60 protein-coding genes, 1 tRNA gene and 1 pseudogene (1 of these 62 running past the window's edge) are annotated in these 57,146 nt (G+C 36.5%); 26 read left to right on the forward strand and 36 right to left on the reverse strand.

Annotated elements, in window-relative coordinates:
• From K319_RS21850 to K319_RS0117805, 3 genes and pseudogenes are all read right to left on the reverse strand, one after another.
• Positions 1–600 (reverse strand): annotated as a pseudogene (locus tag K319_RS21850) (collagen-like protein); the annotation flags it as partial.
• 26 nt (positions 601–626) lie between these two features.
• Positions 627–1,112 (reverse strand): T9SS type A sorting domain-containing protein, encoded by a 486-nt coding sequence (locus K319_RS0117800; protein WP_027384838.1) that lies wholly within the window; start codon positions 1,110–1,112, stop codon positions 627–629.
• Between the two features lie 190 nt (positions 1,113–1,302).
• Positions 1,303–2,376 (reverse strand): glycosyltransferase, encoded by a 1,074-nt coding sequence (locus K319_RS0117805; RefSeq protein ID WP_027384839.1) that lies wholly within the window; start codon positions 2,374–2,376, stop codon positions 1,303–1,305.
• A gap of 85 nt (positions 2,377–2,461) precedes the next feature.
• On the opposite strand from K319_RS0117805, the gene K319_RS0117810 reads away from it, so the two are divergent.
• Genes K319_RS0117810 through K319_RS0117820 form a run of 3 tightly spaced genes read left to right on the forward strand, consistent with a single transcriptional unit; the run spans position 2,462 to position 4,964 of the window.
• Positions 2,462–3,853, forward strand: a complete 1,392-nt coding sequence (locus tag K319_RS0117810) for an APC family permease (protein WP_027384840.1) — start codon at positions 2,462–2,464, stop codon at positions 3,851–3,853.
• 15 nt (positions 3,854–3,868) lie between these two features.
• Positions 3,869–4,312 carry a DUF6896 domain-containing protein gene (locus K319_RS0117815; RefSeq protein WP_027384841.1) on the forward strand — a complete coding sequence of 148 codons (444 nt, stop codon included), beginning with the start codon at positions 3,869–3,871 and terminating at the stop codon, positions 4,310–4,312.
• 34 nt (positions 4,313–4,346) lie between these two features.
• The gene (locus K319_RS0117820; protein ID WP_027384842.1) at positions 4,347–4,964 is read left to right on the forward strand and encodes an HD domain-containing protein; all 618 of its coding nucleotides are present in this window, start codon (positions 4,347–4,349) and stop codon (positions 4,962–4,964) included.
• Here K319_RS0117820 and pheA read toward each other — a convergent pair.
• The 8 genes from pheA to gldB all read right to left on the reverse strand — a co-directional run bounded on the left by pheA (position 4,961) and on the right by gldB (position 11,888).
• A complete protein-coding gene (gene pheA, locus K319_RS0117825; protein ID WP_027384843.1) occupies positions 4,961–5,809 on the reverse strand; it encodes a prephenate dehydratase in 849 nt (282 codons plus the stop codon). The genes K319_RS0117820 and pheA overlap by 4 nt on opposite strands.
• Before the next feature lie 274 nt (positions 5,810–6,083).
• The gene (locus K319_RS0117830) at positions 6,084–6,875 is read right to left on the reverse strand and encodes a DUF2490 domain-containing protein (protein WP_034672133.1); all 792 of its coding nucleotides are present in this window, start codon (positions 6,873–6,875) and stop codon (positions 6,084–6,086) included.
• Positions 6,876–7,024: 149 nt separating this feature from the next.
• Positions 7,025–7,468 (reverse strand): SusC/RagA family TonB-linked outer membrane protein, encoded by a 444-nt coding sequence (locus K319_RS0117835; protein ID WP_027384845.1) that lies wholly within the window; start codon positions 7,466–7,468, stop codon positions 7,025–7,027.
• Between the two features lie 123 nt (positions 7,469–7,591).
• On the reverse strand, positions 7,592–8,665 hold the full coding sequence (locus tag K319_RS0117840) for an endonuclease/exonuclease/phosphatase family protein (protein ID WP_027384846.1): 1,074 nt from the start codon (positions 8,663–8,665) through the stop codon (positions 7,592–7,594).
• A 6-nt stretch (positions 8,666–8,671) separates the two neighbouring features.
• Positions 8,672–9,169, reverse strand: coding sequence for a GNAT family N-acetyltransferase (locus K319_RS0117845; RefSeq protein WP_034672136.1), 498 nt, complete (start codon positions 9,167–9,169; stop codon positions 8,672–8,674).
• A 15-nt stretch (positions 9,170–9,184) separates the two neighbouring features.
• Complete coding sequence (locus K319_RS0117850; RefSeq protein ID WP_027384848.1) at positions 9,185–10,339, reverse strand: cystathionine gamma-synthase; 1,155 nt, start codon at positions 10,337–10,339, stop codon at positions 9,185–9,187.
• Between the two features lie 88 nt (positions 10,340–10,427).
• Positions 10,428–10,754, reverse strand: coding sequence for a gliding motility protein GldC (gene gldC / locus K319_RS0117855; protein WP_027384849.1), 327 nt, complete (start codon positions 10,752–10,754; stop codon positions 10,428–10,430).
• A 150-nt stretch (positions 10,755–10,904) separates the two neighbouring features.
• Complete coding sequence (gene gldB / locus K319_RS0117865; protein WP_027384850.1) at positions 10,905–11,888, reverse strand: gliding motility lipoprotein GldB; 984 nt, start codon at positions 11,886–11,888, stop codon at positions 10,905–10,907.
• 48 nt (positions 11,889–11,936) lie between these two features.
• On the opposite strand from gldB, the gene K319_RS0117870 reads away from it, so the two are divergent.
• From K319_RS0117870 to rny, 11 genes are all read left to right on the forward strand, one after another.
• A complete protein-coding gene (locus K319_RS0117870; RefSeq protein WP_027384851.1) occupies positions 11,937–12,467 on the forward strand; it encodes a GNAT family N-acetyltransferase in 531 nt (176 codons plus the stop codon).
• A 4-nt stretch (positions 12,468–12,471) separates the two neighbouring features.
• Complete coding sequence (nadE, locus tag K319_RS0117875; RefSeq protein WP_027384852.1) at positions 12,472–13,263, forward strand: NAD(+) synthase; 792 nt, start codon at positions 12,472–12,474, stop codon at positions 13,261–13,263.
• Positions 13,264–13,301: 38 nt separating this feature from the next.
• Positions 13,302–13,991, forward strand: coding sequence for a hypothetical protein (locus K319_RS0117880; RefSeq protein WP_027384853.1), 690 nt, complete (start codon positions 13,302–13,304; stop codon positions 13,989–13,991).
• Between the two features lie 41 nt (positions 13,992–14,032).
• Positions 14,033–14,674 (forward strand): hypothetical protein, encoded by a 642-nt coding sequence (locus K319_RS0117885; protein ID WP_027384854.1) that lies wholly within the window; start codon positions 14,033–14,035, stop codon positions 14,672–14,674.
• A 26-nt stretch (positions 14,675–14,700) separates the two neighbouring features.
• Positions 14,701–15,741 carry a bifunctional diaminohydroxyphosphoribosylaminopyrimidine deaminase/5-amino-6-(5-phosphoribosylamino)uracil reductase RibD gene (gene ribD, locus K319_RS0117890; protein WP_027384855.1) on the forward strand — a complete coding sequence of 347 codons (1,041 nt, stop codon included), beginning with the start codon at positions 14,701–14,703 and terminating at the stop codon, positions 15,739–15,741.
• Positions 15,742–15,840: 99 nt separating this feature from the next.
• Complete coding sequence (locus K319_RS0117895; protein ID WP_027384856.1) at positions 15,841–16,413, forward strand: hypothetical protein; 573 nt, start codon at positions 15,841–15,843, stop codon at positions 16,411–16,413.
• A gap of 52 nt (positions 16,414–16,465) precedes the next feature.
• The gene (gene ubiE, locus K319_RS0117900) at positions 16,466–17,191 is read left to right on the forward strand and encodes a bifunctional demethylmenaquinone methyltransferase/2-methoxy-6-polyprenyl-1,4-benzoquinol methylase UbiE (RefSeq protein ID WP_027384857.1); all 726 of its coding nucleotides are present in this window, start codon (positions 16,466–16,468) and stop codon (positions 17,189–17,191) included.
• A gap of 1 nt (position 17,192) precedes the next feature.
• The gene (porT, locus tag K319_RS0117905) at positions 17,193–18,002 is read left to right on the forward strand and encodes a type IX secretion/gliding motility protein PorT/SprT (protein ID WP_027384858.1); all 810 of its coding nucleotides are present in this window, start codon (positions 17,193–17,195) and stop codon (positions 18,000–18,002) included.
• A gap of 228 nt (positions 18,003–18,230) precedes the next feature.
• Positions 18,231–18,533, forward strand: a complete 303-nt coding sequence (locus K319_RS0117910) for a hypothetical protein (protein ID WP_027384859.1) — start codon at positions 18,231–18,233, stop codon at positions 18,531–18,533.
• Between the two features lie 2 nt (positions 18,534–18,535).
• Positions 18,536–18,823 (forward strand): cell division protein ZapA, encoded by a 288-nt coding sequence (locus K319_RS0117915; RefSeq protein WP_027384860.1) that lies wholly within the window; start codon positions 18,536–18,538, stop codon positions 18,821–18,823.
• A 298-nt stretch (positions 18,824–19,121) separates the two neighbouring features.
• Positions 19,122–20,693 carry a ribonuclease Y gene (gene rny, locus K319_RS0117920; protein WP_027384861.1) on the forward strand — a complete coding sequence of 524 codons (1,572 nt, stop codon included), beginning with the start codon at positions 19,122–19,124 and terminating at the stop codon, positions 20,691–20,693.
• 160 nt (positions 20,694–20,853) lie between these two features.
• On the opposite strand, the gene ggt is transcribed toward rny, so the two are convergent.
• From ggt to K319_RS20750, 4 genes are all read right to left on the reverse strand, one after another.
• On the reverse strand, positions 20,854–22,539 hold the full coding sequence (gene ggt, locus K319_RS0117925) for a gamma-glutamyltransferase (RefSeq protein WP_027384862.1): 1,686 nt from the start codon (positions 22,537–22,539) through the stop codon (positions 20,854–20,856).
• 88 nt (positions 22,540–22,627) lie between these two features.
• The gene (locus tag K319_RS0117930) at positions 22,628–23,188 is read right to left on the reverse strand and encodes a pentapeptide repeat-containing protein (RefSeq protein ID WP_027384863.1); all 561 of its coding nucleotides are present in this window, start codon (positions 23,186–23,188) and stop codon (positions 22,628–22,630) included.
• Entirely contained in the window at positions 23,188–24,111 is a 924-nt protein-coding gene (locus K319_RS0117935; protein ID WP_027384864.1) for a bestrophin family protein, read from the reverse strand. The genes K319_RS0117930 and K319_RS0117935 overlap by 1 nt, the downstream gene beginning before the upstream one ends.
• A gap of 161 nt (positions 24,112–24,272) precedes the next feature.
• Positions 24,273–24,809, reverse strand: a complete 537-nt coding sequence (locus K319_RS20750; RefSeq protein WP_051230788.1) for a hypothetical protein — start codon at positions 24,807–24,809, stop codon at positions 24,273–24,275.
• 167 nt (positions 24,810–24,976) lie between these two features.
• On the opposite strand from K319_RS20750, the gene K319_RS0117950 reads away from it, so the two are divergent.
• Positions 24,977–26,320, forward strand: a complete 1,344-nt coding sequence (locus K319_RS0117950; protein ID WP_027384865.1) for a glycosyltransferase — start codon at positions 24,977–24,979, stop codon at positions 26,318–26,320.
• 122 nt (positions 26,321–26,442) lie between these two features.
• The gene (locus tag K319_RS0117955; protein WP_027384866.1) at positions 26,443–26,679 is read left to right on the forward strand and encodes a YtxH domain-containing protein; all 237 of its coding nucleotides are present in this window, start codon (positions 26,443–26,445) and stop codon (positions 26,677–26,679) included.
• Between the two features lie 40 nt (positions 26,680–26,719).
• Here the strand turns inward: K319_RS0117955 and K319_RS0117960 are convergent, their stop codons facing one another.
• From K319_RS0117960 to rpsA, 3 genes are all read right to left on the reverse strand, one after another.
• A complete protein-coding gene (locus tag K319_RS0117960; RefSeq protein WP_027384867.1) occupies positions 26,720–27,703 on the reverse strand; it encodes an EamA family transporter in 984 nt (327 codons plus the stop codon).
• Positions 27,704–27,833: 130 nt separating this feature from the next.
• Positions 27,834–28,592 (reverse strand): T9SS type A sorting domain-containing protein, encoded by a 759-nt coding sequence (locus K319_RS0117970; protein ID WP_027384868.1) that lies wholly within the window; start codon positions 28,590–28,592, stop codon positions 27,834–27,836.
• A 76-nt stretch (positions 28,593–28,668) separates the two neighbouring features.
• A complete protein-coding gene (rpsA, locus tag K319_RS0117975; RefSeq protein WP_027384869.1) occupies positions 28,669–30,465 on the reverse strand; it encodes a 30S ribosomal protein S1 in 1,797 nt (598 codons plus the stop codon).
• A gap of 70 nt (positions 30,466–30,535) precedes the next feature.
• Between rpsA and K319_RS0117980 the strand changes: the two genes are divergently transcribed.
• Together K319_RS0117980 and K319_RS0117985 are read left to right on the forward strand one after the other, a co-directional pair.
• Positions 30,536–30,877, forward strand: coding sequence for a hypothetical protein (locus tag K319_RS0117980; protein ID WP_027384870.1), 342 nt, complete (start codon positions 30,536–30,538; stop codon positions 30,875–30,877).
• Positions 30,855–32,162: a DEAD/DEAH box helicase gene (locus K319_RS0117985; RefSeq protein WP_027384871.1), complete on the forward strand. Its 1,308-nt coding sequence runs from the start codon at positions 30,855–30,857 to the stop codon at positions 32,160–32,162. The genes K319_RS0117980 and K319_RS0117985 overlap by 23 nt, the downstream gene beginning before the upstream one ends.
• Positions 32,163–32,172: 10 nt before the next feature.
• On the opposite strand, the gene K319_RS0117990 is transcribed toward K319_RS0117985, so the two are convergent.
• Positions 32,173–33,063 (reverse strand): SMP-30/gluconolactonase/LRE family protein, encoded by an 891-nt coding sequence (locus K319_RS0117990; RefSeq protein ID WP_027384872.1) that lies wholly within the window; start codon positions 33,061–33,063, stop codon positions 32,173–32,175.
• A gap of 79 nt (positions 33,064–33,142) precedes the next feature.
• Between K319_RS0117990 and K319_RS0117995 the strand changes: the two genes are divergently transcribed.
• Together K319_RS0117995 and K319_RS0118000 are read left to right on the forward strand one after the other, a co-directional pair.
• Positions 33,143–33,475, forward strand: a complete 333-nt coding sequence (locus tag K319_RS0117995; RefSeq protein WP_027384873.1) for a MerR family transcriptional regulator — start codon at positions 33,143–33,145, stop codon at positions 33,473–33,475.
• A 72-nt stretch (positions 33,476–33,547) separates the two neighbouring features.
• A complete protein-coding gene (locus K319_RS0118000; RefSeq protein ID WP_027384874.1) occupies positions 33,548–34,870 on the forward strand; it encodes a helix-hairpin-helix domain-containing protein in 1,323 nt (440 codons plus the stop codon).
• Positions 34,871–34,921: 51 nt separating this feature from the next.
• Here K319_RS0118000 and K319_RS0118005 read toward each other — a convergent pair whose 3' ends face one another.
• The 6 genes from K319_RS0118005 to K319_RS0118035 form a co-directional block, all read right to left on the reverse strand.
• Positions 34,922–35,560, reverse strand: a complete 639-nt coding sequence (locus tag K319_RS0118005) for an outer membrane beta-barrel protein (RefSeq protein ID WP_027384875.1) — start codon at positions 35,558–35,560, stop codon at positions 34,922–34,924.
• A gap of 89 nt (positions 35,561–35,649) precedes the next feature.
• A complete protein-coding gene (gene rluF / locus K319_RS0118010) occupies positions 35,650–36,372 on the reverse strand; it encodes a 23S rRNA pseudouridine(2604) synthase RluF (protein WP_027384876.1) in 723 nt (240 codons plus the stop codon).
• A gap of 2 nt (positions 36,373–36,374) precedes the next feature.
• Entirely contained in the window at positions 36,375–37,082 is a 708-nt protein-coding gene (gene truB, locus K319_RS0118015) for a tRNA pseudouridine(55) synthase TruB (RefSeq protein ID WP_027384877.1), read from the reverse strand.
• Between the two features lie 187 nt (positions 37,083–37,269).
• Positions 37,270–38,088: an undecaprenyl-diphosphate phosphatase gene (locus tag K319_RS0118025; RefSeq protein WP_027384878.1), complete on the reverse strand. Its 819-nt coding sequence runs from the start codon at positions 38,086–38,088 to the stop codon at positions 37,270–37,272.
• Positions 38,089–38,167: 79 nt separating this feature from the next.
• The gene (locus K319_RS0118030) at positions 38,168–38,473 is read right to left on the reverse strand and encodes a DUF3098 domain-containing protein (RefSeq protein ID WP_027384879.1); all 306 of its coding nucleotides are present in this window, start codon (positions 38,471–38,473) and stop codon (positions 38,168–38,170) included.
• Between the two features lie 2 nt (positions 38,474–38,475).
• Positions 38,476–39,375 carry a cell division protein FtsX gene (locus K319_RS0118035; RefSeq protein ID WP_027384880.1) on the reverse strand — a complete coding sequence of 300 codons (900 nt, stop codon included), beginning with the start codon at positions 39,373–39,375 and terminating at the stop codon, positions 38,476–38,478.
• 162 nt (positions 39,376–39,537) lie between these two features.
• Between K319_RS0118035 and K319_RS0118040 the strand changes: the two genes are divergently transcribed.
• Positions 39,538–40,530 (forward strand): DNA topoisomerase IB, encoded by a 993-nt coding sequence (locus K319_RS0118040; protein WP_051230789.1) that lies wholly within the window; start codon positions 39,538–39,540, stop codon positions 40,528–40,530.
• Between the two features lie 47 nt (positions 40,531–40,577).
• Here the strand turns inward: K319_RS0118040 and K319_RS0118045 are convergent, their stop codons facing one another.
• Positions 40,578–42,062 carry an NAD(P)H-hydrate dehydratase gene (locus tag K319_RS0118045; protein WP_027384882.1) on the reverse strand — a complete coding sequence of 495 codons (1,485 nt, stop codon included), beginning with the start codon at positions 42,060–42,062 and terminating at the stop codon, positions 40,578–40,580.
• 118 nt (positions 42,063–42,180) lie between these two features.
• On the opposite strand from K319_RS0118045, the gene mscL reads away from it, so the two are divergent.
• Positions 42,181–42,555, forward strand: a complete 375-nt coding sequence (mscL, locus tag K319_RS0118050; RefSeq protein ID WP_027384883.1) for a large conductance mechanosensitive channel protein MscL — start codon at positions 42,181–42,183, stop codon at positions 42,553–42,555.
• Between the two features lie 29 nt (positions 42,556–42,584).
• On the opposite strand, the gene K319_RS0118055 is transcribed toward mscL, so the two are convergent.
• Genes K319_RS0118055 through K319_RS0118070 form a run of 4 tightly spaced genes read right to left on the reverse strand, consistent with a single transcriptional unit; the run spans position 42,585 to position 46,794 of the window.
• Positions 42,585–43,433: a GLPGLI family protein gene (locus K319_RS0118055; protein WP_027384884.1), complete on the reverse strand. Its 849-nt coding sequence runs from the start codon at positions 43,431–43,433 to the stop codon at positions 42,585–42,587.
• Between the two features lie 33 nt (positions 43,434–43,466).
• On the reverse strand, positions 43,467–44,306 hold the full coding sequence (locus K319_RS0118060) for a GLPGLI family protein (protein ID WP_027384885.1): 840 nt from the start codon (positions 44,304–44,306) through the stop codon (positions 43,467–43,469).
• A gap of 56 nt (positions 44,307–44,362) precedes the next feature.
• The gene (locus K319_RS21205) at positions 44,363–46,435 is read right to left on the reverse strand and encodes a M56 family metallopeptidase (protein WP_051230791.1); all 2,073 of its coding nucleotides are present in this window, start codon (positions 46,433–46,435) and stop codon (positions 44,363–44,365) included.
• Positions 46,435–46,794 (reverse strand): BlaI/MecI/CopY family transcriptional regulator, encoded by a 360-nt coding sequence (locus K319_RS0118070; protein WP_027384886.1) that lies wholly within the window; start codon positions 46,792–46,794, stop codon positions 46,435–46,437. The genes K319_RS21205 and K319_RS0118070 overlap by 1 nt, the downstream gene beginning before the upstream one ends.
• Before the next feature lie 223 nt (positions 46,795–47,017).
• On the opposite strand from K319_RS0118070, the gene K319_RS0118075 reads away from it, so the two are divergent.
• The 4 genes from K319_RS0118075 to K319_RS0118090 all read left to right on the forward strand — a co-directional run bounded on the left by K319_RS0118075 (position 47,018) and on the right by K319_RS0118090 (position 49,608).
• A tRNA-Met gene (locus K319_RS0118075) sits at positions 47,018–47,093 on the forward strand.
• A gap of 117 nt (positions 47,094–47,210) precedes the next feature.
• Positions 47,211–47,822, forward strand: coding sequence for an L-threonylcarbamoyladenylate synthase (locus tag K319_RS0118080; protein ID WP_027384887.1), 612 nt, complete (start codon positions 47,211–47,213; stop codon positions 47,820–47,822).
• Between the two features lie 71 nt (positions 47,823–47,893).
• The gene (gene yaaA, locus K319_RS0118085) at positions 47,894–48,655 is read left to right on the forward strand and encodes a peroxide stress protein YaaA (protein WP_027384888.1); all 762 of its coding nucleotides are present in this window, start codon (positions 47,894–47,896) and stop codon (positions 48,653–48,655) included.
• A 2-nt stretch (positions 48,656–48,657) separates the two neighbouring features.
• The gene (locus K319_RS0118090) at positions 48,658–49,608 is read left to right on the forward strand and encodes a N5-glutamine methyltransferase family protein (RefSeq protein ID WP_027384889.1); all 951 of its coding nucleotides are present in this window, start codon (positions 48,658–48,660) and stop codon (positions 49,606–49,608) included.
• Positions 49,609–49,665: 57 nt separating this feature from the next.
• Here the strand turns inward: K319_RS0118090 and K319_RS0118095 are convergent, their stop codons facing one another.
• From K319_RS0118095 to ychF, 6 genes are all read right to left on the reverse strand, one after another.
• Entirely contained in the window at positions 49,666–50,325 is a 660-nt protein-coding gene (locus K319_RS0118095) for a rhomboid family intramembrane serine protease (RefSeq protein WP_027384890.1), read from the reverse strand.
• 48 nt (positions 50,326–50,373) lie between these two features.
• A complete protein-coding gene (locus tag K319_RS0118100; protein WP_027384891.1) occupies positions 50,374–52,947 on the reverse strand; it encodes a DNA gyrase/topoisomerase IV subunit A in 2,574 nt (857 codons plus the stop codon).
• Positions 52,947–53,447, reverse strand: coding sequence for a hypothetical protein (locus K319_RS0118105; protein ID WP_027384892.1), 501 nt, complete (start codon positions 53,445–53,447; stop codon positions 52,947–52,949). The genes K319_RS0118100 and K319_RS0118105 overlap by 1 nt, the downstream gene beginning before the upstream one ends.
• Before the next feature lie 43 nt (positions 53,448–53,490).
• Positions 53,491–55,377, reverse strand: coding sequence for a DNA topoisomerase IV subunit B (locus tag K319_RS0118110; protein WP_027384893.1), 1,887 nt, complete (start codon positions 55,375–55,377; stop codon positions 53,491–53,493).
• A 260-nt stretch (positions 55,378–55,637) separates the two neighbouring features.
• Positions 55,638–56,432, reverse strand: a complete 795-nt coding sequence (locus tag K319_RS0118115; RefSeq protein ID WP_027384894.1) for a T9SS-dependent choice-of-anchor J family protein — start codon at positions 56,430–56,432, stop codon at positions 55,638–55,640.
• 88 nt (positions 56,433–56,520) lie between these two features.
• Positions 56,521–57,146, reverse strand: partial view of a redox-regulated ATPase YchF gene (gene ychF, locus K319_RS0118120; protein WP_027384895.1) — the 3' portion only. It continues 466 nt past the right edge of the window; the window shows 626 of its 1,092 coding nt (coding positions 467–1,092); its start codon lies beyond the right edge, outside the window; its stop codon occupies positions 56,521–56,523.

Genomic DNA, 57,146 nt, shown 5'->3' on the forward strand with positions numbered 1-57,146 from the left:
TTGTGCGCCTACAGGGCCAGTATTACCCGTAACACCCTGAATGCCTTGGATTCCCTGAGGACCTGTTGCGCCAGTCGCTCCTACCGCACCTGTTATACCTTGTGCACCTGCGGGGCCAGTATTACCCGTAACGCCCTGAATGCCTTGGATTCCCTGAGGACCTGTTGCGCCTGTAGCCCCTGTAGGGCCAGGAAGCGAACTTCCAGAATTTTTTGCATACAATGCATACGGCACGCTCAATAGTTGGGATGTTCCCGTTATAGTATAATTCGTTGAACCATTAGGATCTGTTTCTGTTTTGATGAAATAAGTATCAGCACCCCAGTCTATTGCAGAATAAGAACCAGTTACCAATGTCCCCGCACCTATCTTAGCAGTGACCAACCCATTCATATTGGTTTGTGGACTTTGCGTTTCAGAATACACGACTGTTCCAGTCGGAGAACCTTTTAATATAGAGAATTTCATCCCTACATTCTGATTCTTAATCAGTTCATTGTTTGAGTTTCTTATGATAGCCTGATAACTCATAGCATCCTGTGATTGGGAAAATGCCAAAATAGAAGCCAAAGAGGCCGCTAGAAAAGAAAGCTTTTTCATAGTTAAATTATTATTTATTAGTTATTTTATTTATCAGCTTTTAAAACCTTGAAGACCTTGACAACTTTACCATCTTTTGATATCTTAAGATAATAGACAGCCGCAGGATAAGAGGTCACAGTTATAGAAGTCTGGGATCCATTGATAGCCTTACCTGTTAAAACTTTTCCACTACTGTCAAAAAGCTCATAACGGTATTTCCTATAATCAGGAAATCCAACCTTAAGATACAATACATCTGGAGTTGGATTTGGATAGATTTTAAGACTTAGATTAATTTCTTTGATGTCAGAGCCTAAAGTTTCTATTATTTCATAGGAATACTGAACACCTGTAGAAACATTACCTGACGAAGAGATGGATGTTTCGTAAAAGGACTGACCAATTGAGGAAGTAACACTCCCACCCGAACCGGAAGAATTATCTCCATTGGCATTAACAGACTCTTGGGCTGAAACTTGGATAGAAAAACCCAAAAGCAGAAAACAACCCGTGATTAATGTAGTTTTCATATCGTATATATTATATATTTATTAGTTTTTCAATGATATACAAATATATAAATATAAAAAATACAAATATTAAATTATTACAAATAATATAAAAACCACAAACCGCCTGATCAAATGATAATGTAGGAAAACTTGGCTATGGCGGACATAAGCGCCCGAGATGATATTTATAATTTAAAGGATGTTCAAATCAATGTCCCAACATTGTTTTCAGGTATTCTCTATTCTGTTTCACGGAAGAACAGTCGGGTCTTGATAAAGAAGCCCTTTCATTGTATTCATCTGCTTTTTGGTAATCTCCTAAAAAACATAAGCAAACACAAGCTTCAATATTCGGTATATAGCCTGTATGATCATCGTGAATAAACCCTACGGAAGTTGAGTGGGCAAGCCTTGTGGCTAAATCAAACCAGCGAAACGCCAAATCATAATTGCCTTCATCCTTATAGTAGTATCCCAATTCGCAACAAATCGATGCTCTTGGAATGTCATATTCAAAACTTTTGAGCAAAGTCGGAAGAATTTTATTTCTCTGACCAATATTTTTATAACAAACAGCCAGATCATAAGAAGAACTAATTATATCCTCAAACCAACCTAATTCCGTTGCCAAAAATTTCTCATAATATCCGATTGCCTCCTGCAATCTCCCATGATCCCTCAGTTCTCTAGCATAATAATATAGTTGTCTTGGGGAAAACTCTTTCCCACTATTTTCCAAATTTCTGTAAATATCAATATTTCTGGTAGAAAGCGCTTCCAATTTCGTTTTTTTATGCCAAATTTCAATATCAGTATATTGCAGTTGTCCTATTAACGGAATACATTCGTGAACAGGATCGATCCATTCATAATTCCTGCTTCTTTTAAACAACCTTTCCCTGGTAGAATAGAACGCAGGTTTATTATTTTGATCAAATGACAAGACATATTTCATCGTGACGATCTCAACATCATTATTTAAAGTTTTCTTCAACTCATTGATTTCCTGAACCGATTTTTCAGGAACAATATCGTCCGCATCCAGCCACATCTGATAATCCATAGTTGCTTTGGAAAATGCAAAATTACGAGCGGCAGAAAAATCATTGACCCATTCAAAATCGTAAATTTTGTCCGTGAATCGCTTGGCAATTTCTTTCGTTTTATCGGTAGAACCCGTATCAACGATGATGATTTCATCCGCAAAATCTCTCGCACTTTCCAAGCATCTTGCTAAAACTTCCTCTTCATTTTTAACAATGAGACACAAACTGATTTTCATAGACTCGAAAACAAAATTTTTATAACCATAAATATACAGCTTTTGATGTGTTGATTATTGTTATATTTGATTATTAATAAAAACTATGGAGAAAAAACTCAAACTCTGGGACGCTGTAATGATCGTAATGGGATCGATGATTGGAAGCGGGATTTTTATCGTGAGCGCAGACATTATGCGGAATCTCGGTTCCGGCTATTGGCTGATTGTCGTTTGGGTGATTACAGCAGTAATGACCGTTGCAGCGGCCATTAGCTACGGCGAATTGTCAGCAATGTTTCCAAAAGCAGGCGGACAATACACTTACATCACAGAGATTTTCGGCAAACCGATGGGATTTCTATACGGCTGGGGAATGTTCACTGTAATTCAAACAGGAACCATTGCGGCAGTTGCGGTTGCTTTCGGAAAGTTTACAGCTTATCTTGTCCCGGCACTTAATGACGCTGCTCCGATTTTCCAAAATGGCGACTTTAAAATCACCTGGATTCAGATTCTGGCGATTGGCGTGATTCTATTCCTGACTTTTGTGAATACCCGAGGCGTAGAAAGTGGAAAGCTTCTTCAGAATGTTTTTACCTCATCCAAAATTATTGCACTTCTTGGTTTGATTGTTCTTGGCTTCGTTTTGATCTCTCAATCCAATTGGAATTCCAACATGAGTTTCGGTTGGGATGCCTTCCAAAATCTGAAACAAACCGAATGGAAAAATATTTCCGGCGCAACTGTTCTGGGCGGAATTGCTGCGGCAATGGTTGGTTCGGTTTTCAGTTCTGTGGCCTGGGAGAATGTGACCTTCATTTCCGGCGAAATCGAGAATCCAAAGAAAAACGTGGTGAAAGCAATGATTTTGGGAACTTCTGCTGTGATGATTCTTTATCTTTTGGTCAATTTTGTTTACCTCAATGCGCTTGACAGAGATTCTATCGCTTTTGCAGCGAATGACAGAGTTGCTGTTGCTGCAGCCGAAAAAATGTTCGGAAATGCCGGAACAATAATCATTGCAGTTCTTGTAATGATCTCAACTTTTGGCTGCGTGAATGGAATTGTTCTCGCCGGAGCAAGAGTTTTCCAAACGATGGCAAAAGATGGTTTGTTCTTAAAATCAGCCGTAGAAAATAATAAAAATGGTGTTCCTGCAAAATCACTTTGGATGCAGGGAATTTGGGCAAGTTTGCTTTGTCTTAGCGGACAATATGGCGATCTGCTGGATATGATTTCGTTCGTGATTGTTTTGTTTTATATGATAACCGTTTTTGGTGTGATTTATTTGAGAATCAAAAAACCCGAATTGGAAAGAGGTTACAAAACTTTTCTTTATCCTTTCACGCCCATTCTTTATCTTTTGATTGGAACCGGATTTTGTATTTTATTATTCATCTATAAGCCACAATATACTTGGCCAGGATTGGGATTAATTTTGCTTGGATTGCCGGTTTATTTTTTTATTAATAAGAAAATTGACAATATTCAGTAATCGAATAAATATTTTATGCAGGAATTAGAATTATTAATTATTGTCATAAAAGCTTTTGAGAATAAGGCGAACGAAATGATAAAGATATTGGCTGATGAATTTAATCTTGACTTATCAGCTGAAAATCCATTTGGAAAGCTACTAAACGTAGAAAATAATTTAAGAAAAGGAAAACTAAGAGAGAACTGGACTTATTGGTTTCATGGTGACGCATCTGATTTCATAAATATTGAAACAGAACAGTTTCTTCATGTTAAAATTAATAGGGCTGGAAATTTTGGAGCAATTGACAATCATTATCTCTTTGAATTTTTACAAACGACAAAATCTCTAGATTACATCAGAAAAAACATAGAGACCGAAAAAAAGTTTGGTGAGCTATTAAGTATTTTAACTGACAAAGGAATTTTAGTAAATATTGGTGAGGATCCTTTCAAAACATTAATCTTAAAACATTAATTTTTATTCAAACTCAATAATTTTATTTTGTGATATGAAAATTAGCGATATTTATAAAGAACTATTTTCAAAATATTCCGATAATGAAATATTAAAAAAAGATTATTGGAAAGAAATAGAACAATCTTATTCTCAAAAAAGCAGAAAATATCACAATCTCATTCATCTTGAAAATATGATTCTAGAATTGGAAGAAGTGAAAGATAAAATTTTAGATTATGATTCCATACTTTTCTCAATTTTCTATCATGACATTATTTACAAAGCGACATCCAAAGACAACGAAGAGAAAAGTGCAGAAAAGGCAAAAATCAGACTTGAAAAACTGAATATCCCTCAAGAGAAAATAGCCAGAATTCACAATCAAATCCTAGCAACAAAATCTCACAAGAAAAATGAAGACTCTGACACCAATTTTCTCCTTGATGCAGATTTGGCAATTCTCGGTCAGGATTGGAAAATCTATGAAAATTACACTCAACAAATCCGAAAAGAATATTCAATTTATCCTGACTTTATGTATAAGCCTGGACGCAAAAAGGTACTGATTCACTTTTTAGAATTCGAAGAAATTTTCAAAACCGATTACTTCAAAGGAAAATATGAAGAAAAGGCTAGAGAAAATATTCAAAGAGAGTTAGAAATCATTTAACTCTCCAGCAAAAACTCCTTATAATTCCCCAAAAACTTAACATCAGCGCCAATTGCTCTCAACTCATCAATCGAATTGACATAAAGAACATCATCCCAACTACCAACAACGGTCACAAAGAAGAAATAATTCCCCAATTTTGTTTTCAAAGTTCGGGATTCGATCTTGCTAAGGTTCATATTTCGCCACGCAAAAACCGATAAAACCTGGTGTAAGCCTCCGGCGTGGTCTTGTGGTAAAGTAATCAAAAGTCCGGTTTTCTTTCCGGAACTGTTCAAATCGCTGTCAAAACTTTCCTCACTTTTAGAAATCACAATAAACCGGGTGTGATTTTCTTCCACATCGTGGATATTGTCATTAATGATTTTCAATCCATATAATTCTGCTGCAAACTTATTCGCAACTGCCGCAATTTTTCGGTCTGGATTTTCAGAAACCCGTTTGGCAGCAGCTGCCGTAGAAGCGAATTCCTGTTTTGGAACGTCCGGATAATTTTTGTTAAGTGAATGAAAACTTTGCGCAAGTGCCTGCGGATGAGAATAGATTTTTTCAATCGTGTTGTCATTATCGTTACTTGGATGAATCATCAGATGATGCGCAATCGGCATTACAGCTTCCGCTTCAACTCGGATTTCAGGCGTTTGATAGAGATAATCCAAAGTCATAGAAACCGTTCCCTCTATCGAGTTTTCCAACGGAACCACCGCTTTATCCACCTCATTATTCTGAATCGCCAGAAAACAATCTAAAATATTGGCTTTTGGAATCAATTCTTCGTTTGGGAATAATTGAGTCGCGGTCAACTGCGTAAAAGATGCTTCGGGTCCTAAGAATGCTATTTTCATACTGCGAAATTAAAGATTATAATTAAAAAATTACCACAAATCGAAGATTCGACGAAGTCAAAAGTCACAAAAGAAAAAGTTAATTGCTCTTTAAGCTAAAAATCAACCTAAAATCCTTCGACTTAGTTTATATTGAGCGAAGTCGAAATACTCAGTATGACAATTCTAACACTAGACTTAAATCATCAACGGTGTCAGGCTGAGCGGAGTCGAAGCCCTTATCAACAAAAAGTAGAAAATTTGAATAAAAACTTTTGTGACTTTTGTGGTTAGTCTAATCAACCATTTTCTTGGAGAAATCAAAATTAAAATTTGCACTTATGATAAAACCATTGTTGTACTGGAACACGTTTTTACCTTCCACTTCCCTTCCTAATTGAATAATTTGATTCAGATAACCGCCTTCTACTCTTACCAAATCATTGAATTTATATCCTAACAAAACTCCGATTCTATTCTGGTCAAAAATATTCTCACCAACATTTTTCCCGAATCCAATCATCACCTCATCATAAACTGCAACATAAGGCGTTTTGTCCGCAATTGAATTTCCTTTCAAAGGCATTTGCAAACGAATCATATATCGCGCTCTGTTCATAAAAGGATATTGATCTTCCGAGGTCAAGTTGGCATTAGAATATCGTCCAACCCAGCGCTGTTCCAACATAAAACGGTGTGACAAATCAATTTTTCCAATCTTGTCGATCACCGTTGCCATTTCGTAAATCCTATGTTCCGTGAAGTCTTTTCCCATTCCGTTCAATGGGATTTCGCCGTAAGGAAAAGTCTCTGCCCAGGCGTAACCTAGGCGCAATTGCAGATTCGGATTTGCCTGATAATTGATTCCCAGACGCAAAAGACTCTGTTGCCAGGTCGTGATATAATCATTTCTTCTCCACTGATATTCAGTATGGATGGAGAATTTGGAATCTAATTTGAAAGTTCCGTTGTAAACGTACCAGCCGATATTATTGTGATCGCTGATTCGGTTTTGTGCAGAAAAAGAATTTGAAATTAAAACTAAGAACAATGCGCTAAAGAATAAATTTGCTTTAGTGAAAACCATATTGAAATTTTATCGATTTCAGCAAAAATAGGGATTCAGAAAGGGAAAAACAAATTGGGCAAACTGTATTTTGTTTTAACGCAAAGGCACAAAATAATTTAAAATGAAACTTATATTTTAAGGTATGAAGATTTTAGCTTCGTTAAAATTTAATTGGTTTCTATGCTGATGGCTGGAACTTTATAATTATTGAATTTCTTATCGGGCTGCAGAATTCGGGCTCTTTTCAAAAGATCTTCCGCAATCAGAATCGATTCGTTGTGAACTTCGATATCATTCAGGAAAAATCTTGATGCTGATGTGAGGTTCAATCTTTTCTTGGCCTCGGAAACCGTTACTTTTTCGAGATTAAGAGGTTTTTTCATGATGATATTGATCAAACCATTTTTGACGAGATCATCATATTGTTCGATTTGCGAAGACGGTGATTTATAAACCTGAACGCTTTCTATGTCATTCGGATTGAAGCTATGGAGCAAAACATTAGAAACAATCACATTATCAACAATATAAATCGGATTAGCTTCAGATTTCTGAGCGAAAGAAAATTGAACACAAAATAAAACTGCGAAAGCAAGAATCAGCTTTTTCATAAATTTTAATTAAATTTAAAAGTAATAAAAAATTTTGAGGGTTCGAAAGGCTCAGCCTGACAACATTGATTAGACCTTACTTCTAGCACTGTCATCCTGAACAACTTGTCGAAGGATATGTAACTAATCGTTGGCATCGCCTTTTTCGATACCTTCTTCAATCTTTTCAACTACCTCTTCTTTTTCTCCTTGTGAAATTTCGAATTGGTCTTCTTTATCCTCATTTCGCACAACCAACGAAATCCAGATCGGAAAATGGTCGGAATCCACAGACCTCATTACTTTCATATCGACCAACCGGAAATGCGGGCTTACGAAAAAATGGTCCAGAGGCCAGCGCAGAAACCAATATTTGACGTGAAATGTATTGAACATTCCCCTTCCACGCCGCGGGTCGAGCATTCCGCTGGATTTTAGGAACAACTTGGTCGTTCTGGACCAGGCGACATCATTCAAATCTCCAAAAACTATTGCGGGGCTTCCAAATTCCTGAGCTTTTTCACCTACCAGAAGAATCTCCGCATCGCGCTCGGTACTTTCCGGATTTTCCTGCGGAACCGGTGGTGTCGGATGGATTCCGAACAATCTGACCGTTTGATTATTATAATCCAGATCCGCAACAATCGACGGGATCTCATCATCAATCAAATAATTGACTTCGTAATTTTTAACCGGAAAATGGCTGTAAAACAAAAGCCCGTAAGTGTTGGCCAGCGGCACTTCAATTTTATACTCGTAATTTTTGGTAACCGGTTTCAAAGCATTTTGCCATTCTTCATCGGTCTCCAGAAAAAACAAAACTGACGGATCTTGTTCTTTAACTAAATCTATTAATTTCTGATAATTCCTGTTATGCTGATAAACATTACAAACAAGAATATCCAAAGTTTTTTCTTCTGCATTTGGCTGCGTTTTATCAATCATCGTTTTCCCGAATCTGGTGTAGGGAGTGATGATGTAAAACAAATAAACGCTGCAAACGATCTCTACGGAAAGAATGATTTTTTCGTAAATACCAGGCTTATCAAAAACAAAAAACCACGTAACAATCAGAACAAGAAGAATTACAAATTTCTGAAACCGTGGATAATCAAAAACCCGAAAAGTCCAGTAATTATTTCTGATAGCCGGAATCAGCACCGACGAAATCGCTAAAACGGAAATAACCCAATACAGACAGTGCGTGATACTTTCCATTTTACTTTAATCCTTGATATTTTTTCCGAGAATAATCAGACTTCTTTTTTCACCGTCGAGTTCGGCAATATTTTTGAGATTTGCCCATAATTCAAAACCAAACTTTTCGAACAAATTCAAACTCGGAAGATTATGGGAGAAGATGAAAGCCAGTAGATTTTCGATTCCAAGTTCGTGGGATTTTTCGATGGCATATTCCAGAATCAACCTGCCTAAACCTTTTCCCCGATATTTTTCATCAATATAAATACTGATTTCTGCCGTTTTCTGATAAGCCGGTCTTCCGTAGAAATCCTGAAAACTTACCCAACCAACCATATTTTTATCCGAATCCAAAACTATCCAAAGCGGACGGAATTCGGAGTTATGCTGATGAAACCAGTTGATTTTACTATCAATAGAAACGGGTTCCAGATCAGCAGTAACCAATCGCGATGCAACTGTAGAATTATAAATTTCCACAATTTTAGGAAGGTCTTCTAAAGTCGCATCACGAAAAGTCATTTTAATGATTAATTGTTAATTATTAATTGAGTTAAACGCCTTTTCCAGATCAGCAATCAAATCCTCCGCATCTTCGATTCCGACACTTAGTCTTACCAGATCATCCGTGATTCCAAGAACTGCTCTTTTGTCCTCTGGAATCGAAGCGTGCGTCATCATCGCAGGAAGATTTGCCAATGATTCTACTCCACCCAAAGATTCTGCCAAAGTGAAAACTTTGATATTTTCCAGGAATTTAATCGCATCTTCTTTTTTACCGGATTTGAACGTGAAGGAAACCATTCCGCCAAATTCTGTCATTTGTCTTGTCGCCAGATCATACTGTGGATGAGACGATAATCCCGGATAATAGATCTTTTCTACCAAAGCATGATTCTCAAGATATTTAGCGATTTCGAAACCATTGTCAGAATGTCTTTGCATTCTAAGTGCCAAAGTTTTGATTCCTCTTAACACCAAATAAGAATCGTGAGGCCCTAAAATTCCACCACTTGCAAACTGGATAAAATGTAATTTTTCTCCTAATTCCGTATCTTTTGCAATCAAAGCGCCGGCAATCACATCAGAATGTCCGCCCAAATATTTCGTTGCAGAATGCATCACAATATCAGCACCTAAATCCAATGGTTTTTGAATATAAGGCGTTGCAAAAGTGTTATCAACCGCAATTAAAATATCTTTGCCTTTTACAGTATCAGCAACCATTTTGATATCCACCAATTTCATCAAAGGATTAGTAGGCGTTTCCAGCCAGATCAATTTGGTTTTATCGGTAATCACATTCTCTAATTCTTCAACATTATCAAAACCGATGAAAGTAAATTTCAACTGATATTTTTCGAATAATCTGGTGAACATCCTGTAAGAACCGCCGTAAAGGTCGTCCACAGCAATCACTTCGTCGCCAGGGTTGAGCAATTTCAGAACGCAATCGATAGCAGCCAAACCGGAACCGAAAGCCAGACCTCTCGCTCCGTTTTCTATACTAGCCAAAGCATCTTCCAAAGCCTGTCTTGTAGGATTCGCTCCCCTTGAATATTCGTAGCCGGAAAGCAGTTGTCCCGGACTTTTTTGTGCGAAGGTTGATGTTAAAAATACAGGAACATTCACAGCACCGGTTGCTGGTTCGTGGTGTTGTCCACCGTGTATCACTTTTGTATTGAATTTCATAATATTTTATTTACCAATCTAAAAATCTAACAATGTAACAATTGAATTTATTGGTAAACTGATACATTGGTATATGATTAAATTAATTTTACATTTTAATAGCCGACTTTACTGCAAATTCTTCTGCAATTTCTCCCAACCATTGCGCCACATCTTCTTCGCTGGTTGCTCTTTCGTAAGTGTGTCCAATAGAAACCAGAATCTGATGAAAGAATCTTTTCATTTCGTCAACAGGCATATCTTTTGTCCAAAGGTCGATTCTAAGAGCTTCCATTGCTTTGCTGTCCCAGACTGAGATCATCGCTGCTTTGGTTTCCTGTCTTTTTATTCCGCCGTCTTCGGCTTTCCAAAACAACTTTTCGGGAACATGATTATCGTCCAATTCTACATCTATAACGATTTTTGTCTTTTTCATTGATTTTATTCTTAAATATTTACATTCTTTTTTAGACACAAAGTCCACAAAGATTTTTTATTGTTAGCTGTTTTTAAGTTCACAAAGGCGTAAAACTTGACAAAAGAAGAATTCTCCTCTAGTAATATTACATTGTCAAATACTCCAATTCTATTTTGGCCTGTAATCTGAAGCATTGAAAATCTCCGTTGCATTTTTCTTCAAAAACACAGGTAATTTTTCTTCCGGATGAGCTTTCAAATAATGTTTGCAAATCTGCCAACCAGTCCAAATTGCAATCTGCGGAGAGCTTTCTCTATCCACTTCCGTATAGAATTTTGAAAACGGGCCAACAGTAATGAAGCGCTCAGAAAGATTGGGATCAGGACTGAAAAGCAAATCGTTTTCTACAAAATAATTCCAGATATTGGCTTCATTCGCAACAGCCCAGTCATATTGAGCTTTTGTATAATTCATTTTCAGATTATCCGGAACATTTGGTAAAAAAGCATCTTGAAGAATCTGAATCTTTCCCTGGTAAACGATTTGATCTAAAAATTTTTGCTGCTCCATCTGAGCAGGAACCAATCTTGCGGCGAAAAAAGCAGAAATCTTCGGAACTAGATTTTCCGGATTCATAGATTTTTGAAAGTAAAGGTCGAGACCATTATAATTTTTGTTCCCGTCCCCCATAAAACCGGTTATATCTACGAAAAGCATATTCTCATCTTCTCTCAGAAAAATCGGATCTGTAACATTTTGCGGATCAATAACCGATGAATATAAATAAATATGCGGCGGCACAAATTTCGGGAAATAGTTCTTGATATGAGAAAACAGATCAGCAAGTTCTTTGTTCAGCTTAGTCTTATCGATTTTTGAAATTGCTTCCTTGTAAACCCTAACTTCCATTGTATCTTTTCTTCGGTCTCCGTAATCGGCATCTGGAACAGAACCCTGAAACCAAGGATATTTCTTTTTGAAATCGTCCAAGCTAACAGAAGAATTATAAAATTCACCAGACAAATCGGTAAGCTCAACTTTTTTGACAGGATTCTTGATCTCGACATCCCATTGGTTTTCATTTTCCTTTTTGCAGGCGGATAAACTGAAAACAATTATCGCCGAAAAAGAGATATATCGGAAAAACTTCATTATTTTTACATTAAGATTATCGAAAAGCAAAAATAAGAATTTTAAAGGATGAAGCTTCCAATTATTACCGAAAGATTGATGTTAAGAAAATTAACGCCAGATGACCTGGATGATATGTTTCTGTTGGACAGCAATCCCGATGTTGTAAAATATGTAGGCATACAGCCTTTGACGAAGAAAGAAGAAAGCCTTGAGATGATTGAAAATCTTATTGGTCAATACGAAAAGAACGGAACCGCAAGATTGGCGGTGGTAGAAAAAGAAAGTAATAGATTTATTGGCTGGAGTGGGATCAAACTTTTGACAGAAGAAGTCAACGGCTTCAAAAACGTTTATGAATTGGGCTATCGGTTTCTACCTGAATTCTGGGGAAAAGGTTATGCTACAGAATCCGCGAAAGCTTCATTAGACTTAGGATTTGATCAACTGAATGCTGATAAGATATATGCTTATGCCGATGTTGAAAATCTGACCTCCAACTATATTCTCACGAAATTAGGTTTTGAAAACAAAGGGACTTTTCTTGACAAAGGCGATATTTGTAATTGGTATGAATTAAAAAAAAATAATAGAAAATAAAAGAATGCAGACACAAAAAGTAATCGATCATATTGTAAACTGGCTAAAAGATTATGCTATCAACGCTAAAGTAAATGGTTTCATTGTGGGAGTTTCCGGAGGAATTGATTCCGCAGTGGTTTCCACATTAGCAGCAAAAACAGGTTTGAAAACTTTGGTTTTGGAGATGCCGATCCGTCAAAAAGCTGATCAGGTGGACAGAGCACAAGATCACATTGAATTTCTAAAATCCAATTTCCCAAATGTAGAAGGTTTCACTGTTGACCTTACCCCTGTTTTTGAAAGCTTCGAAACCACAGTAAACAATTATAAGGAAGGTGCTTGGAGCAAAAATCTTGCTTTGGCCAATACCAGGTCCAGGTTCCGAATGGTAACACTTTATTATTATGGACAGCTTAATGGTCTATTGGTGACCGGGACAGGAAACAAGGTCGAAGATTTTGGTGTCGGATTCTATACAAAGTATGGCGATGGTGGTGTAGATATCTCTCCTATTGCCGACCTTTACAAAACACAGGTCTACGAAATCGCCAAGAAACTTGATATATTGGAAAGTATTCAAAAAGCTATTCCAACAGACGGGCTTTGGGATGCGGATAAGACCGACGAAGACCAAATGGGCGCAACCTATCCTGAACTGGAATGGGCAATGGAACAGCAATTTGCGGGTAAAACAGAAGCAGATTTTGAAGGCAGGCAAAAAGAAGTGATGGAAATCTATCTCAAACTTAACAAAGCCACCCAACATAAGATGAATCCGATCCCCGTTTGTGAGATCCCACAAGAATTGAAGTAAAAAAAAATAATATTTCATCCAATCCGAAACAATAAGTTATGCAAGAAGAAATCAGCAAACATTCCAGGAAAATTTATAAAACTGTGAAAAGTCCAAAACATACAGTTAATGAAAAAATCAAAGAAATCATCATAGAAATCTTTATCATCGTTTTTGCTGTATCCCTTTCTATCTGGTTGCATGGCTGGAGTGAGCATAATCACGAACAAAAAGAATCTAATAAATTCCTGAAAGAACTGAAAGCAGACCTACAGGCAGATGCAAAACTTATTGAAGAAAATAAAAAAACATTATCAAACTTAGAAAACGATTATAAGTTTATCCTTTCTCTGAAAAATCTTAAAACTCCTATCACAGATAGCCTGGTGGGTTCACATTCTAATTTCTATCTTTTAGGCTCCGCATTCAATGTTGGAAGGTATGAGGGTTTCAAATCTAGTGGTAAAATTGGGACCATAGAAAATGATGTTCTCAAGAACGAAATATTGGCGTATTATCAACAAACCTTGCCCAATCTGACATTCAGAGTTAATTTTATAAATTCCGAACAACTGAAAATAAAGGATGCTGATTCTGGTAATCGTAATCTATCGGATTTTTATACAAGTCAAAAGATGCAGTCTAACTATTCTAACCTGAGTTATAACAGCAAAGGCCTCATTGATGAATATCAAAATGCACTAAAACAGATCAATCAGATCTTAAAGGAAATTGATGCCGAAAAGTAAAATTAAAAGGTATTAAGTACAAACAACAAAATCCAAAATATATGAAAGTCAGAAATCTACTCGCCATTTCAATAGGTTTGATCTTTACATCAGCTTTTCATGCTCAGGAAACTACACCTGCTGCAACTCCAATAGAAATCACAGAACGACTGAATATCCCAGGCCCATTAAACTTCTATGGAAATGAATTTATTCTGGCTTTGAGCAAACAAAACTCAGCAACCTGGGCACAGCAACAATACATCATGAGAGATGATGAGCTCAGCAATTATAAGGAATTGATCAACATTTCCTATTTCGACAAAGAAATTGACATGGAAACTGCTGTGAAACAAAAAGTAGATTTTGTGGAGAAACGCAAGGACAGGACCCAGGACAAATATTCTTTCGTAAGCATAACAGAAAGCCCTGACGGCAAAGAGATGATTGTGGATTATCTAACGACAACCACGCCCAGTGAAGGCGAACCTTTTGCAGAATACAATCTTGACAGATTCAAGAGTTATGATACGGGCGAAAAAAAATCGTTCGTCATTTTTTCTTATTCCAAAAGAATTGCAGGTGATCTAAAATATGCAGCGAGGTCCTTATCAAAAGAAAGAGGCAGAATAATGGAAGCAGCGATAAAAACCGCAATTCCGTCCGTGACTTACAAGCCTACAGAAGTTGACAAAAAGAAATAATTATTTCAGATGTTAGAAGTTAGATAATGACGAATGATGAATTCTATATAAAACGTTGCATAGAGTTGGCAGAAAAAGCTTTGGGACAAACTTACCCCAATCCTTTGGTAGGCTCTGTCATCGTTCACCACGACAGGATCATTGGTGAAGGTTTTCACAAGAAAGCGGGTGAGCCTCATGCTGAGATCAATGCCATCAATTCGGTAAAAGACGAGGATAAACATCTGATTCCGGAATCTACGATCTATGTCTCCCTGGAACCTTGTGCGCATTTTGGAAAAACACCGCCTTGTGTACTAAAAATTGTGGAATTGGGATTCAAAAAAGTCGTGATCGGCGCCATGGACAGCCACGATAAAGTGAACGGAAAAGGAAAAAAAATAATTTCTGACGCAGGAATCGAAGTTGTTTCCGGCATTTTAGAAGATGATTGCAGAGAACTCAACAAACGTTTTTTCACTTATCATGAGAAAAAACGGCCTTATATTATCCTGAAATGGGCACAATCTGCGGATGGTTTTATGGACAAAGATTTCAAACCGATCCAAATCAGCAATTCTCTTTCGAAGCAGTTTGTCCATCAGATGAGAAGTGAGGAACATGCTATTTTAGTAGGAAAAAACACTGCGCTTCATGACAATCCGGGTTTGACCGTGAGAGAAATCGAAGGAAGAAATCCAAGTAGGATTCTCATTGATTTCAACCTTGAAGTCCCTAATGATTTTAAAATCTATAATAATGAAGCAGATACTCTTATTTTCAATTCGATAAAGGATTCAGAAGAAAACCATTTGAAATTCATTAAAATAGAAAAGGAAAATTCTGTCAATCAGATTTTGGAGAAATTGTATGAATTACAAATCCAATCTGTGATTGTGGAAGGCGGAAGATTTACATTGCAACAATTTATCGATCAGGACATTTGGGACGAGGCTATTATTTTCAAAAATCCGGATCTTCATTTAGAAAACGGAACCAAGGCACCTGATTTTGATTCAATCCCTCAAAAAATAGAAAATTTGAGAGACACTGAGGTTTTATTTTTCAAGAATCGGGGTCTTGATTAATATCAGAATCATAAAAATTACAGGCTAGGAAAAAATACGTAAATTCGCACCTTTAATATTGCTTTCACATTTACCTTTGAAAAGTAATAAAAACTATCTATGAAAAATCTGAGTGCTTCCGTAAAAGGTTTAATTTTTTCTTTGTTGGCAATGGGATTTGCATTCGCTATCTACTTTTTGTTTTTAGCCAAGCCAAACTACTATTTGGTGGACAACCCTACGCCTGAGACTTATTATTTCAAGATCAATAATGGTCAGGAAAATATTCTTTCTGCAGGGCAATATCTGAAAGTTGACCTTAATAAAGGAAAAAACAGCATCAAGGTTTTTGACCAGAACAAAAAAATGCTTTACGATTCCGCTTTCTCTGTGGAAAAAGTGAGAGGGTTGATCAATATTACCCATAAAGATTATTACATCAATAACCAATATTACGGCTATGGACTCAATAAAGATTCTTTGATTGCTGCACAACCAGGAATCGAGATCGATAAGAAACAATATCTGGGCGATGTTAAGAAAATGAACAAACTCTATTCTGAAGATTTTTATTACAATCTGGATGAAGACTACGACCGTGTCATCAAAAATGTTGCAAAAGTAGAAAGCAGATCCAAGATTTTCAGAAAACAGGATTTCATTAATTATTATAAAAATTATTACAAACTTTAATAAATTAAATGGTCATCAATCTCAGTGTCATTTAATATTTATCATTCATAAAATGGAGCATAACAAAGTAACACCATATAACTCGGAGTACAGCAAGAAAAGTCAGGTAGAAGACATGTTTGACAACATTGCACCAAAATATGACCTTCTGAACCATGTCCTGTCTATGAAAATAGATGTGCTTTGGAGAAACAAATTGGTGGACATGCTGAAAAAAGATAAGCCAGAGCTCGTCCTGGATGTTGCAACCGGAACAGGAGATCTTGCGATCACAGTACAGAAAGGGACCAATGCAGATGTTGTAGGACTCGACCTTTCCCAGCAGATGCTGAATGTAGGAATAGAGAAAGTTAGGAAGCAAAATCTGGATGGTAAAATATCTATGCAGAAAGGAGACGCTGAACAACTTCCGTTCGAGGACAATAAATTTGATGGAGTTACCGTTGCATTTGGAGTAAGAAATTTTGAAAATCTGGAAAAAGGTTTATTGGAACTCAGAAGAGTTGTAAAAGAGAACAAAAGTATTTATATCTTAGAATTCTCAAAAGTAGAAGGATTTCTAGGCCCATTCTATATGTTCTATTTCAAGAACATTTTGCCTGCTATCGGGCGTTTGGTGTCCAAAGACAATCGCGCTTACACGTATCTTCCGGATTCGGTAAATGCTTTTCCTTTTGGAGAAAAAATGAAAACAATACTTCTCGATACAGGTTTCAGAAAAGTAGAATACACAAAATTAAGTCTGGGAATAGCCACCATTTATAAAGCTACCAAATAGAATGAAGCAGCGTTTATTGAAAATTTTATCATTGATCATCCTTTCGGGAAGCGCTATGCAGGCGCAGAACTATAATAATCTGTTCAGAACCAGAGACAGGGCACACAACAGAGAGGGCGTGGATCTGGAGAAATTCAGCTATGGATTCTATCTGGCTGCCAATAATTTTGATTACAAGATGAATCTGAATCCTACCTTGGGAGTCGATGGCAACAAAAATCTCGTAGAGCCCAAATCTACTTACAGCTTCGGAGCAGGATTGATCGGAAAAATGAGACTTAACGAATTTTTGGACCTAAGAATAGAACCTGGATTGCATTTCGTACAGAGAAACCTGACCTTCAATACATTTGATCACGTTAACGAACTGTATCCATCAGGAGTACTTTTGCCCAATGGAGAATTAAGCCAGGTAATCACAAATCCGGATGAAAGCATGATCAAGAAGGTTGTAAAATCCACTTATATAGATGTCCCTGTTCTATTGGAGATCCATGGAGACCGTTGGTATAACTCCCGCCCTTATGCGGCTGCAGGAGTCAATTATCTGATGAATTTGCAGTCCAATGAAACTTCGGAAAGTGATAATCAGCAAAATGTCTTCCGTACAACCTCCCATAATTTTGGCTGGTCGGCAGAGATCGGTATCCAGTTCTATTTTGAAAGGTTCAAACTGACACCCGCCATCCGGGGGACATTCTTCACCAACAACGAATTGGTTGCAGACAAGGCAACTACACCACCTTATTGGTCATCCGCCATTTCCACATTACAGTCGAGGGCATTCATGTTCGTATTGAAATTTGAATAAAAGATAAACAGAGCTTTCTTATGAAAGCTTTTTCTGTCTTCAGGGAAGAAATATTGTCTAATACTTTTAAATTCAAATACTCAGTTTTAATTTGTCTTCGATTCTTTGTTCAAAGTTAAATCATTATAAATCAAACACAAAGAACATCTAACTCATAAAAGAGAAATATCGTGTTAATTCATCATTAATTTTTCCTATTTTTGTAAAAGTTAGAATTTAATTCTGGTTATGTTAAGCGAATTGGAAAACAACTTTTCTGTTTTAGAAAAAAAGATCCTCAATCTTTATAAAAAGTATAAGAATCTTTCGGAAAAATACGCAGAAACGTCTGATGAGCTACAAAAAGTGAAGGAAGAATATGCCGAGGAAAAACGCAGAAACCAGATATTAGTAGAAGAAAACAAAGAATTAAAGCTCTATTCAGCAATATCGGGAAACGCAGAACACAACAGGCTGATGAAAAATCACATCAATCGGTTGGTAAAAGAAATAGATATGTGCGTTTCTGAATTACAAAACAGTGGTTTATAAAAATGGATTTCAGAAGAATAACAATCAATATTGCAGGAAGAAATTATCCATTGAATGTACCGGCTGCAGAAGAAGAGACCCTGCGTAAAGTGGGGAAACAGATAGAAAGTATGATCAAGGATTTCGAATCGAGCTTCGATGTAAGGGACAAACAGGATGCCCTTGCAATGTGCGCTTTGAAACTGGGGACCAATGCAGAGGTGTATTCTTTAAACAATGAAAAAAATATTATAAATACAAACGAACGTGTTGCAAAAATCAACACGCTCTTAGAGCAATTGGAAAAATAATTTTTTCTATTACAAGCTGCCTACAATAGTTCTAACACAAAGAAGTAAACTCAACAATTAAAAATTACCGGACGAAAGTTCATTCGATGGCGTGCTGCCCTGCGCAGATTACAGAGAGTGAAAATCAGTTCAAATCGTGTTTTTATGGAGTTTACTCTATAACTGAACTGTTGTAGGTTTTTTTATATACTTGATACAAAGTAAAATGTATGAAGTATTATGGTTAAAATGAAAGGTCATTATACAGTGTACCTTTCACAGAAAAGAAGGACAATTAAACTCAATATATATTAAATTTATGGACACAATCACTATTATCATCGGTGTCGTGGCAATTCTCATAGGAGCGGTCGGTGGACTTTTATTCGGTAAAAGTTCCCTCAATTCAAAAGCTCAATTCATTATAGAAGATGCCAAAAAAAGAGCCGAGAACATTATAGAAAAAGCGACAGTTCAGGCGGAGGCTGTGAAAAAAGAAAAACATCTGCAGGCCAAGGAAAAATTTCTGGAACTGAAATCGGAACATGATTCCAATATCAATCAGAGAGAGAAAAAAATGCAGGAAGCCGAAAAACGGATAAAGGACAAAGAAAACAAGCTGAACGATGAGCTCAGTAAAACAGGAAAGCTTGAAAAGGACCTAGAAAGACAGGTAAATGACTATAATAAAAAGCTGGAGGTCATTCAGAAAAAACAACATGACCTGGATGTTGCAACAGCCCAAAAAGTAGAAATGCTGGAAAAGATCTCCAATTATTCTGCAGAAGAAGCCAAGAACGAACTGGTAGAATCTTTGAAAGCTGAAGCTAAGACGAAAGCGCAGGCTCACGTTCAAAGCATCATGGAAGAGGCACAACTGAATGCAAAAAATGAGGCGAGAAAAATTGTTATCCAGACCATCCAAAGAATTGGGACAGAACAGGCAGTAGAAAATTCGGTTTCTGTTTTCAATATCGAATCTGACGAGATCAAAGGTAGGATCATTGGTAGAGAAGGTAGGAACATCCGTGCTCTGGAAGCTGCTACAGGAGTTGAGATCATTGTGGATGATACTCCGGAAGCAATCCTTCTCTCTTGTTTCGATCCCGTGAGAAGAGAGATCGCGAGATTGTCACTTCACAGATTGGTAACAGATGGTAGAATTCACCCTGCAAGAATCGAAGAAGTGGTAGAAAAAACCAGAAAACATATCGAAGAAGAGATCATCGAAGTTGGTAAAAGAACCATTATCGACCTTGGGATCCATGGCCTTCACCCAGAATTGGTAAAAATCGTTGGTAGAATGAAATTCCGTTCTTCTTATGGTCAAAACCTGCTGCAACACTCCAGAGAAGTTGCAAATATCGCTGCAACCATGGCCGCTGAATTAGGATTGAATGTAAAACTAGCGAAGAGAGCTGGCCTTTTACATGATATCGGAAAAGTTCCGGAGCAGGAATCAGAATTGCCTCACGCACTTCTTGGTATGCAATGGGCTGAAAAATATGGAGAAAATGCTGAAGTTATCAACGCCATCGGTGCTCACCACGACGAAATAGAAATGACCTCTCTTCTATCTCCAATCATCCAGGTTGCAGATGCTATTTCAGGAGCTAGGCCTGGCGCAAGAAGACAGGTTCTGGAATCTTATATCCAAAGATTGAAAGACCTGGAAGCTGCAGCTTTGAGTTTTGAAGGCGTTTCCAGCGCATATGCCATCCAAGCCGGTAGAGAACTAAGGGTAATGGTAGAAAGCGGAAAAGTAAATGACGAAAATGCTTACCAACTATCTTACGACATCTCCGAAAAGATACAGAATGAGTTAACTTACCCTGGGCAAGTAAGGGTAACTGTTATTAGAGAAACAAGAGCTGTGAATATCGCCAGATAATGTAAAACTTAGAAATAAATTGTAAAGGCTTCCTAATCTGGAAGCCTTTTATTTTAAATCAGAGTATCGAATTTCTTTTTAATATTATATAATTCACAAAGATTATAGACTAAGTCAAAAACCACTTTGGAGCGCGCAGACTAATCACAATATAGTGAAATTACTCTACACTCACAGAATCATCTCCTCTTCCATCCGCAACAGCGTGGATATTTTGATGATCATCTACAAGAATTATTTCCGTTTTTCCGATTTGTTTGATCTTTTCGAATTTATAATTCTTTTTCTCAAGAGCTTTGATGGTCGTTTCTGGGAAGTCATACTCTACTTTCACAACTTCCGGCAACCATTGATGATGAAACTTTGGTGTATTGATCGAGAAATTGGCATTTTGCTTAAAATCAATCACACCAACAATCGTCTGAAAAACCGAAGTCGGAATTGTAGTTCCACCAGGTGTCCCGACAACCATTTTTACTTTTCCGTCTTTTAGAACTATTGTAGGTGTCATAGAAGACAACATTCTTTTTCCCGGTTCTATTTTGTTCGCTTCTCCTCCAACTGCGCCAAACATGTTCGGAACGCCTGGTTTTATGGAGAAATCGTCCATTTCATTATTCAGGAAAAAACCAGCTCCGGAAACAACTGTTTTGCTTCCGTAATAACCATTGAGCGTTGTGGTAATGGAAACCGCATTCCCAGATTTATCCAAAATCGAAATATGTGTAGTTTCTGTACTTTCTCTTGGTTGATTCACAATCTTACCTACATCTTTGCTTGGTGTCGCTGAGTTTGGATTATAAGATTTCCAACGGTTTTTAAGATACTCATCGGAAATCAGCATTTGGGTTTTATCTTCGGTAAAATCCGGGTCGCCCATATATTCTGCTCTGTCCGCATAAGCCCTCCTCTCGGCTTCCACCATGACCTGAACCGCTTCAGCAGAATTCTGTTGATACTTTGAAAGGTCTTCGTAAGAAGCCATTTTCAGCATTTGGGCAAGCAATGTTCCTCCGCTGGAAGGCATTGGCATTGATACTATCTCGCTTCCTTTATAATCAAAAGACAAAGCATTTCTTTCCTTCGTTTTATAATTTTTAAGGTCTTTTGCCTGAATAATCCCGTTCCCGAGCTTCATCTCGGCAAGGATCAATTCAGCAGTTTTTCCTTCATAAAACTCTTTTTCTCCAGACCTTTGGATTCGTCTCAATGTTTCTGCCAACTCTGGCTGAATCAACAAATCCCCAGCTTTCCAGCCTTTGTCATTAATAAAAACAATTTTGTTCTTGTTATGTTTTTTGAAATCAGCTTGGTGTCGATTGAGAAGGTCGGCTTCCTGCTCTGTGATCGCAAAACCTTTTTGCGCTAAATCTATTGCAGGTTCTATCAATTTCGAAAACGGAAGTTTAGCATATTTCAAGGTTTCGAACATTCCGGAGATACTTCCCGGAACGCCAACTGACAATCTCCCATATTGTGACAGATCTGTATTTGCATTTCCCTTTTTATCCCAATACATATCGAAACTTGCTTTAGACGGCGCAGTTTCACGATAATCCAAAGCCAGCTTTTTCCCATCGGAAGTAACAGCAACCAAAAAGCCGCCACCACCAATATTTCCAGCTTGAGGATAGACAACCGCCAAAGCCAGTTGTGTTGCAATAGCAGCATCAAAGGCATTTCCGCCTTCCTTCATAATTTTGGAACCTGCTTCACTTGCTAAAGGATGCGCTGAAACCACAACACCTTTATTCTTAACTTTAACTTCTTTGATGAGATCAAAGTCTGTATATTGTGCAGAAACAGTGATAGATAGAAGGAAGCTTGCGTATAGTATTTTTTTCATATTCTTGGTTTATTTTATTGACCACCCCGTCATTCTTTGAATTTTCGCCACCCCTCCAGAGGAGGGGAATTTTCTCATGGCTTATGTTTTATTCTATAATTATATTAAATCTGTCTAACAATCCGCTGAGATTGTCTTTGGAAAATTTGGTTTTTTTGAGTTGATTTTGATTGGGATCAATGGAAAAATTAATCGCATCTCTGAAATCTGAATTATCCAAAATCGTTCTGTCAAAAACAGCATTGCTCAAATTGGAATCCGTAAAAACTGAGTTCGAAAGATTGGTTTCCGTAAAATCAGCCTCGTTTAAACTACAATTTTTAAAAATCGTTTTTCTAATGTCCAATTGATAAAATGAGGAATGATTCATCAAACAATCTTCAAACCTGAATGAAATATTGAATTGATGAGCATCTTCAAAATTGATTCCTATCAATTTACAGTTTTTGAAAACAACGTCCCGAAAAGCTGTCTGATTGATTTTGACGTTGCTGAGATCACAATCTTTGAAATCGCAATCGGAAAATTTGTAATCGGACAAATCCTGATCTGCGAAGTTACAATCCGTAAAAATACAATTGTCGTAATCCGCTTTCGGAATTTTGCCTGTACCGAGCTTTGAGAATTTTTGTTCGGAGAAATAGTCCATCAGTCAATAAAATAGCTTGTTGGTGTTTCGAATTTTGGCTGAGAGATTTCCGCCTGTTCAAAAATAGAAAACTGGATCGTCTTGCAAAGACTGTTTAGCGCCAAATCATTTTCCTCTTCGTCAAACGGGTCTTGAATCTCCTGAATAAGCGCATCTAACGCAATGAAAGTGTAACTGATGAACAAAACGATAACTGGTGTCATCCAGCCGATCGTATCAATCAAACCAAACGGCAACCAAAAACAATACAGATAAACAGTCCTGTGAAGCAAAACGCTGTAAGCAAAAGGCAAAGGCGTATTCGCAATTCTTTCGCAACCTCCTGCAATACCGGACAAATGATTCAGTTGTACATCTATTGAAGACAAAATAATTGTATCGATCTTCTGGTTTTGATTCTGAGCATTGATCCACTCCCCCATCAAATCTAGGATGATAATTGGTTTGAACTTTTTATCATTTATTTTCTCAAAATTCTCTTCAGAAAGTAATTCTCTAAGTTTTTCATTGCCTTCTTTATTTCTCAACTGAAAGTTAAGCGCCCAACAAAATGCAGAGATCATCTTTACGAATTCCTGTTTTCTAGTTTTCGAATCTGGCGACTTGTCATTAATCAAAGTCAAAACCTGACGTGTAAGAGACCTTGTCTCGATGACCAATGCTCCCCAAAGTTTGCGTCCTTCCCAAAATCTGTCATAACTTGCAGAATTACAAAATCCCATAAAAATGGCCAAAGACAAACCCAGCAATGTGAAAATCGCAGGATTGAGATGGACTTTGAAATCGTAAATAAATCCTTTAAAATAGAGTACAATTACCGAAAACAAAGTAATGATCAATAATTGCGGAATAATCTTTCGCAGAACAGAACCTTTCCAAATGAAAAGCATCAAAAACCAGTTGGTTCTTTGTCTAATTATCATAATAAAACTGAATTGAGAAATGTCTGTTTTTCAAGCTTTCAAAAAAACAGATAAATTTACTGAATGTTCTGATGAAGCGAAAATTCTGAAGCTAGAAATTTCAAAATTATAAAAATAAGAGCCTCGGTTAAAAAAAACTGAGACTCTTATTTGACTTTAAATTATCTGTGTCCTTTATGAGGGTTGCCGTGACCTTTTATCTTGCCAAACTTCTGATGTTTAGGCTGATTATGATATTTTTTTGAAACCATTTTTTTATGAACATATCGAGGATTAGAATTAAAGTGGCCAACCTTAACAACATTGTGAGGCTTGTGTTTATAATTCCTTACAACTAAATGATCTCCATGGTTCCCTCTGTATCGAGCATATTGTTTGTAGTGAATTTTGTGTCTTTTAAAAGGATATCTGTCAACCAATACAACTTTGTGAGTTTGATACAAATTAATGTGACGATATCTAACCGGCAAAGCCGTGGAGTGCAACCATCTGTTTCCGGAAAAATAGTAATATCTGCGATGCGGGACATTATAATAAATATCGTATTCCGGCAAATAATAGGATTCTACATAATTATAACCTCTAGGTCCCCAATCTGGCTGACTGTTGATGTTAATATTTACATTGACCTGAGATTTCACAAAACCAGTACTGAAACCTGTCATAATCATCAGTACCAATAACAATAATCTTTTCATATTCAATTATTTTTTAAGAATATTTCTTTACAAACATAATACCATAGAACTTAAACAATTAGAAATCAATTATTACAGAAATTATATAATTTAAAAAAATCGTTTTGAAATCGCTTTAAAAACAAATAAATTTACAGAACAGTTCTGAGTATTCAGAAAGTTTGAAAATGGAGAAATCGAAAAAAGTTCTAATTGTTACCTATTATTGGCCACCAGCTGGTGGGCCTGGTGTTCAGCGCTGGTTGAAGTTTGCAAAATACCTTCCCGAATTTGATTGGGAACCAATTATTTATACACCAGAAAACCCAAGTTACCCTTTGATCGATGAGACTTTGATAAAAGAAGTCCCTAAGAATCTGCAAATTGTTAAAACTGATATTTGGGAACCTTATCAGATTGCGGAGAAATTCAGTAAGAGTAATCAAAAATTCAAGGGTGGACAGTTTGATGTTGGAAAGAACCAATCTTTTATGTCGAAGCTTTCGATTTTTATCCGAGGAAATTTTTTCATTCCAGATGCTAGAAAATTTTGGGTAAGACCATCGGTTAAATTCCTGAAACAATATTTGAAAGAGAATAACATTGATGTTCTCGTTACAACTGGTCCACCCCATAGTTTGCATCTCATTGGACTTGGATTAAAAAAAGAATTGCCAAACCTGAAATGGGTTGCCGACTTCCGTGATCCGTGGACAGAAATCTCCTATTACAAACATTTGAAACTAACTTCCGGCTCTGATAGAAAACACAGACTACTGGAAAGATCGGTTTTTGAGACTGCAGATATTACTTTAGCGACAAGTTTTACGGATGCAGAAAACTTCAAAAAAAATGGAGCTAATGCTTTTTGTATTACGAATGGATTTGATGAGTCAGAGAATTCTAGAGTTGGAGAATTGGAGAGTGAGAGAATTAGGAAATTGGGGGGTAATGAAACTATGAGACCATCAAATTCCAAATTCACATTAAGTTATGTTGGGGTTTTGGAACAATTGCGAAATCCAGAAAATCTTTGGAAAGCATTAGAGAATTTGTGCAAAACCAATTCTGATTTCGCCAATGATCTTGAATTGAAATTTGTCGGACGGGTTGATGATAAAATTCTGAACGCGATTGAGAATTCGGTTTTGAAAAATAATATTAGAAACCTAGGTTATCTTTCTCATAACGATTCTGTGAACGAAATGAAAAATTCGGATCTGTTATTGATCACCAATTTCCCGAATGAAAGTTCAAAAGGTATTATCCCAGGAAAATTGTTTGAATATCTTGCGACAGGGAAACAAATCATTTCATTTGGACCTAAAGATGCGGATGTGGAAACTATTCTTAACAAAACAAAATCAGGAAAGCATTTTGATTATCAAGAGAACTTTGGAATCCGGGAATTCATATCTGCACTTTATGAGGATTGGAAAAGCGGAAAAGCAATTCAGAACGAAGCTAATATCAATGAATTCAGTAGAAAAGAATTGACGAAAAAACTAGCGGAGTTGCTGGATGAGATTTGAGGTATTTAGTTTGAAAGCATTTGTTTTTTTTAAAATGAACTTAAAATTCATATTTATTTTGGTGTTGGCATAAATTTTTCTATTAACTTTAATAATCAAATATTAATCACAAAAATTATATCATGGGAAATAAAACAAATGGCCTATTGGCATTGTTAGGATTGGGAGCTCTTGCTTGGTGGAAATACAAAAAAGCTTCTCCTGAAGATCAGCAAAAAGTAAAAGACACTATTAACAACGCAAAAGACAATCTGACCAAGTTTGGCAACGACTTAAAAGATAAAGCCTCCCAAACAGCAGAGCAGCTGAAAGCAAAAGCTGAAGAACTTAAAAACGACACCCAGCAAGCTGCGGAATAAATAAAAAACCGTCTCGATCATTTGAGGCGGTTTTTATTTTTTAGTGAAAAGCTATTATTTCCTGATCGTCATTTTTTGAAGGTAGATTCATCAAGACAATAGCAAACAATATCAGAACAATTCCGAACCACTGCATAGGAATCACTTCTTCGCCCAATAACACAAAAGCCATCGTCACAGAAACCGGAAGTTCCAAAGATGAAATAATGCTTCCCAATCCCAAACCTGCTTTCGGAAAACCTATATTGAACAAGATTGGCGGAATAATAGTTCCAAACAAAGCCAATATAAATCCATAAGTCCAAAAGATAGAATAATCAAACGGTCTGATGTGTTCTGTATTTTCTGTAAAATTGAGATAGAAAGATCTCAGTCCTTCAAAATACATTGGCCCTATCTGAGCAAAGAATAAAAACGAAAGCACAACCACAGTTCCTCCAGAAAGCATTGTCATACTTTTTCTCAAAACAGGTAGATGTGTCGCCAAAGTATTGGATGTAAACATCGTCATTGTAAAAGAAGCCGCTGCTAATAGACCCCAAAAGATACCATGCCAATCGATTTCAACTTCTAGATTGATCAAATTGGTTGCTAAAACTGTTCCTGCCAAAACTATGATCACGGCAATTACTTTTCTAGCATTCGGGAATTTTTTGGCAATGAGACTTTCTACGACAACACTGAACCAAACCGACTGCATCAGCAATACAATGGCAATAGAAACATTGATATACTGAACGGCGATGTAATAGAACAAACTTGTAAATCCCATAGAAGTTCCTGCCAGCATCAACATCCTTATTTCTTTAGGATTTGGTTTTGACAATTGTCTTTTTGAGGTTTTGGTTTGAATTAGATTCAAGATCAACAATCCTACAAATCCTAATAAAAACTGCGCCGTAGTAACCTCAGAAGTTGTAAAACCTTCCTTGTAGGACATCTTTACAAATGTTGCCAGCATCCCGTAAATACTAGCACCGATACCAACGAAAAAAACGCCTTTTAATATGTTTTTCTTCTCCATAACTCTTTTTCAGCCGGCGAATTTACAATTTAAAAAATTGGTGCTGAATTTCAGAATAGACAAGGTACTAGCAAAAAGATTAATTAAATCGAAAAAAAACCGTTTCGAAATTGCGAAACGGTTTTAAATATTATTGTTTTATAACTTTACTTTGATTTTTGCTTCCATCTTTATACTCGATGTTAAGAATGTAATTTCCTTTTTTGAGTTCTGATAATTTTACTTCTTTCGAAACTTCATTGATCATTTTAAGTTGTCTTCCAGAGAAATCTGAAACTATGATTGACTTTATAGCTTCAGAATTATCTATATGGATCACGTCTTTAAAAGGATTCGGGTAGATCTTGGATTCTTTTTTACCGGAATCAGTAGTTGCAAGAACAACATCCTGAGATATTTTGAAATCATCCAGCAACAGCCAATAATCACCCGATATCCATTGTCCCGAAACTCTGAGTTTAAAGTCCGCATTGGTTGGAACATTACCCTGTGGAATAGAGCCTGACCAGGTTTTGCAGGAAAGCACAGAATTTAAACTTATCGTTTCCAAAGTCTGATAATTCTGTCCTCCATCTACCGAATATTCAACTTTCAAAGTTCCATTCACGGAACCTCCAGAATAGATATGGGTCTTGTATTGGAAAGAAACATCCAGCTTTCCTCCGTTAGAAGCTGCGGAACTATATGTTGTAGACCCAGATGCTCCTCCACTCCAGAATTCTCTATTAATAGTGTAAGCCCCTACACAAGCAGAGATCACACTGCTACGAAAGAATGACACATTGGTGAATCCAGGATATGTATTATTCTCAAACCCTTCATTCACACTGATCTGAGCCGAGGAATAAAATGCAGCAAACAAACTTGCAAATAGTAATTTTTTTTTCATTTGATAAACTTATTAAAAATAAAAGCCACCCGAAAAAAATTTTCGGGTGGCTAATTTATTAAAAAAGAATCAAGGATTATTTACCTTCTTCCATTTTTCTTTTCAATTCTGCTAATGCATCGATATCTCCAAGGGTAGATCTTTCTTCGTTTGAAGAAGATGAAACATTGTTAGATCTGTTGTTAGAAGCCTCTCTAGCATTTTTCTTCTCCTCATCTCTGAAGATACCTGTGTGAGAAACAACAACTCTCTTGAATTCTTTGTTGAACTCGATAACTTTGAATTCAGCAGTTTCTCCTTTCTTGATCTTAGATCCATCTTCTTTCTCTAATAATCTTGAAGGGCAGAAAGCTTCAACCTCAGCATCTTCGAATTGTACAGAAGCTCCTTTATCGTGAACTTCTACCGCAGTTCCTGTGTGTATAGTTCCTTCAGCATATTTAGTTTCGAATTTATCCCATGGGTTCTCAGTCAATTGTTTGTGACCTAGAGATAATCTTCTTGCTTGAGTATCCAATTCCAATACTACAACATCTAATTTATCTCCAACTGCACAGAACTCGGATGGGTGCTTGATCTTCTTGGTCCAAGAAAGATCAGAGATGTAGATCAATCCATCGATACCTTCTTCCAATTCTACGAAAACTCCGAAGTTTGTAAAGTTTCTTACAGTTCCAACGTGTTGAGAACCTACCGGATATTTAGCTTCGATGTTTTCCCATGGATCTTTGTTCAATTGCTTGATACCAAGAGAGATCTTTCTGTCTTCTCTATCCAATGTCAACACTTCTGCTTCTACCTCATCACCTACTTTTACGAAATCTCCCGCAGATCTCAAGTGAGTTGACCAAGACATTTCAGAAACGTGGATCAATCCTTCTACACCTGGAGCGATTTCTACGAATGCACCATAGTCAGCAAGAACCACTACTTTTCCTTTTACTTTGTCACCAACTTTCAAGTCAGCAGAAAGAGCATCCCAAGGGTGAGCTTCTAATTGCTTCATACCCAATTGGATTCTTGTTTTCTCATCATCGAAATCAAGGATAACAACTTTTACAGTTTGTCCGTCTTCCAGGATCTCAGATGGGTGGTTCACTCTAGACCAAGAAAGGTCCGTAATGTGAATCAATCCATCTACTCCACCAAGATCTACGAATACACCGTAAGAAGTGATGTTCTTAACAGTACCTTCAAGAACCTGTCCTTTTTCAAGCTGAGCGATGATCTCTTTTTTCTGACCTTCGATATCTGCTTCGATCAATGCTTTGTGAGATACAACTACGTTTTTGAATTCCGGGTTGATTTTCACAACTTTGAACTCCATAGTTTTACCTACGAACTGATCGTAATCTTTGATTGGCTTCACATCGATCTGAGAACCTGGTAAGAATGCTTCGATTCCGTGTACGTCAACGATCATACCACCTTTAGTTCTGGATTTTACAAAACCGTTTACGATCTCTCCAGTTTCGTGAAGCTCGTTTACTCTATCCCAAGCTTTAAGCGTTCTGGCCTTTCTGTGAGATAACTGTAACTGTCCGGTTTTGTCTTCTCTTCTGTCAACCATTACTTCTACCTCATCACCTACTTTAAGTCCTTGGTTGTAACGGAATTCGTTAAGAGAAATAACACCTTCTGACTTGAAGTTGATATCTACGATAGCTTCCTTGTCTGTCAATCTTACAACTTTACCAACGATCACGTCGTTATCTGTAAGATCGTTCAAAGAGCCATTATAGATCTCTTCTAATTCTTTCTTCTCGCTTCTGTCCTCTGCATTAAGTCCTGATTCGAAAGATTCCCAATCAAATTGTTCTGGTGCTACGTTTTGGTTCAAAAGAACCTCTGCTGAATTTGTCTCTTTTGACATTTTCTAATAAAATTTGTATTCCTATTTACTCAGACTTTGGCTTTGCTGTGAATCCTGAAAAATATGGAAGATGTTAATTGTTAATGTTTTACTTCGCCAAAAGTGCGTTCACAAAAGTGGTGCAAAATTAAGCAAAATATTTGAAACCAACAATACTTTCATAGAAGTTGAATTTAATTATAACCAATTGATAATCAAATTAAAACCAACACGGTATTTAGGAGCTAATCCCGCTATCCGCTACTACTCCTCGCGCCAAGGCTTTTCCCATTGCCAGCTGTGGGGTAACCGCTTCTATCGGGGCTATGGTTTTGTCAAAAAAATTCAAACTTTCAAACCACCAAACTTTCCAACACTAAAACCCAAAACCAAATCTTTATCTTTGCAAAATGGAATTACAACCAATTTTTGAAAAACTGCAGATCCAGGATATGAATCAAATGCAGAAATCGACATTTAGCGCCTCTGAAAACGAAACCGACATCGTTTTGCTTTCGCCAACAGGTTCTGGTAAAACCTTGGCATTCTTGTTTCCTGTTCTTAGAAATTTAAAAACTGATGTTAAGGGAATCCAAGCAATCATTCTGGTTCCAGCCAGAGAATTAGCTTTACAGATCGAGCAGGTCTTCAAATCGATGGGAACAGATTTCAAAGTGACGATTGCTTACGGCGGGCATGATAAAAAGATTGAAATCAACAACTTGATAGAATCACCTGCTGTTTTGATCGGAACACCGGGAAGAATTGCTTATCACTTAAAAAACAAAAACTTTGATCCAAGCTCAATCAAAACTTTGGTTCTAGACGAGTTCGACAAGGCTTTGGAACTCGGTTTCCAGGAAGATATGGAATATATCATCGGTTCTCTAACTGGTCTTTCTCAACGTATTTTGACTTCTGCAACTTTAATGGACAATATTCCGGAATTTGTGAAACTCAACAAAGAAAAGAAAATCAACTTCCTCAAAGAGAACGAGTCAAAACCGAACATCCAGCTGAAAAAGGTAATGACAACCCCGGAAGAAAAGCTGAATACATTATTCCAATTAATCTGTAAAATCGGAAACAAAAGAACGTTGATTTTCTGTAATCACAGAGATGCGGTGGACAGAATTTCAGAACTTCTGCGAGAGAAAGGAATCCAAAGAGAAACTTTTCATGGCGGAATGGAACAGGACGAGAGAGAACGCGCACTTTTTAAATTCAGAAATGATTCAGCAAGAATCCTGATAACTACAGATCTAGCCTCCAGAGGTCTGGATATCCCGGAAGTTGAATCCATCGTGCATTATCAACTACCTCCCAAAGAAGACGCTTTCATCCACAGAAACGGCCGGACTGCAAGAATGAACGCCAAAGGCTTTGCTTATCTTATAATGACGGAAGACGAGAATTTCCCATTCATCAAAAGCAATACACCGGAAGAAAACGTATCGGAAAGCAACCGGGTTCCTGAGAGAACACCGAACCAGACGATCTACATCAGCGCCGGGAAAAAGGACAAAGTCAACAAAGTTGATATCGTAGGTTATCTCATCAAAAAAGGACAACTGGAAAAGGATGACATCGGCTTGATCGAAGTAAAGGACACAACTTCCTACGTTGCCGTCAACCGAAAAAAAACTATCGAACTCCTAAAAAAATTGGCCAACGAAAAACTGAAAGGGAAGAAAGTAAAAATAGAGATCGCTTATTAAAGCGATCTTTTTATTTGATTCCGGAAACATTCATCGGCAAAACATACACTGAATGTGATGCTGTAATAAACAACGTCGAATTATTTTCCCCACCAAAAGTCACATTGGAAGTCCAGTCTTCATTGATCGTAATGTTAGTCAGTTTTTCCCCTTTTTTATTAAAAATCGTCACACCCTTTCCTGTTAGATAAAGATTGCCCTGATCGTCCAAAGTCATTCCGTCCGATCCCATTTCGCAGAACAATTTCTTTTCGGAAAGTTTGCCTTCGCCCAAGATGTTGTAAACATAAGTTTTTCCCGCATCGATATCGGAAACATAAAGTTTTTTCAGTTTTTCAGAACCGATAATTCCGTTGGGTTGAACGAAGGTCTCCAGTTTTGTGATCGTTCCGTTTTGATTTCTGTAATACAGATTTTTTTCAGGAATCTCTTCCTTGAAATTTTTCCAATAATCTCTTTTGTAAAGCGGGTCTGTGAAATACATTCCGCCGAATTTATCAATCCAAATATCGTTAGGACCGTTCAATCTTTTGCCCTCAAAGCCTTTTGATAAAACCTGAATGTCTTTATTTTTATTGATTTTCCAGATCTCTCCATTGTCATCGGAGCAAGTTATCAGATCATCATTTTTATCGAAATAAGTTCCGTTGGCTCTGCCGGTTTTGTCTAAAAAAAGTTCAATTTTATTGGTTTTCCAGTTCCAGAAATAGATTTTGTCATTTGGTTGGTCTGTGAAATAGACATTTCCTTCGATGTCAGAAGCCGGACCTTCAGTAAAAGAAAATTGACTCGAAAGTAATGTTGGTGGTACTTCAAACAATTTTTCGTTCACATTCTGAACTTTGCAATTCATCAAAACCAACAGTAATCCTATTAAACCTAATCTAAAATGCTTTTTCATTAATATAAATTCTAAAGTTGCAAGGTACAATTTGTAAAAAAGAATTAAAAATAATTATCTTTGGAAATTTGATAAATCAATGAAACTGAATCTTCCTGACAAACTCTATTACTCCATTGGAGAAGTTGCTAAGGCTTTTGATGTAAATACGTCTCTAATTCGTTATTGGGAGCAGGAATTCCCCATCATCAAACCCAAGAAGAACAAAAAAGGAAATCGGTATTTCACACCTTCTGATATAGAAAACCTGAAGATCATCTATCATCTTGTCAAAGAAAAAGGTTATACGCTGGATGGTGCAAGAGTCGCACTTACCACCAATACAAAACTATCCGAAACTATTACAATTATTGACCGATTAGAATTTGTAAAAGCTGAACTTCTTAAATTAAAAAATTCTTTGAACGACTAATTTTGGTCGTTTATTTTTTTCCGTTTTATCTATTTTTATTGGTTTTATTTTTAATTTTACTAAAAACACAAAATGAAACCAAATTTACCTTTCCAGATCCGGAAAAGGCAACTTTATAGTCTTGTCTTTTTTGGAATTCTGATTCTTGCACTGCAGTTTTCTTTCACCTTTTATAAAAAGAATCAGGTTTATAAAACTCCGGATATTCAATTTGTTTCTGAAATTGAACCGGAGGTGATCTTATCCGAGTTCAATCCGAATGAATTAGATGAAAAGCAGTGGAAAGATCTTGGTTTTTCTGAAAAACAAATTAGAACGATCTTGAAATACAAAGAAATCGTTGGTGGACATTTCAAATCAAAGCAACAGTTCAAAAAATGCTATGCAGTTTCGGATGAGAAATATGAACAACTGAAAGATTATATTTTACTTCCGGAAAGCAATCCTGATTTCAGCAATGATCAATTCAGTTATAAAAAATCTGAAAAGAAAAGACTGAATATCAAAGGGAAATTCAATCCTGACAACTATTTTCAAAAAGATTGGGAGAATCTTGGCTTTTCTGAGAAACAAGCTGCTGCAATCCTGAAATATAAAAATTATCTTGGCGGAAGTTTCATCAGCAAAGAAAAGCTGAAAGAATGCTTTATGATCAATGATGAACAGTTCGCACAGATGTCGCCTTATTTGATTTTACAAGATAAGACTCCAGAAAACCTGGCTCAAAAATTTGAGAAAAAGAAAGAAAAAGAAGTAGTGAAAATCAATCACTATTTTGACCCGAATGAACTGAATGCTGAACAATGGCAACAGTTGGGATTCTCTGAAAAACAAGCTGTTTCGATTTTGAAATATCGAGACAAGATTCTGAAAGGTTCTTTCAAATCGTTGGAAGATGTTCAAAAATGTTTTATGATTTCGGCAGAAAAATTTGAGGAAATGAAACCTTGGATCAGACTTCCGGTAATTGAAAAATCAAAAGAAGAAAGACCGATCTTAGCCGAAAAAACAGATTTTTCTAAAATAGATCTCAACCAGATCAACTTCAAACAATTAAGGGAATTTGGATTTACCGAGAAAGATTCAGCAGGAATTTTAGCTTTCAGAAAGAAACTGGGTGGATTTATCAATAAAAATCAAGTTTTGGAAACCTATGAAATCGACAGAGCATTAGGAGAAAAATTAATTTATGCCACGAAGTTGGACAATTCGAACGTTGCAAAATACTCGTTAGCAGAAGCTCCACAAGATTGGTTGAAAACACATCCTTATTTCCGATATTCTGCCGATAAAATCATTTATTACAGAAATACATATCCTGACGACAAAAAGATCTGGAAATGGTTGAAACTGAAACCTGAATATGAGGACAAAATGAGACTTTATGTAAAATGAAAAATCCGCAGGTTTATCTGCGGATTTTTTTTGATTTATTTCAACTTTGAATTATTTCAATCCAAAGTTTTTAGAGATACCAACTGTAACTCCTTTTCCGAATCCAAATCCAAAAGTATTGGTTTTCAAATCAGAATCTTTAATTTTCTCTGACTGGTAACTGATTCCTCCTACATTAAAGTTAAGTCCAAAAGAGTTTTTGAAATTGATGAAAAGGTTTGGTGTAAAGCCAATTCCAAAACCGTTTGATTTGGTTGTTGTAGAATAAGCCAATGGTCCTGTAGCAGACACTGTAGATTTACTATTATTGAACAAAACATCCAAATCACCGAAAACTGAAAAAGTATCGTTCAATGGCATCGTATATCTTCCAAAAACACCATATGTAAAACTGTTTGTTTTGATATTAGTAATAGATTCATACGTATCCCAACCGTTATAAATCGTTTGATAATAATCATCCTTTGAGGAGCCAACTCCAAATTTCACACCGGCTGTAAAGTGGTCGGCAAACTGATAACCAATTGTGGGAGTGAATTCAAAGTTATCTGATTTCAAATCACCGGCAGTTGTATAGTTCTTATTAGTCGTATTATCATAAGAGATATTTCCTCCCACCAAAAGAGTGTTCTTTTGAGCACTTACCAATCCGAATGATGCAATTGCTCCAGCAATAATTAATTTTTTCATTGTTTGTAATAGTTATATTTTGAGGTCGCAAATTTATAGAGTTCAAAACTATTTCAAACAGATAAAAAACTGACTTTTATCATAGAGAATCAATCGAAGGTTTTACTAGAATCTTCTAACAAACTATTCAACTCCTTCAATTCAGAATCAGTCAAATCACGCCATTTCCCAACAGGAAGATCCAGTTTGATATTCATAATACGAATCCTTTTGAGCTTCTTCACCTCATATCCCAGATGTTCGCACATTCTGCGGATCTGACGGTTGAGACCTTGCGTGAGCACAATCCGGAAATTCATTGTATCGATTTTTTCAACCTCACATTTCTTTGTGATCGTGTCAAGAATAGGAACGCCGTTTCTCATTTTTTCGAGAAACTTTTCAGTGATCGGTTTATCAACCCTTACATAATATTCTTTCTCATGATTATTTCTTGCTCTTAGAATCTTATTGACAATATCGCCATCGGAAGTTAGAAGAATCAATCCTTCACTTGGTTTATCCAGTCTGCCTATCGGGAAAATACGTTTTGGATGGTTGATATAATCAACAATATTGTTTTTCTCACGTTTGGTGTCCGTGGTACAAACAATCCCTACGGGTTTATTGAAAGCAATGTAAACAAACTCCTCTTCTACTTTTCTAATAGTTTTCCCATCTACGAAGATCTCATCCTCATCAGAAACTTTTGTTCCCAATTCAGGAACTACGCCGTTGATAGTGATCCTACCTTCTTCCAAAAGTTTGTCCGCAGCTCTTCTTGAACAGAAACCGACCTCCGATAAATATTTATTGATCCTTATTTTTTCCAATTTCAATTATTTAAATCAACAAATTTAAACTCATTTTTCAAAAATTCCGCAGTTGCATCATTTACAGAATAATTCCCAATCTTAGTTCGTCTAAGTTGCGTCAGATATGCTCCGACTTCTAATTCCTGACCTATGTCGTGAGCCAGACTCCTTATATAAGTTCCTTTGCTACAACCAACGGTAAAAGACACGAAAGGCAAATTTATTTCTATATCATTGATGTAATGAATAGTAGTCTTCCTTGATTTCATTTCAACTTCTTCGCCTTTTCTAGCTAAGTCATAAGCACGATTTCCATCGATTTTGATGGCTGAGAAGACTGGTGGTTTTTGATCGATCTCTCCTATGAATTTTTCTAAAGCCAAACGAATCTGCTCTTCCGTAATATGGGAAAAATCTCGATGTAAGATTTCCGGTTTTTCGGTATCATAAGATTCGGTTTGGACACCAATTTTAATTTCCGTCCAATACTCCTTTGGCGCATCCTGAATCTCCGGAATCTTCTTTGTGAATTTCCCCGTGCAGACAATCAAAAGTCCCGTTGCCCTTGGATCCAATGTTCCGGCATGACCAATTTTGAATTTTTTAGGCAATTCTTTGAACTCTCTTTTGAGTTTATACTTCAACTTATTGACAGTCTGAAAACTGGTCCAATCCAAAGGTTTGTCCAAGAGAAATATGTGTCCGGATTGTAATTCTTCTGCTGTCATTTTTCGAGTTGGAGGGTTTGAGAGTTATAGAGTCTTTTTAAAAGGAAGGATGTAATGCAGCCCGGCTTGAGTGGAGCTCTTTTTCTTTTTTTGGCTAAAAAAGAAAAAAGCGGGAACGGAAGACGGAAAAGCTGCCACTAAAATATTAAATTGCTTTCAACGAAGTCAAATAGCTGCCCAAATAATTCTATTTAAAAAAATAAAAATAGACCAACAAAGCTATACCTACGAAAATACGATACCAGCCCCAAGGTCGGAAACCATATTTGTTAAGCAAAGCGATAAAAGATTTTATAGCGATCCAGGCTACAATAAAGGCTACAATATTTCCAACTATGAAAATTAAAATATGATTCTGGGATTGCAAAATCATTTCGTAACCTTTCATTGGATTCGGTGTCTCCTTTCCCCAGGTTTTTACAAAAACAGAATAGACCGTAACCGCCAACATTGTAGGAACGGCCAAAAAAAATGAAAATTCGGCAGCGGCTTTTCTGGATAAGCCTTGCGCCATTCCTCCAATGATGGAAGCCGCACTTCTACTCGTCCCGGGCATCATTGCGAGACATTGCCAAAAACCTATCGTCACAGCTTTTTTGATGGATATTTCTTTCTCATCATGAACAATGGGATTTTTGAACCAATTGTCAGCAAACAACAATACCACACCTCCTAAAACCAAAACAGATGAAATTGCAATTTGATTTCCCAGAACAGATTCTATGGCATCATCCAAGAAAAAACCAATGATCAGAGCCGGCATCACGGCAAAAGCCAATTTGTAATAAAACTGAAGATTACTGAAATCGAAGAACTTTTTCCAATAAGCAACAACCACGGAAAGTATTGCGCCAAACTGGATCGAAACCTGAAACATCTTCAAAAATTCGGTTTCTTCCAATCCCATAAGGTTTGCAGCAAACCCCATGTGTGCCGTGGAAGAAATTGGTAAATATTCCGTAAGTCCTTCTACGATCGCAATGATAATTGCTTTTATCAAATCCATAGTTTGTTTTTATTTTTACTAATAAAAAACTTTGCCCCGAGTTACCAGGACAAAGCTGTTATTTTTATTTAAATTAAAATTAATCTTTGTTTCTTTTCAGAATTGCAACCACTTGAACTACAAAACCTGCAATCACCAAAAATGGTGCAAGTCTTATTCTTCTAAATGAGAAAATTTCCTCATTCCAATAATTCGGGTCAAATTTCCCTTCCGGAGTCGTATTTGCATCTGCACCCATCATCAGCAGGAAGCCTAAGAGAATCAATCCTAATCCGATCAACATCAATTTGAAATTCTTATTTCCAAAATAGAACGTCTTTTTCTCGACAGTTTCAGTTGTCCCGAACTGGTCTGCAGAATATTTATTTTTTGCTTTTTTTGCCATTTTTAAGAGTAATATAAATCATCCACGTTGCTACGCAAGAATCTCCAGGTTGCAAAGATAGTACTTGCAATGGTAATAAAAACACCCACGAAAAGAATTATCAAAACAAGATAGACATATTGGGTGGTATCCTGCACAAACGGAGTCCCGATCTGATTGGTAAAGTAATACCAAATACCTCCCAGAGCTAAAATCCCTATAAATGCACCAATCAATCCAAGAACCAGAGCTTCCCTGATAAAAGGCATCAAAATAAATCTCCTTTTTGCGCCCACCAGCTGCATTGTTTTGATAATGAATCTTTTAGAAAAAATCTTCAGTCTGATAGAATTATTGATCAATACAATCGCTACAATCAAGAATAAAATTGAAAATGCCAAGATCCAGGTCAATATCCTGTTCAGGTTGTTATAAACGTCAATTGTCAGCTTATTATCATTGGCCACATCTTTCACACCTTCAATAGCTTTTAGCTGGGCAACAACACCATCTATTTTGGCAGGATCCACAAACTCCGGTTTGAGAGTAACCTCTACAGAAGCTGGAAAAATATCTTCCTCGAAAAGTGCATCGGAATCAATTCCCAATTGTCTTTTCGCAATTACGGAAGCTTCCTGTTTAGAGATATATTTCGCTTGTTTCACATAATTCTGCTGCTTGATCTTTGTAAAAGTCTCTTCCTGGAATTTAAGTGTTTTCGCAGAGTCTCTTGGATCAAGATACTCATCAAAGTAAGCTTCAACCACAAGTTGCTCTTTGATATAATCCGAATATTTTTGAGCATTGATCAATATCAATCCAAATAATCCCACAAGGAATAAAACCAGTGAAATACTGATGACCACAGTAATATTACTGGATCTAAGTCTGCTTTTATTAAAATCGTCTACGGTCTTTGGCATCAAAAAAATTTTTGCTAAAATAGAAATTTTCGTTTAATAATCGGCTTTGGTCTCTGTTAATAAAATCATAAAACAAGCCTAAAGGACCCAATCTATTAAGTATCCTTATAACGTCCAAATCGGCATTTTTCTTGTTTAGATAAATTTATCAAATCAAAAATTATGAAACTCTTACGTCAAACTTCGGGGAAAAATGTCTTCTACATCAATCAAAATAATGAGAAACTCAAAGACAAAGAAAAAATAGACTACATAAAGTCACTTGTGATCCCGCCAGCCTGGACAGATGTAGAGATCACAACCAATAAAAGAGCAAAGATATTAGCAGTGGGCCGTGATCAAAAAGGCAGGAAGCAATATATCTACAATCCAAAATTCCGGGCTAGAAAAGATGCTGATAAATTTGACAGGATCCTACATTTTGCAGAAAATCTCGAACATATGCGCCGCGTCACAGGGCAACATCTCCGCAAGAAAAAAATGTCCCGTGAAAAGGTGATGGCTGCGATGGTAAGACTTCTTGACTCAGCCTATTTCAGGCCCGGAAGTCCAAAATATACTCAGCAAAACAAAAGTTATGGGTTAACGACGATCCGCAAAAAGCATTTGACAATCGAAGGTGATGAGATGATTTTTTCTTACAAGGGAAAATCGGGAAAATTTCAGGAAAAACATGTTATCAATTCGAAATTATCAAAAGTAATTGCCCAGCTTGAAGAATTACCCGGCTACAGACTTTTCAAATATTACGATGAAAACGATGAATTGATCATGGTGGAAAGCCAGGACCTGAATCAATACATCAAAGAAGTAATGGGAGAAGAATTCTCTGCGAAAGACTTTCGTACCTGGGCAGGAACGATGATCGCCGCCGGAATCCTGGACGAACTCGGGATCTGTGAAAAACAGCAACAAAAAGAAATGAAAAAACGAATCCGAAATGCTATTGTTGCCGTTTCCGAAAAATTGGGAAATACACCTGCTGTCGCCAGAGATTCCTACATTGACCCAAGAATTTTTGAGCATTACAAAAATGGGCAGACTATCCATTACTTTCAAAAAGAGATCAAAAAACTTTTGAAAAAGAACGAAAATCTTTCAGAAACAGAAATTGGCGTTTTGCATATGTTGAAATCTAAAGTAAAAGCTTCGTGAGCCTCAGCCTGACAGTTTGTACAATTCCCTTTACTTATCCCAAAATATCAATTTGATAAGTATTTGAATACATCTCCTATTTTATTGATCAGATCCGTTGGTAGCATTGCCTCTGTCGAGAATTCTCCAGCAGCAAAATCGCCCGCTTTGCCATGGAGCCAAACTCCGAAAAGGCAAGCATCTTCGATTTCATATCTTTGAGAGATCAATGATGTTAAAATCCCTGTCAGTACATCGCCGCTTCCACCTTTTGCCATCCCTGCATTGCCTGTGATATTGTAAAACACTTTTTTTTCCGGTGTGACCACTGCTGTATGATGATCTTTCAGAATAATAAAAATCTGTAATTCTTCCGCTTTTTGTTTTGCTAATTCTAATCTTTGAAAAGAGTTTTCAGTTTTTCCAAAAAGCCTTTCGAACTCCAAAGGATGCGGTGTAATGACCGAGTTTTTTGGAATTAGATTTAATTCCTGACTTTCAGCTAAGATATTAAGTGCGTCCGCATCCAAAACAACTGGATCGGTATAATTTTCAATAAATTCCAACAAAGCTTTTTGTGTCTCTTTTTCTTTCCCCAAACCAGGTCCTATTCCGTAAACCGCCTTTTCCTGAATTTCGATTTCAACAACGTGATCTTCTCCGGAATCGATGAACATAGCCTCAGGAATTTGAGATTGGAGAACCATATTTCCACATTTTGGTGCAATAATAAAAGTCAGTCCACTGCCAGTTCTGAGTGCTGAAAGAGTCGACATCAAAACCGCCCCGATCTTACCATAACTTCCGCCAACCAAAATACTTTTCCCGTAAGTGCCTTTATGACTGTATTCTTTCCGAGGTTTGTAAATGTTTTTGATCAAAACTTCATCAATTACAAAATAATCGGTTTTTGCCTCATTGATAAAATCTTTATTAAGGCCAATATCTAAAACTGTGATCCTCCCACAAAATTTCCCGGTTTCCGGATGAAGAAAACTTCTTTTGTAAAACTGAAAAGTCAATGTGAAATCTGTTTTGAAAACCGTAGAATGTTCATTAATTATTTTGTCCGCAAAAAGTCCGGTCGGAATGTCAATAGATATTTTAGGAGCCTGAGTTTGATTTAATTTTTCAATTAAGTTTTTAAAATCATCAGACAATTCCCGATTCAATCCATAACCGAATAGAGCGTCAATAATCACTGATCCTCTATTATTCTCAAATTTAGAAAAACCCTTGATTCCTATTCCGCTGATCTTCTTTATTCTATCAAGATTAATTTTGGAATCATCAGAAAACTTAGAATTATTTTCATCAATAAAAACATCCACATCAAATCCTTTCTCATAAAGCATCCTTGCGATTGCAAATCCATCACCACCATTGTTCCCGTTTCCACAGAAAATCGAGAAGCCTTTATTTATCTTAAAATTGATCTCTATCCAATCTGAACAAGCTTTTGCAGCCCTTTCCATGAGATCAATGGAAGAGATTCCTTTTTCAATGGTAACAGAATCGGCTTGCTTGATTTGGGTTGATGAGAGGATTTTCATTTCGGGTTGATTACATGATCATCAAATTTAGTCAATAAATTTATTTTGGAATATTAACGAATAAACTATTATAAATAAAAAAAAGCTATTTTTGTTTATAACAATAAAAAAAACAACTATGGGATTTGTAAAAGAATTTAAAGAATTTGCTTTCAAGGGCAATGTAGTAGATCTTGCAGTCGGTGTTATCATTGGAGGAGCATTTGGTGCAATTGTAAAATCGTTGGTAGATGATGTGATCACGCCGCTTTTACTTACTCCGGCCCTGGAGGCTGCGGGTGCAGAAAACATCAAAGAATTGGCCTGGAACGGTGTTACTTATGGAAATTTCCTTTCTTCTGTCATCAGTTTCCTGGTGATCGCATTTGTTTTGTTCTGGATCATCAAATTGGCTAACAAAGTTAACAAGAAACCGGAAGAAGCTCCTGCTGGACCATCATCTACAGATGTTCTATTAGCAGAAATACGAGATGAGCTTAAGAAAAAATCATAAAAAAAATCGCCACAAATTGTGGCGATTTTCTATTTTAACAGGTCTAATTCTAAGATGTTATTATTCTTTTTCATACGCTCTTGTACTATTTTTTCTTGAGATCTTACATAATCCTGACCTCTTATTTCTTTTCCAGAATCATCAACCATATAAGCTTGTCCGCTTAATGCTGCTTTCTTAAAATTCGCTAATGGGTCCTTCCTGTAATTTTTATAAATCGTTTGATATTTTGTATAATTAACAGGGATTGGTTTTTCGAATTCAAAAGCGAAAATATCTCTTTCAAAAACATTGTTTTTAATTCCCTTCAGCTCCATCTTGTGAAAGCCCGATTTATCTTCAATTCTCACAATAAGACCTGGTAACCCATAGAATTTATAAGGTCCATCCTGGATTGGAATTTCTGTTGAAAACCAAGCAATCCAATGTCTCCCTGCAAAATGAGCTTCAGCTTTTTGAACATTCCACTCTCCTACTTTTTCTTTATCTGGTAAAATCTTCCAATTAATTTTAACTTGTTGGTCAGCATTATAAAGTGTCATATCCAACGAAACAATATGATTGATTTTAAAATCGGGATAAGATTTCAGAACTTTATATCCAACCACACCTTGTTTTCCAGACATTTCTACTGGATTGTCACTGTGAGCTGCCATATTCTTTTTGAATTGAGCATCCATTATAGAATCGTTCTGGAAAACATATTCACTGTAATATTTGGAGCCTTTTTTATCAATATCCAAAACCATTAATTCTGATTTTTTGGTTTCCAAATCTGTTGAATCTGTCTGGAACTGATAATCGTAATAAAATCTTTGGTTTTGAGAGAATACAAAAACAGAAAAAAAAAGGAAAATGGATAAAAATAGTTGTTTCATAAGCCGGTTATTAATCATTGATTTGAATTAATTTTATTTAGCAATATCAAGTTCAATTCTGTTATTATCTTTCTTGATTTGAGCCTTCAAACGGTCTTCCTGCTCTTTGGCAATCTTTGTAGAAGTTCCATCTTTCCCTGTCAGCACGATCGATGTTCCGCCCATCTGAATTTGTTTGATTCCTTTTGTTGGGTCATTTTCATATTCTTTCAAGACTTTTTGGAATTGTTTGGAATTGACAGCTATTTCTTTTGCTTCCCAAACATTGATATCCATATCGCCAATTATATTTTTAATTCCTTTCAATTCTAATTTGTGAGAACCTGTTTTGTCTTCAATTTTGACAATTAACCCTGGTAAACCGTAGAATTTGTAAGGTCCGTCTTGAATCGGAATGTCTGTAGAAAACCAAGCTATCCAATGTCTGCCAGCAAAATCTGTTTCAGCTTTTTGAGTATTCCATTCTCCGATTTTTTCTTTTTCTGATGAGATTTTCCAATTGATTTTTCTGTCTTCAGAAATATTATATGCATCCATTCCCAATTTTCTGTGAAGATTCGTTTTATAATCAGGATAAGTTTTGGTTACAGAATATCTCACATTCCCTTTTCGCATATCCGATTTTACATTGATTGAACCTGTCGCCTTCAGCTGTTGTTCCAAGTCTGCTTTCATCAAAGAATCTGAATTAAAAACCGTATAGCTATAATATTTGGAACCATCTTTTGTAGTATCCAGAAACATCATCTCCGTTTTGATATCGTCCAAATTGGTTGAATCTGAAATGAACTTGTATTCATAAATAAAACGTTTGTTTTGAGCAAAAGCCAGAATCCCAAAAATCAGGAATAAATTAATTAATAGTTTTTTCATAATTATAAGTATTAAAAAAGCCGGCGGACCGGCTAAATGTTATGAATGTAAGTTGTTTATTTTGTAGTAACTTCAATTTTTCCAGTCCCGTTTGTTTTGAAAACGTTCACTGATGAAATAGTGCTTGGTTCAACTTTTTGAAGTTCAGATCTATCAACTTTTTTCCCATTGATGTAAACTGTTGTATTGTCCAGCGATTTATCAAGAACAACAACTTGGTTTGACCTGTTGATTCTTTGTGGTGGCGTAATATCTTTGTTATAGACCAATGCTTTCGGAGAATCCAGGTTAGAATTAAAACTGATTGTCCAAGGATTGTTCTGGCGCATCTCTTTGTTCAGTTCGCGTTGTTTTTCCTGTAGCTTCTTCTGTTCTTCCATCAATTCTTTCTGTTTTTCCTGGAGCTGCTTTCTCTTTTTCTCCATTTTTTTTAATTCTTTTGGAGATAATTTGGATTTAGCTTCATTAAAGAAATTATCATCAGAAAACTTAAAATTGAAATTAGTTGTCAAATCCTTGACTTCCGGAAAATCACTTAAATCGAAACCATAAGCTACAGTTCCATCAGTAAAAGAATCTTTTCCATATTGGTCTTTTATCAATTTCTGGAACTCAGCTTCCGAATAGATTTTCCCATATTGCTCAGAAGCTTCTTGCGCTTTTTTCTGTGCATCCTGAATCATTTTCTGAAACTCGGGAGAATTGATCTTGATCTGCATTTTCTCAGCTTGTTCCTGTGCATTTTTCAAATTCTTTTGGAACTTGGGGGACCGCATCATTCGCTCTGCTATTTTTGCTTGCCTATCAGCATCAGCAATTCTTTTTCTGAACTCTGGAGAATTGACCATTGCTTCAGCATTCTTCGCAACTTTATCAGCATCAGAGATTCTTTTCCTGAATTCGGGCGAATCATACATCCTTGCCATTTCTTCCGAATGCTCTTCCAAGCCTTTGATATTTCTCCTATAATTATCAGAGTTTACAACATCGTCCATTTGGGCCGCAAGAGATTCCATTTCATTTTCCAAAGCTTTATATTCAGGCGAATCCTCTTTTTTAGCTTTTTTAAGTGCCGATAATGCTTTGCTTTTTTCGGCCATTTTTTTGCTGATTGCCGACATCTTCAGATGGTCTTCCTGTAAAGCTTCGGAATATGCTTTTGTTTGTCCCTTGTGATCGCTTACCAAACTATCAAACTTTGGCCGGATCGTATCCATTTTGATTTTTTTGACCGCGATCTCTATCGCTTTGTTCGTTTCTTTGATTTCCTTGTTTTTAGCATTTACCATATAGGCAAACACCATAAAAAATAAGATCGGTAACGCAAATAACTTGCGTGCATAGCTGTACTTGGTTTGATTTTTTGTAATCATTGTAAGTCTTTTTTTGAGGTTAGATGATAAAAAAGGACTTGTGACAGGTAAAACCGAACCTGAGAAATGACTCTCCAATAACATCTGCGCAAATGCTTTTGTGTCCGATCTTTTAACTGCTTTTTTGTCCGCCAAGTATTCGTGAATAAGATTGATTTCTTTGTTGATAAAGTAGAACACGGGATTGAACCAGAAAACAGATTTCGTCATCTGCATCAGGAGTTTGTCCCAGCTGTGTTTTTGTTGAATATGTACCATCTCGTGCTTCAGGATCTGCTGTCCGACAGGCGAATCCAGCTGAATCGACTGCTTCCAGAAAAGATTTCTAAAAAATGAGAAGGGAGCATTGTTTAAGTTGGTCTGATAAAATTTGATTCCCTCGATTGTTTCATTCGGGAATTGTTTTTTAATAGATTGGATTCTTAGGATTCCGACAATCAACCTAATTAAAAGAATGATTGAAACCACTCCAATAACTGTATAAAAAACCGAATAAATAGTGATATCATAGTCTGTAGTTGTTTGTAGTTGATTTTGATTGAGCTGACTAAGCAGCAGATACAAGTTCTTATTGGTCTCTATCGTAAAATAGGAAACCTTTATAAGTGGCAGAACCAGGCTTATAATAACGGACAACAAAAGGTAAAACCGATTGTAATGATGGAACGTTTTATCCTTGAGAAACAAAAGATAATAAGCAAACATCACTGTTGAGCAGAGAATCATTTTGCCAAAATACAGTAGCATTGGTTCCATTATTCCTTGTTTTTAAGTTCGTCTAATAAAAGTTCCAAATCTTTCACACTGATTTCGTTTTCTTCTACCAAAAATGAAACAGCATTGGTATAAGAACCTTCGAAATAATTCTTAACCAGGCTTCTGATAGACTTTCCGCTATAATTCTCCTTACTGATCAAAGGAAAATATTCGTGTTGTCTTCCAAAAGTTTTGTAGTTCACAAATCCTTTTTCCATCAAGATCTTCAGAATCGTGGAAATCGTGTTGGTATGCGGTTTTGGCTCGGGAAACAATTCTAAAACGTCTTTTAGGAATCCTTTCTCTATCTGCCAAAGGTATTGCATTACCTGTTCTTCTGCTTTGGTTAACTTATTCATATTCTTTCACTTTAAAAACAATCAATCTTATATCACTAAAAACTTAGTAATACAAATGTAGGATTAATTTTGATTTGTACAACTATTTTTTTAGTTAAAAGAAGTTAAAAACCATAACCTACTGATTCATAGAGTTAAAATTTATCAGTTACCAGTTATTTTTAAAATATTTACAATTATGCTTGACTTGTAAAGAAATTGCCGTATATTTGCAGAACAATATCGCGAGGTAGAGCAGTAGGTAGCTCGTCGGGCTCATAACCCGGAGGTCGCACGTTCGAGTCGTGTCCTCGCAACCAAATTATGAGAATCAATTTTTTGATTCTCTTTTTTATTGAACCCTTTCATAGTTTCAAACTATGAAAGGGTTTTTAATTCGTAATAAAAAGTCTTTAAATAAATTTGTACCTTTGATCATGGCAAAGATCTTAAAAATATACCCGCAAAATCCGCAAGAAAATTTAATAGACGAAGCCGTAAAAGTCCTTCAAAACGGCGGAGTTATCATTTATCCTTCGGATACGATTTATACGATTGGTTGTGATATCTATAATCACAAAGCAATGGAAAGGCTCGCTCTGATAAAAGGAATCAAGATTGACAAGCAAAAATTTTCAATCATCTGCAACGACCTGAGTCATCTCTCAGAATTTACAAAACCGATAGAAACATCTACTTTCCGTTTTTTGAAAACGCATTTACCCGGTGCATTTACATTTATTTTGGAAGCGAACAGAAATCTTCCGACAGCCTACAAAGGGCACAAAACAGTTGGTATCAGGGTTCCTGACCATATTGTCCCACAATTGATCGTGGAGAAATTGGGTCATCCGATCGTTTCCACTTCTATCCACGATGATGATGAGATCTTGGAATATTCTACAGACCCTGAGCTGATCGCTGAAAAATATGACAAACTGGTTGACATCGTCATTGATTCTGGTTACGGAGACAACGTGGCTTCAACAATTGTAGATTTAACTTCCGGGGAACCGGAAATCATCAGACAAGGAAAAGGAGTTCTTTAATTCAAGATTCAAAGTTTTTTAATAAGTCTTCGAGGACCTCAGACTGAAAAAATATCAACTGACATAAAAAAATGAAATTTATAACATCGCCTGCCAAATTGATGAACGTAGAAAATTCTACAGAATTTTTAAAAAGCACGACTCCTAAATTCATCAAGGATTCAGAATTCATCCAATCTTTTTTAAAAGAGAAGTCTCCTAAATTCCTGGCCGAACTGATGGAAATCTCTCCAAAACTGGCAGACGATAATTGGGAAAGGAATCAAAAATGGACTTCGAAACCAACCGCCAAAAACTCAGCACCAGCAATGTTTGCTTTCACAGGAGAAGTTTACAGAGGTTTGGATGCGCCAACTTTGGACAAAAACGCGGTTGATTACCTTCAGAAGAATTACAGGATTTTATCCGGACTTTACGGACTTCTGAAGCCTTCTGACAAAATAATGTTATATCGATTGGAAATGGGAAGGCCTTTTCAATTCGGTTCTTACAAAAATATTTATGAATTCTGGACAGATAAAGTGACGGAACAATTGAATTCTGAACTTAAAAAAGGAGAATTGGTCATTAATCTTGCGAGTAATGAATATGTAAAAGTTATCAATCGTAAAAAGCTGAAAGGCCAAGTAATTGATTTTGATTTCAAACAGATACAACCTGACGGAAAGTTGAAAACGATTGTGGTTTATACTAAACACGCACGAGGTTTGATGCTCCGTTTTTGCGCTGAAAATCAAGTTCAGACCTTGGATGAACTCAAAGCTTTCAATTATGAGAATTATCTTTTGGACGAGAAATTATCAACCGAAACTAATTTGGTTTTTACAAGGTAACTATGAAACTTTCTGAAATCAAAGCTATTTTCCAAAACGAACTTTCCGAGCTTTATTCTAAATCAGAAACAGAAGAATTATTCTCTATTTTTTGTGAACACTTTCTTGAACTGAATAAAATCGAGTTGAGACAAAATCTTGATAAAGATCTACCTGAAATCGATTCAAAAAATTTTTCAAAAGTTATTTTGGAACTGCAAACGGGAAAGCCTTTTCAGCAAATCCTTGGCGAAACCGAGTTCTATGGAATGAAATTTTTCATCAATGAACACGTTCTGATCCCAAGACCGGAAACGGAAGAATTGCTGGAATTAGCGATTGGGAAGATCCAGGAGAAAAGAAAAAAGAATCAAATTATTGATATTGGGCAATTCGAAGGGCTTCGAGAGCCTCAGCCTGACAACACTGATAGTTTTGATCAATCGGACTCTATAACTCTCGGACTCTCAAACACTTCACTCAAAATATTAGATATCGGAACAGGGAGCGGAATTATCCCGATTGTTTTGAAGAAATATTTTCCGGAAGCTCAAATTTTTGCCATTGATATTTCTGAGGATGCTTTGGATGTCGCTAAAAGAAACGCCAATTTTCATAAAACAGAAATCAAGTTTATCCAAAAAGACTATCTGAATGAAAAACTTGATGACACCTATGACATTATTATTAGCAATCCGCCTTACATCGGAATAGAAGAAAATATTGAAATTGAAGAATCGGTAAAAGGTTTCGAACCAAATATTGCATTGTTCTCTCCTACTTCCGATGCTTTGATTTTTTACAGAAAAATTGCCCATGATTCTATAAAACACCTTTCCGAAAACGGAATGCTTTTCCTGGAAATTAATCAGAAATTAGGAAAAGAAACTTTGGATCTGTTTCAACATTTTTCCGAAGCTGTGCTTTTGAAAGATATTTCCGGTAATGACAGAATTATTTTTGTGAGGAAATAAAAATCTACACCTTCAATAGATTTGACTAAATCAGTCTCCTCTCCAGAAAAGATATTTTTATCCGATTCTCTTTTTCACGAAAATCTCGTAAGCCAAATACATGAGGGGCAATGCCATAATACCGATATAAAACGCATTTTGCATTGCAAGCTCCGGAAAGATAGCAACACCATAAACCAATCCGAAAAAAGCCCCCCCTAGATGCGCAGCATGACCAATATTATCATTCATTCTTGGATTCAGCATCATATAAACAGAATAACCAAAATATAATGCTCCGAAAATAAAACCAGGAATAGCAACAGGGATAAAGAGAATGCCTAGTCTTATATTGACAGGATCTAATATCACAGCTGCAAAAATAAGCCCAGAAACCCCTCCACTAGCACCAATTGCGGAATAGAAAGGGACATTTCTGTAATGATATAGACAGAATAAATTCCCAAGAAGAATAGAACCTAAATATATGATCAGAAATCCAACAACCCCAAAAACTTGTATTACAAAAGGACCAAATGCATAAAGAACGTACATATTAAGAATCAAATGCAGCCAATCTCCGTGAAGAAATCCTGCAGATAACAACCTTATATATTCTTTTCTTCTTTGGATAGAACCGACTTCAAACTTATATTTTTGGAATAATTCCGGCTGTTGAAATCCAATGTAACTTGTGACACAAGTGATCACTATTATAATTAATAAAACGATGTTCATTATATTTTAAGTTTTTCAAGCTAAGACTCTCAAAGTCTTTTTTATTTTCTAATTCTCTTCTTCAAATAGATTACCTATAGTTCCACCCTCGTCATCCAGATCCGAGTCAGGTCTTTCCTCAATTTCTGGTTCCTCTTCGATAATTTCCGGCGGTTCAGGGATAGTGATATTGATATTTTTGACCTTGTCTTTTGTTAATTGATTTCCAATAGCTTTGATCCCTTTCACAGCAATAAATTCGTCCAGATCAACCGTTTCCGGGTCTTTTTGTTTGTCTTTGATCTTTGGGAAAACCAATTCTGCGATAGCGCCAGCTTCTGTTGTTACAAATTCGATGAAAGACTTTGGGTTGTCGTTTGCGAAGAAAGATTGGACATTAGGTGTAGCTTCCAAAAGGAAACGTTTTACAAAATATTTATCCTTTTCACCATCAAAATATATACAAGTAATCGGTTGCTCCGGTTTCCATTTTTCGAGAATCAGATAATCATCATCAAAACGGTTCATGAGATCAAAGGAAACCAGCTTGGCCTCACCCTGGGAATTGATGGTAAGAATCTTATTATCACCTTTGAAGCTTCCCAGCAGAGTTCCTCTTCCATCGGCGTTCAAACGTCTTACAGAATCATCAAACCAGATTTTTCTAGGTGCTAAAGTTGATACGCCTTCTTCTTTCAGGTCAACTTTCTTGACCGCATATTTGGTCACGAGATTTCCTTTGGAATCACGCCCTTTTATTATAATTTCGGAAAAATCGATATCGATCTTATTTTTTCTTACTCTTGCATTCGGTTTCAATAAAACGGAAACCACTTCTGCCTCACCATTTGGATTGGCAGAAAAATAGAGCATTTCTGAACCTTTCTTATCAGAAGCCAATTTATAATCCGTGTTTCTGGTAACACCTGTCACAGAAAAACGTTTCATGTAATACGGGCCTTCTCGACCTTCTCTATAGATCGTATTATAAACTGTACGTTTATCATTCTTTTTCCAAACTGCAACATGGACTATATTCTTGCCAATAAAAGTTTTGGCCTCTACCTTTACGACTTTCATCGTACCATCTTTTTGGAACGTGATGATATCATCTATATCCGAACAATCAAAAAGGTATTCATCTTTTTTAAGTGATGTCCCGATAAAGCCCTCTTCCCTATTGACATAGAATTTTTCATTAGCAACAGCAACTTTGGTAGCATCGATCGTATCGAAAATCCTTAATTCGGTTCTTCTCTCTTTTCCTTTTCCGTATTTTTTCTGGATATTGGTATAATAATCTATTGCATAAGCGATAAGATTTGCCAAATGATGTTTCACTTGCTCGATCTTACCTTCCAAAGCCAAAATATTTTCTTTGAATTTATCCAGGTCGAAACGGGAAATTCTCTTGATCCGGATCTCCGTCAGTTTTATAATATCTTCTTCTGTAACCGCTCTCAGAAGATGTTTTGTATGAGGTTTCAGACCTTCATCAATCGTTTTGATGACATCTTCCCAGGATTTGACCTCTTCAATATCATGATAGATCCTATTCTCGATAAAAATTCTTTCCAAAGAAGAAAAATGCCAGCTTTCCTGTAGTTCATGAAGTTCAATCTCAAGTTCCTTTTTAAGCAGAGAAACCGTATGATCCGTATTGTGCTTCAGAATATCGGAAACCGAGAGGAACATTGGTTTGTCACCAACGATCACACAGGCATTTGGAGAGATCGGAACTTCACAATCCGTAAATGCATAAAGCGCATCAATGGTCTTATCAGGTGAAACATCCGGATGAAGATGAATATTGATCTCCACACTATCCGATGTATTATCTTCAATTTTCTTGATCTTGATCTTTCCTCTTTCGTTAGCTTTCAAAATACTATCGATAAGATCACCTGTATTTTTTGAAAAAGGAAGCTCTGTAATTGTAAGTGTATGCTTGTCCTTTTGTGATATCCTGGCTCTCGCTCTTATTTTACCGCCTCGTTTTCCATCATTATAATTGGAAACATCCAACATCCCGGCTGTTAGGAAATCCGGAAACAATTCGAATCTTTTTCCTTTGAGATAAAGAATGGAGGCAGTGATAAGCTCGTTGAAATTATGAGGCATGATCTTGGTGGAAAGCCCAACGCCTATACCTTCAACACCTTGTGCCAAAAGTAATGGGAATTTTACCGGGAGATCTACGGGCTCATTATTTCTACCATCATAAGATTTGGACCAAATGGTTGTCTTCGGGTTGAAGACAATATCCAGAGCCAATGGTGTCAATCTGGCTTCGATATATCTTGCAGCAGCAGCAGAATCCCCCGTGTAGATATTCCCCCAGTTTCCCTGGGTATCTATCAACAATTCTTTTTGCCCGAGCTGAACCATGGCATCTGTAATAGAAGCATCTCCATGTGGATGGTACTTCATCGTATTACCTACGATATTGGCAACTTTGTTATAACGCCCATCCTCCAGCTCTCGCATAGAGTGCATAATTCTCCGCTGAACCGGTTTAAACCCATCATAAATAGAGGGAATTGCTCTATCTAAAATTACATAGGATGCATAATCTAAAAACCAATCTTTATACAGACCTGAAACTTTTTTCAGGCTCTCCTCGTGATGTGTACTTTCTTCCATTAATCTTTTACCATATTATCTTTTTGTCTGGTTTCCTGATTGGCTTTCACCACTTTGTTCAAAGAAAACTTCAAATCCTTCACCTCCTTTCCGCTAAGGTAGGAAAGGTCATACTTCAGTATGACAACATTATTTTTTTTACTAGAAATATAAATATATAATTTTCTAAATATCAATAGGTTGACAATATTGAATTTCAACAATTTATACTTTGGAAATTCATCTTTTGCGTTTTTTTTAGTTAATATGTACAGAATATGATTGTTCCTAAAATTGAGTGCTTCACCATCACTATCATATTCGAATATGGGTCTTCCCAACATATAAAGGAAAATAAACAACAAAAAGGGTAGTAACAACAACAGCCAAGCATTATCTCCAAGAACATCGAACTTATTGATCTCCAAAATATAGGCAATAATTCCTAAAATAAAAATAATACCTACGACCGAATATATAAAACTGTAGAAAGGTGTTCTGTTCCTGTTACTTAATCTCATTTGTGTTACTTGCTTTTTTAGTTCTTTGTTGTAGAAAAATTTTTTAAATCTCCATTTCTCTGATCACTTCTTTTTTATCAATATTAGTATCATCTTCAACCACCAGATTATCCAAAATGAACAGTTGTCTATCCGGCGTATTTTTTCCCATGTAGAATTCTAAAAGTTGAGTGATCGTCTGATCCTTTCCTAGAACCACAGGCTCCAGCCTAATATCTTTTCCGATAAAATGTTTGAACTCATCCGGAGAGATCTCTCCTAATCCTTTGAATCGAGTGATCTCAGGATTTTTCCCAAGTTCATTCAACGCTTTCAAACGTTCCGCATCAGAATAGCAATATCTGGTTTCTTTCTTATTTCTTACGCGGAAAAGTGGTGTTTGCAAAATATATAGATGTCCGTTCTTAATCAAATCGGGGAAAAACTGAAGAAAGAACGTGATCATCAACAATCTGATGTGCATCCCGTCAACATCCGCATCAGTGGCAATGATCACATGATTGTAACGCAAGTCCTCAAGGCTTTCTTCAATATTAAGAGCAGCCTGAAGAAGGTTGAATTCCTCGTTCTCATAAACCACTTTTTTAGTCAAACCATAACAATTGAGAGGTTTTCCTTTCAATGAGAAAACAGCTTGTGTTTCCACATCTCTGGACTTTGTGATAGAACCGGAGGCAGAATCTCCCTCGGTTATGAAGATCATCGTTTCAGATTTTCTTGCCGCTTTTTGATCGTTATAATGATGTCTGCAATCTCTCAGCTTTTTATTATGAAGCGATACTTTTTTCGCTCGTTCCCTTGCGAGTTTTTGGATTCCGGAAAGTTCTTTCCTCTCCCTTTCCGAGATCATGATCTTTCTAAGAATCGCTTCGGCAACCTCCGGATTTTTGTGAAGAAAATTGTCCAGCTTGTTTTTCAGAAAATCGATAACGAAAGTCCTGACTGTAACTCCGCCGGGCTCGATCTCGTTGGAACCCAACTTGGTTTTGGTCTGAGATTCGAAAACAGGTTCGATAACCTTTATAGAGACCGCAGCAATAATCGATTTGCGAATATCGGCAGCTTCAAAGTTCTTATTATAAAATTCTCTGATCGTTTTTACGAAAGCTTCCCGGAAAGCATTAAGATGTGTTCCTCCCTGCGTTGTATTCTGTCCGTTGACAAAAGAAAAATAAGTTTCCGTTTGTGATTTATCAGAATGGGTGATAGCAACTTCGATATCCTCATCCTTCAAATGAACGATCGGGTAGAGAATATCGCTTTCCAGCTCTTCTTCCAAAAGGTCTCTTAAGCCATTCTCGGAGTAGAATTTCTCACCATTGAAAACAATGGTCAATCCAGGATTCAGATAAGCATAGTTCCGAAGCATCCGCTCCACATATTCTTTTCGGAATTTGAAATTGAGGAAGATCTCACCATCCGGAACAAAGCTGATCTCGGTTCCGTTTCTGTCAGAAGAGTCTGTTTCGGGATAATCTGTTTTGATGATACCTCTGGAGAATTCAGCCATTTTCATACGGCCTTCTCTTACGGATTTCACACGGAAGAAATCGGACAAGGCATTTACCGCTTTTGTCCCGACACCGTTAAGACCAACTGATTTTTTGAAGGCTTTGCTGTCATATTTACCACCGGTATTCATTTTAGAAACAGCATCAACCACTTTTCCCAAAGGAATTCCACGACCAAAATCCCGTATGGAAACTTTACCGTCATCCATTTTGATTTCGATGCGTTTTCCGGCTTTCATCACAAATTCGTCAATGGAATTATCAATGATCTCCTTGAGAAGGATATAAATCCCATCATCCGCCGATGAACCATCTCCTAATTTCCCAATATACATCCCGGGACGTAACCGGATATGTTCCTGCCAATCGAGGGTTCGTATATTTTCTTCAGAATAATCCGGCTGTAAATCTTGTGACATAGTAAAAAATCAGTAACACACAAAAGTAGGAAATTGAAGCCAAAAATCCGAATTTTTTATTTTAAATATCTTCAAATCATTTTAATTATCTTTAGATATTCATGAAATAAAAAGCCATCTTTTATATTACTTTATAGTTTATAAAAACATCCCTCCGGAAACTTACAAATACTAAAAACATAAAAAGAACATATTTCATTTGATATTTTATTTCTAGACTAATAAAAAAACGCTCTCATTTCTGAAAGCGTTTTTTAAATTTATTTTTTGATTATTTTCTTGGAAATAATTTGCGAACCTGTATGAACATTCAAAATATATTGTCCGACAGGAAGCTTTCTAATATCCGCTTCGGAAGATTGACATTCAAGAACCATTTTTCCATTCATATCAAAAACTCTGATTTTTTGGATATTATGAACACCTTTTATCTTTATAAAATCTGATGTCGGATTTGGATAAGCCTGAGCATTGATCTTATCAGCATCAGAAACCGCCAATCCCGGAGTTTCCACAACCTCAATATCATCAATGGCTATAAAAGCAATATCTGTACAGTTGTAATGTCTAAAAACAACTTTGACATCTTGTCCTCCAAATGAAGTAATATTGATGTTGATATTCTTTGCAGTCTCTGTATAGCCAGCATCCAGAGTTTCTTCAAAAACCGGCGTTTCATCCCCTGTAAAAGTAGAATTTGCAGGAATTACATAAACTGCATAATGCTCTTGATACAATTCTTCATCAAAAGCACCGACTTTGAATTTCAGCCAAAGCAAATCTTGAGTAGCGGGCAAAGTAATCGCCGGACTTGTTAAGGTATTATCAGGCGTGAAAGCCTCAAGAAACCAAGACCAAGAAGTTGCATACCAACCTGTAAACGCAGGCATCTCATCATCATAAAATTCCCATTTCTGGTCATCACCATCTCTGTCAACATTCTCCCAAGAATTTCTTCCGGATTCTGTTTCAAAATCTTCCTTATAAATAATAGTTTGTGAAAAACCTGAAAAACCCATCATTAATAAAGAAGTAAAAAGTAATTTTCTGATCATAAATTCTATTTTTAATTCTTGCTAAAGTACAAATAAAAAACTCCCGAGTTATTGGGAGTTTTTTATTTTATATTGATTAAAAATCTACTTATACATTGAATCTGAAATGCATCACATCACCATCCTTTACGATATATTCTTTTCCTTCCACGCGCATCTTCCCGGCTTCTTTTACTTTGGCCTCTGAACCGTAATTTACAAAATCATCGTAACTAATAACTTCCGCACGGATAAAGCCTTTTTCAAAGTCTGTATGAATCACACCCGCAGCTTGTGGCGCGGTTGCTCCTTGGTCAATCGTCCAAGCCCTAACTTCTTTAACACCTGCCGTAAAATAAGTTTGTAGCTTCAATAAATCATAAGCCTTTCTAATCAATCGGTTAACGCCCGGTTCGTCCAGACCAAGTTCATCCAGGAACATTTCCCTTTCTTCAAAAGTCTCAAGTTCATTGATATCAGCTTCTATTTGTGCTGCAAGTACAACGATCTCAGCACCTTCACCTTTTGCCATTTCCTCGATTTTTGCGACCCACTCGTTTCCGTTTTTGATAGAGTTCTCATCTACATTGCAAACGTAAAGCACGGGCTTATTCGTCAACAATTGAACTTCACCGATGATTGGTTTTGTAAAATCATCGGTTGGGAATTCTCTTGCATTTTTCCCGTCTTCAACAAATTTCTGAAGATTTTGCAAAGTTTCATAAGCCAAAACAT

Source organism: Epilithonimonas caeni DSM 17710 (assembly GCF_000426465.1).
Lineage (GTDB): Bacteria > Bacteroidota > Bacteroidia > Flavobacteriales > Weeksellaceae > Epilithonimonas > Epilithonimonas caeni.

What these genes read in the sequence shown, in the direction of transcription:
- K319_RS0118115 (WP_027384894.1), bottom strand. Translation starts at nt 56,432, where the DNA reads ATGATCAGAAAATTACTTTTTACTTCTTTATTAATGATGGGTTTTTCA.
- K319_RS0118080 (WP_027384887.1), top strand. Translation starts at nt 47,211, where the DNA reads ATGGCAAAGATCTTAAAAATATACCCGCAAAATCCGCAAGAAAATTTA.
- K319_RS0117990 (WP_027384872.1), bottom strand. Translation starts at nt 33,063, where the DNA reads ATGAAAAAGCATTTTAGATTAGGTTTAATAGGATTACTGTTGGTTTTG.
- K319_RS0117980 (WP_027384870.1), top strand. Translation starts at nt 30,536, where the DNA reads ATGTTAATTGTTAATGTTTTACTTCGCCAAAAGTGCGTTCACAAAAGT.
- K319_RS0117845 (WP_034672136.1), bottom strand. Translation starts at nt 9,169, where the DNA reads ATGACTTTTCGTGATGCGACTTTAGAAGACCTTCCTAAAATTGTGGAA.
- K319_RS0118000 (WP_027384874.1), top strand. Translation starts at nt 33,548, where the DNA reads ATGAAACCAAATTTACCTTTCCAGATCCGGAAAAGGCAACTTTATAGT.
- K319_RS0118045 (WP_027384882.1), bottom strand. Translation starts at nt 42,062, where the DNA reads ATGAAAATCCTCTCATCAACCCAAATCAAGCAAGCCGATTCTGTTACC.
- K319_RS0118060 (WP_027384885.1), bottom strand. Translation starts at nt 44,306, where the DNA reads ATGAAAAAACTATTAATTAATTTATTCCTGATTTTTGGGATTCTGGCT.
- K319_RS0117950 (WP_027384865.1), top strand. Translation starts at nt 24,977, where the DNA reads ATGGAGAAATCGAAAAAAGTTCTAATTGTTACCTATTATTGGCCACCA.
- porT (WP_027384858.1), top strand. Translation starts at nt 17,193, where the DNA reads ATGAAGCAGCGTTTATTGAAAATTTTATCATTGATCATCCTTTCGGGA.
- K319_RS0117935 (WP_027384864.1), bottom strand. Translation starts at nt 24,111, where the DNA reads ATGATAATTAGACAAAGAACCAACTGGTTTTTGATGCTTTTCATTTGG.
- rpsA (WP_027384869.1), bottom strand. Translation starts at nt 30,465, where the DNA reads ATGTCAAAAGAGACAAATTCAGCAGAGGTTCTTTTGAACCAAAACGTA.
- mscL (WP_027384883.1), top strand. Translation starts at nt 42,181, where the DNA reads ATGGGATTTGTAAAAGAATTTAAAGAATTTGCTTTCAAGGGCAATGTA.
- nadE (WP_027384852.1), top strand. Translation starts at nt 12,472, where the DNA reads ATGCAGACACAAAAAGTAATCGATCATATTGTAAACTGGCTAAAAGAT.
- K319_RS0117850 (WP_027384848.1), bottom strand. Translation starts at nt 10,339, where the DNA reads ATGAAATTCAATACAAAAGTGATACACGGTGGACAACACCACGAACCA.
- rny (WP_027384861.1), top strand. Translation starts at nt 19,122, where the DNA reads ATGGACACAATCACTATTATCATCGGTGTCGTGGCAATTCTCATAGGA.
- K319_RS0117995 (WP_027384873.1), top strand. Translation starts at nt 33,143, where the DNA reads ATGAAACTGAATCTTCCTGACAAACTCTATTACTCCATTGGAGAAGTT.
- K319_RS0117800 (WP_027384838.1), bottom strand. Translation starts at nt 1,112, where the DNA reads ATGAAAACTACATTAATCACGGGTTGTTTTCTGCTTTTGGGTTTTTCT.
- K319_RS0117820 (WP_027384842.1), top strand. Translation starts at nt 4,347, where the DNA reads ATGAAAATTAGCGATATTTATAAAGAACTATTTTCAAAATATTCCGAT.
- K319_RS0117910 (WP_027384859.1), top strand. Translation starts at nt 18,231, where the DNA reads ATGTTAAGCGAATTGGAAAACAACTTTTCTGTTTTAGAAAAAAAGATC.
- K319_RS0117880 (WP_027384853.1), top strand. Translation starts at nt 13,302, where the DNA reads ATGCAAGAAGAAATCAGCAAACATTCCAGGAAAATTTATAAAACTGTG.
- K319_RS0117805 (WP_027384839.1), bottom strand. Translation starts at nt 2,376, where the DNA reads ATGAAAATCAGTTTGTGTCTCATTGTTAAAAATGAAGAGGAAGTTTTA.
- K319_RS0117915 (WP_027384860.1), top strand. Translation starts at nt 18,536, where the DNA reads ATGGATTTCAGAAGAATAACAATCAATATTGCAGGAAGAAATTATCCA.
- K319_RS0118090 (WP_027384889.1), top strand. Translation starts at nt 48,658, where the DNA reads ATGAAACTTTCTGAAATCAAAGCTATTTTCCAAAACGAACTTTCCGAG.
- K319_RS0117815 (WP_027384841.1), top strand. Translation starts at nt 3,869, where the DNA reads ATGCAGGAATTAGAATTATTAATTATTGTCATAAAAGCTTTTGAGAAT.
- K319_RS0117835 (WP_027384845.1), bottom strand. Translation starts at nt 7,468, where the DNA reads ATGAAAAAGCTGATTCTTGCTTTCGCAGTTTTATTTTGTGTTCAATTT.
- K319_RS0117970 (WP_027384868.1), bottom strand. Translation starts at nt 28,592, where the DNA reads ATGAAAAAAAAATTACTATTTGCAAGTTTGTTTGCTGCATTTTATTCC.
- ribD (WP_027384855.1), top strand. Translation starts at nt 14,701, where the DNA reads ATGACGAATGATGAATTCTATATAAAACGTTGCATAGAGTTGGCAGAA.
- K319_RS0117985 (WP_027384871.1), top strand. Translation starts at nt 30,855, where the DNA reads ATGGAATTACAACCAATTTTTGAAAAACTGCAGATCCAGGATATGAAT.
- ubiE (WP_027384857.1), top strand. Translation starts at nt 16,466, where the DNA reads ATGGAGCATAACAAAGTAACACCATATAACTCGGAGTACAGCAAGAAA.
- K319_RS0118030 (WP_027384879.1), bottom strand. Translation starts at nt 38,473, where the DNA reads ATGGCAAAAAAAGCAAAAAATAAATATTCTGCAGACCAGTTCGGGACA.
- truB (WP_027384877.1), bottom strand. Translation starts at nt 37,082, where the DNA reads ATGACAGCAGAAGAATTACAATCCGGACACATATTTCTCTTGGACAAA.
- K319_RS0118110 (WP_027384893.1), bottom strand. Translation starts at nt 55,377, where the DNA reads ATGTCACAAGATTTACAGCCGGATTATTCTGAAGAAAATATACGAACC.
- K319_RS0117840 (WP_027384846.1), bottom strand. Translation starts at nt 8,665, where the DNA reads ATGGAAAGTATCACGCACTGTCTGTATTGGGTTATTTCCGTTTTAGCG.
- K319_RS0118105 (WP_027384892.1), bottom strand. Translation starts at nt 53,447, where the DNA reads ATGAGATTAAGTAACAGGAACAGAACACCTTTCTACAGTTTTATATAT.
- K319_RS0117870 (WP_027384851.1), top strand. Translation starts at nt 11,937, where the DNA reads ATGAAGCTTCCAATTATTACCGAAAGATTGATGTTAAGAAAATTAACG.
- gldB (WP_027384850.1), bottom strand. Translation starts at nt 11,888, where the DNA reads ATGAAGTTTTTCCGATATATCTCTTTTTCGGCGATAATTGTTTTCAGT.
- K319_RS0117955 (WP_027384866.1), top strand. Translation starts at nt 26,443, where the DNA reads ATGGGAAATAAAACAAATGGCCTATTGGCATTGTTAGGATTGGGAGCT.
- K319_RS0118070 (WP_027384886.1), bottom strand. Translation starts at nt 46,794, where the DNA reads ATGAATAAGTTAACCAAAGCAGAAGAACAGGTAATGCAATACCTTTGG.
- K319_RS0118040 (WP_051230789.1), top strand. Translation starts at nt 39,538, where the DNA reads ATGAAACTCTTACGTCAAACTTCGGGGAAAAATGTCTTCTACATCAAT.
- K319_RS0118025 (WP_027384878.1), bottom strand. Translation starts at nt 38,088, where the DNA reads ATGGATTTGATAAAAGCAATTATCATTGCGATCGTAGAAGGACTTACG.
- K319_RS0118005 (WP_027384875.1), bottom strand. Translation starts at nt 35,560, where the DNA reads ATGAAAAAATTAATTATTGCTGGAGCAATTGCATCATTCGGATTGGTA.
- K319_RS0117885 (WP_027384854.1), top strand. Translation starts at nt 14,033, where the DNA reads ATGAAAGTCAGAAATCTACTCGCCATTTCAATAGGTTTGATCTTTACA.
- yaaA (WP_027384888.1), top strand. Translation starts at nt 47,894, where the DNA reads ATGAAATTTATAACATCGCCTGCCAAATTGATGAACGTAGAAAATTCT.
- K319_RS0117895 (WP_027384856.1), top strand. Translation starts at nt 15,841, where the DNA reads ATGAAAAATCTGAGTGCTTCCGTAAAAGGTTTAATTTTTTCTTTGTTG.
- K319_RS20750 (WP_051230788.1), bottom strand. Translation starts at nt 24,809, where the DNA reads ATGAAAAGATTATTGTTATTGGTACTGATGATTATGACAGGTTTCAGT.
- gldC (WP_027384849.1), bottom strand. Translation starts at nt 10,754, where the DNA reads ATGAAAAAGACAAAAATCGTTATAGATGTAGAATTGGACGATAATCAT.
- K319_RS21205 (WP_051230791.1), bottom strand. Translation starts at nt 46,435, where the DNA reads ATGGAACCAATGCTACTGTATTTTGGCAAAATGATTCTCTGCTCAACA.
- K319_RS0118095 (WP_027384890.1), bottom strand. Translation starts at nt 50,325, where the DNA reads ATGAACATCGTTTTATTAATTATAATAGTGATCACTTGTGTCACAAGT.
- ggt (WP_027384862.1), bottom strand. Translation starts at nt 22,539, where the DNA reads ATGAAAAAAATACTATACGCAAGCTTCCTTCTATCTATCACTGTTTCT.
- K319_RS0118035 (WP_027384880.1), bottom strand. Translation starts at nt 39,375, where the DNA reads ATGCCAAAGACCGTAGACGATTTTAATAAAAGCAGACTTAGATCCAGT.
- K319_RS0118055 (WP_027384884.1), bottom strand. Translation starts at nt 43,433, where the DNA reads ATGAAACAACTATTTTTATCCATTTTCCTTTTTTTTTCTGTTTTTGTA.
- K319_RS0118100 (WP_027384891.1), bottom strand. Translation starts at nt 52,947, where the DNA reads ATGGAAGAAAGTACACATCACGAGGAGAGCCTGAAAAAAGTTTCAGGT.
- K319_RS0117810 (WP_027384840.1), top strand. Translation starts at nt 2,462, where the DNA reads ATGGAGAAAAAACTCAAACTCTGGGACGCTGTAATGATCGTAATGGGA.
- pheA (WP_027384843.1), bottom strand. Translation starts at nt 5,809, where the DNA reads ATGAAAATAGCATTCTTAGGACCCGAAGCATCTTTTACGCAGTTGACC.
- K319_RS0117930 (WP_027384863.1), bottom strand. Translation starts at nt 23,188, where the DNA reads ATGGACTATTTCTCCGAACAAAAATTCTCAAAGCTCGGTACAGGCAAA.
- K319_RS0117960 (WP_027384867.1), bottom strand. Translation starts at nt 27,703, where the DNA reads ATGGAGAAGAAAAACATATTAAAAGGCGTTTTTTTCGTTGGTATCGGT.
- K319_RS0117830 (WP_034672133.1), bottom strand. Translation starts at nt 6,875, where the DNA reads ATGGTTTTCACTAAAGCAAATTTATTCTTTAGCGCATTGTTCTTAGTT.